The sequence below is a fragment of the Methylocystis sp. Sn-Cys genome (assembly GCF_016745395.1).
Classification (GTDB): domain Bacteria; phylum Pseudomonadota; class Alphaproteobacteria; order Rhizobiales; family Beijerinckiaceae; genus Methylocystis; species Methylocystis iwaonis.
This window is the reverse complement of sequence record NZ_JAERVJ010000002.1, coordinates 217073-274001: the sequence shown is the minus strand read 5'-3', so window position 1 is coordinate 274001 and position 56929 is coordinate 217073. Positions and strand designations below refer to the sequence as shown.

Annotated in this window: 50 protein-coding genes and 1 riboswitch (2 of these 51 cut by a window edge); of the genes, 29 read left to right on the top strand and 21 right to left on the bottom strand. The window is 63.9% G+C overall.

Features of this window, described 5'->3' with window-relative positions; genetic code table 11:
• On the bottom strand, positions 1 to 510 hold the 5' portion of the coding sequence (locus JJT62_RS06060) for an alpha/beta hydrolase (RefSeq protein WP_202071811.1). It extends 165 nt beyond the left edge of the window; 510 of the gene's 675 nt are visible here — the first part of the coding sequence; the start codon lies at positions 508 to 510; its stop codon lies off the left edge, out of view.
• 156 nt (positions 511 to 666) lie between these two features.
• Between JJT62_RS06060 and JJT62_RS06055 the strand changes: the two genes are divergently transcribed.
• The 11 genes from JJT62_RS06055 to gyrA all read left to right on the top strand — a co-directional run bounded on the left by JJT62_RS06055 (position 667) and on the right by gyrA (position 14732).
• Complete coding sequence (locus tag JJT62_RS06055; RefSeq protein ID WP_202071810.1) at positions 667 to 1734, top strand: hypothetical protein; 1068 nt, start codon at positions 667 to 669, stop codon at positions 1732 to 1734.
• Positions 1735 to 1834: 100 nt separating this feature from the next.
• A complete protein-coding gene (locus JJT62_RS06050) occupies positions 1835 to 2995 on the top strand; it encodes a cysteine desulfurase family protein (protein WP_202071809.1) in 1161 nt (386 codons plus the stop codon).
• 62 nt (positions 2996 to 3057) lie between these two features.
• On the top strand, positions 3058 to 4527 hold the full coding sequence (gene sufB, locus JJT62_RS06045; protein ID WP_202071808.1) for a Fe-S cluster assembly protein SufB: 1470 nt from the start codon (positions 3058 to 3060) through the stop codon (positions 4525 to 4527).
• Between the two features lie 124 nt (positions 4528 to 4651).
• Positions 4652 to 5404, top strand: coding sequence for a Fe-S cluster assembly ATPase SufC (gene sufC, locus JJT62_RS06040; RefSeq protein WP_202071807.1), 753 nt, complete (start codon positions 4652 to 4654; stop codon positions 5402 to 5404).
• 3 nt (positions 5405 to 5407) lie between these two features.
• A complete protein-coding gene (gene sufD / locus JJT62_RS06035) occupies positions 5408 to 6697 on the top strand; it encodes a Fe-S cluster assembly protein SufD (RefSeq protein WP_202071806.1) in 1290 nt (429 codons plus the stop codon).
• Entirely contained in the window at positions 6694 to 7935 is a 1242-nt protein-coding gene (locus JJT62_RS06030) for a cysteine desulfurase (protein ID WP_202071805.1), read from the top strand. Before sufD ends, JJT62_RS06030 begins: the two co-directional genes overlap by 4 nt.
• 16 nt (positions 7936 to 7951) lie before the next feature.
• A complete protein-coding gene (locus JJT62_RS06025) occupies positions 7952 to 8338 on the top strand; it encodes an SUF system Fe-S cluster assembly protein (RefSeq protein ID WP_202071804.1) in 387 nt (128 codons plus the stop codon).
• 32 nt (positions 8339 to 8370) lie between these two features.
• Positions 8371 to 8793, top strand: a complete 423-nt coding sequence (locus JJT62_RS06020) for a VOC family protein (protein WP_202071803.1) — start codon at positions 8371 to 8373, stop codon at positions 8791 to 8793.
• A 10-nt stretch (positions 8794 to 8803) separates the two neighbouring features.
• Positions 8804 to 9172 carry an iron-sulfur cluster assembly accessory protein gene (locus JJT62_RS06015; RefSeq protein WP_202071802.1) on the top strand — a complete coding sequence of 123 codons (369 nt, stop codon included), beginning with the start codon at positions 8804 to 8806 and terminating at the stop codon, positions 9170 to 9172.
• Positions 9173 to 9300: 128 nt separating this feature from the next.
• On the top strand, positions 9301 to 11571 hold the full coding sequence (locus JJT62_RS06010) for a DUF2167 domain-containing protein (RefSeq protein WP_202071801.1): 2271 nt from the start codon (positions 9301 to 9303) through the stop codon (positions 11569 to 11571).
• Between the two features lie 428 nt (positions 11572 to 11999).
• Positions 12000 to 14732 carry a DNA gyrase subunit A gene (gyrA, locus tag JJT62_RS06005; protein WP_202071800.1) on the top strand — a complete coding sequence of 911 codons (2733 nt, stop codon included), beginning with the start codon at positions 12000 to 12002 and terminating at the stop codon, positions 14730 to 14732.
• 6 nt (positions 14733 to 14738) lie between these two features.
• On the opposite strand, the gene JJT62_RS19515 is transcribed toward gyrA, so the two are convergent.
• From JJT62_RS19515 to JJT62_RS05990, 3 genes are all read right to left on the bottom strand, one after another.
• Positions 14739 to 15017 carry a type II toxin-antitoxin system RelE/ParE family toxin gene (locus JJT62_RS19515; protein WP_202071799.1) on the bottom strand — a complete coding sequence of 93 codons (279 nt, stop codon included), beginning with the start codon at positions 15015 to 15017 and terminating at the stop codon, positions 14739 to 14741.
• Entirely contained in the window at positions 15014 to 15241 is a 228-nt protein-coding gene (locus tag JJT62_RS05995; RefSeq protein WP_202071798.1) for a hypothetical protein, read from the bottom strand. Before JJT62_RS05995 ends, JJT62_RS19515 begins: the two co-directional genes overlap by 4 nt.
• Positions 15242 to 15310: 69 nt before the next feature.
• Complete coding sequence (locus tag JJT62_RS05990) at positions 15311 to 16486, bottom strand: DUF3611 family protein (protein WP_202071797.1); 1176 nt, start codon at positions 16484 to 16486, stop codon at positions 15311 to 15313.
• A 331-nt stretch (positions 16487 to 16817) separates the two neighbouring features.
• Between JJT62_RS05990 and tuf the strand changes: the two genes are divergently transcribed.
• A complete protein-coding gene (tuf, locus tag JJT62_RS05985) occupies positions 16818 to 18008 on the top strand; it encodes an elongation factor Tu (RefSeq protein ID WP_202071278.1) in 1191 nt (396 codons plus the stop codon).
• A gap of 136 nt (positions 18009 to 18144) precedes the next feature.
• Here tuf and JJT62_RS05980 read toward each other — a convergent pair whose 3' ends face one another.
• Positions 18145 to 18336 carry a hypothetical protein gene (locus JJT62_RS05980; protein ID WP_202071796.1) on the bottom strand — a complete coding sequence of 64 codons (192 nt, stop codon included), beginning with the start codon at positions 18334 to 18336 and terminating at the stop codon, positions 18145 to 18147.
• A gap of 189 nt (positions 18337 to 18525) precedes the next feature.
• Between JJT62_RS05980 and JJT62_RS05975 the strand changes: the two genes are divergently transcribed.
• From JJT62_RS05975 to JJT62_RS05965, 3 genes are all read left to right on the top strand, one after another.
• Entirely contained in the window at positions 18526 to 19302 is a 777-nt protein-coding gene (locus JJT62_RS05975; protein WP_202071795.1) for a DUF1499 domain-containing protein, read from the top strand.
• A gap of 142 nt (positions 19303 to 19444) precedes the next feature.
• Positions 19445 to 20452 (top strand): pyruvate dehydrogenase (acetyl-transferring) E1 component subunit alpha, encoded by a 1008-nt coding sequence (gene pdhA, locus JJT62_RS05970; protein WP_202071794.1) that lies wholly within the window; start codon positions 19445 to 19447, stop codon positions 20450 to 20452.
• Between the two features lie 146 nt (positions 20453 to 20598).
• Positions 20599 to 22023, top strand: a complete 1425-nt coding sequence (locus tag JJT62_RS05965) for a pyruvate dehydrogenase complex E1 component subunit beta (protein ID WP_202071793.1) — start codon at positions 20599 to 20601, stop codon at positions 22021 to 22023.
• On the opposite strand, the gene JJT62_RS05960 is transcribed toward JJT62_RS05965, so the two are convergent.
• Genes JJT62_RS05960 through JJT62_RS05950 form a run of 3 tightly spaced genes read right to left on the bottom strand, consistent with a single transcriptional unit; the run spans position 22020 to position 23532 of the window.
• A complete protein-coding gene (locus tag JJT62_RS05960) occupies positions 22020 to 22631 on the bottom strand; it encodes a DNA-3-methyladenine glycosylase I (protein ID WP_202072028.1) in 612 nt (203 codons plus the stop codon). The two genes, JJT62_RS05965 and JJT62_RS05960, sit on opposite strands and share 4 nt — an antisense overlap.
• A gap of 2 nt (positions 22632 to 22633) precedes the next feature.
• Complete coding sequence (locus JJT62_RS05955; protein ID WP_202071792.1) at positions 22634 to 22921, bottom strand: YciI family protein; 288 nt, start codon at positions 22919 to 22921, stop codon at positions 22634 to 22636.
• Between the two features lie 35 nt (positions 22922 to 22956).
• Positions 22957 to 23532, bottom strand: coding sequence for a TetR/AcrR family transcriptional regulator (locus JJT62_RS05950; protein WP_202071791.1), 576 nt, complete (start codon positions 23530 to 23532; stop codon positions 22957 to 22959).
• 264 nt (positions 23533 to 23796) lie between these two features.
• Here JJT62_RS05950 and JJT62_RS05945 point away from each other — a divergent pair, with 264 nt between their 5' ends.
• The 3 genes from JJT62_RS05945 (at position 23797) to JJT62_RS05940 (ending at position 26145) form a co-directional block, all read left to right on the top strand.
• Complete coding sequence (locus JJT62_RS05945) at positions 23797 to 24741, top strand: 2-oxo acid dehydrogenase subunit E2 (protein ID WP_202071790.1); 945 nt, start codon at positions 23797 to 23799, stop codon at positions 24739 to 24741.
• On the top strand, positions 24738 to 24950 hold the full coding sequence (locus JJT62_RS19410) for a GDCCVxC domain-containing (seleno)protein (protein WP_370568491.1): 213 nt from the start codon (positions 24738 to 24740) through the stop codon (positions 24948 to 24950). Before JJT62_RS05945 ends, JJT62_RS19410 begins: the two co-directional genes overlap by 4 nt.
• Before the next feature lie 76 nt (positions 24951 to 25026).
• Positions 25027 to 26145, top strand: a complete 1119-nt coding sequence (locus JJT62_RS05940) for an Mrp/NBP35 family ATP-binding protein (RefSeq protein ID WP_202071789.1) — start codon at positions 25027 to 25029, stop codon at positions 26143 to 26145.
• 127 nt (positions 26146 to 26272) lie between these two features.
• Here JJT62_RS05940 and JJT62_RS05935 read toward each other — a convergent pair whose 3' ends face one another.
• From JJT62_RS05935 to JJT62_RS05915, 5 genes are all read right to left on the bottom strand, one after another.
• Positions 26273 to 27607 (bottom strand): OmpP1/FadL family transporter, encoded by a 1335-nt coding sequence (locus JJT62_RS05935; protein WP_202071788.1) that lies wholly within the window; start codon positions 27605 to 27607, stop codon positions 26273 to 26275.
• Positions 27608 to 27759: 152 nt separating this feature from the next.
• On the bottom strand, positions 27760 to 27987 hold the full coding sequence (locus tag JJT62_RS05930; protein ID WP_202071787.1) for a sulfurtransferase TusA family protein: 228 nt from the start codon (positions 27985 to 27987) through the stop codon (positions 27760 to 27762).
• A 9-nt stretch (positions 27988 to 27996) separates the two neighbouring features.
• Positions 27997 to 28497 (bottom strand): DsrE/DsrF/DrsH-like family protein, encoded by a 501-nt coding sequence (locus JJT62_RS05925; RefSeq protein ID WP_370568490.1) that lies wholly within the window; start codon positions 28495 to 28497, stop codon positions 27997 to 27999.
• Between the two features lie 309 nt (positions 28498 to 28806).
• Positions 28807 to 31284, bottom strand: a complete 2478-nt coding sequence (locus JJT62_RS05920) for a cation-translocating P-type ATPase (RefSeq protein ID WP_202071785.1) — start codon at positions 31282 to 31284, stop codon at positions 28807 to 28809.
• Positions 31285 to 32169: 885 nt separating this feature from the next.
• Positions 32170 to 32505, bottom strand: a complete 336-nt coding sequence (locus JJT62_RS05915) for a hypothetical protein (RefSeq protein WP_202071784.1) — start codon at positions 32503 to 32505, stop codon at positions 32170 to 32172.
• Between the two features lie 208 nt (positions 32506 to 32713).
• A riboswitch (TPP riboswitch) is annotated at positions 32714 to 32807 on the top strand.
• Positions 32808 to 32893: 86 nt separating this feature from the next.
• Here JJT62_RS05915 and thiC point away from each other — a divergent pair.
• Entirely contained in the window at positions 32894 to 34720 is a 1827-nt protein-coding gene (gene thiC, locus JJT62_RS05910; protein ID WP_202071783.1) for a phosphomethylpyrimidine synthase ThiC, read from the top strand.
• A gap of 309 nt (positions 34721 to 35029) precedes the next feature.
• Positions 35030 to 36064 carry a 3'-5' exonuclease gene (locus JJT62_RS05905; protein WP_202071782.1) on the top strand — a complete coding sequence of 345 codons (1035 nt, stop codon included), beginning with the start codon at positions 35030 to 35032 and terminating at the stop codon, positions 36062 to 36064.
• Between the two features lie 211 nt (positions 36065 to 36275).
• Here JJT62_RS05905 and JJT62_RS05900 read toward each other — a convergent pair whose 3' ends face one another.
• Complete coding sequence (locus JJT62_RS05900; RefSeq protein ID WP_202071781.1) at positions 36276 to 37994, bottom strand: fibronectin type III domain-containing protein; 1719 nt, start codon at positions 37992 to 37994, stop codon at positions 36276 to 36278.
• 300 nt (positions 37995 to 38294) lie between these two features.
• Between JJT62_RS05900 and JJT62_RS05895 the strand changes: the two genes are divergently transcribed.
• Positions 38295 to 40256, top strand: a complete 1962-nt coding sequence (locus JJT62_RS05895) for a bifunctional diguanylate cyclase/phosphodiesterase (RefSeq protein ID WP_202071780.1) — start codon at positions 38295 to 38297, stop codon at positions 40254 to 40256.
• Positions 40257 to 40442: 186 nt separating this feature from the next.
• Here the strand turns inward: JJT62_RS05895 and JJT62_RS19510 are convergent, their stop codons facing one another.
• Positions 40443 to 40943 carry a septal ring lytic transglycosylase RlpA family protein gene (locus JJT62_RS19510; protein ID WP_370568489.1) on the bottom strand — a complete coding sequence of 167 codons (501 nt, stop codon included), beginning with the start codon at positions 40941 to 40943 and terminating at the stop codon, positions 40443 to 40445.
• A 345-nt stretch (positions 40944 to 41288) separates the two neighbouring features.
• On the opposite strand from JJT62_RS19510, the gene mog reads away from it, so the two are divergent.
• The 3 genes from mog (at position 41289) to JJT62_RS05875 (ending at position 43442) form a co-directional block, all read left to right on the top strand.
• Positions 41289 to 41831: a molybdopterin adenylyltransferase gene (gene mog, locus JJT62_RS05885; protein ID WP_202071779.1), complete on the top strand. Its 543-nt coding sequence runs from the start codon at positions 41289 to 41291 to the stop codon at positions 41829 to 41831.
• A 149-nt stretch (positions 41832 to 41980) separates the two neighbouring features.
• Entirely contained in the window at positions 41981 to 42796 is an 816-nt protein-coding gene (gene dapB, locus JJT62_RS05880) for a 4-hydroxy-tetrahydrodipicolinate reductase (RefSeq protein ID WP_202071778.1), read from the top strand.
• A 16-nt stretch (positions 42797 to 42812) separates the two neighbouring features.
• Positions 42813 to 43442, top strand: a complete 630-nt coding sequence (locus tag JJT62_RS05875) for a 2,3-bisphosphoglycerate-dependent phosphoglycerate mutase (protein WP_202071777.1) — start codon at positions 42813 to 42815, stop codon at positions 43440 to 43442.
• 415 nt (positions 43443 to 43857) lie between these two features.
• On the opposite strand, the gene JJT62_RS05870 is transcribed toward JJT62_RS05875, so the two are convergent.
• On the bottom strand, positions 43858 to 44187 hold the full coding sequence (locus JJT62_RS05870; RefSeq protein ID WP_202071776.1) for a hypothetical protein: 330 nt from the start codon (positions 44185 to 44187) through the stop codon (positions 43858 to 43860).
• A 48-nt stretch (positions 44188 to 44235) separates the two neighbouring features.
• Positions 44236 to 44928, bottom strand: coding sequence for a hypothetical protein (locus tag JJT62_RS05865; protein WP_202071775.1), 693 nt, complete (start codon positions 44926 to 44928; stop codon positions 44236 to 44238).
• Positions 44929 to 45370: 442 nt separating this feature from the next.
• Here JJT62_RS05865 and JJT62_RS05860 point away from each other — a divergent pair, with 442 nt between their 5' ends.
• From JJT62_RS05860 to cysG, 4 genes are all read left to right on the top strand, one after another.
• On the top strand, positions 45371 to 46000 hold the full coding sequence (locus tag JJT62_RS05860) for an alpha-ketoglutarate-dependent dioxygenase AlkB (protein WP_202071774.1): 630 nt from the start codon (positions 45371 to 45373) through the stop codon (positions 45998 to 46000).
• Positions 46001 to 46245: 245 nt separating this feature from the next.
• Entirely contained in the window at positions 46246 to 46641 is a 396-nt protein-coding gene (locus JJT62_RS05855; RefSeq protein ID WP_202071773.1) for a cytochrome c-554, read from the top strand.
• Between the two features lie 279 nt (positions 46642 to 46920).
• Positions 46921 to 49308 carry a TonB-dependent receptor gene (locus JJT62_RS05850; RefSeq protein ID WP_370568488.1) on the top strand — a complete coding sequence of 796 codons (2388 nt, stop codon included), beginning with the start codon at positions 46921 to 46923 and terminating at the stop codon, positions 49306 to 49308.
• 483 nt (positions 49309 to 49791) lie between these two features.
• Complete coding sequence (cysG, locus tag JJT62_RS05845) at positions 49792 to 51201, top strand: siroheme synthase CysG (RefSeq protein ID WP_202071771.1); 1410 nt, start codon at positions 49792 to 49794, stop codon at positions 51199 to 51201.
• A 548-nt stretch (positions 51202 to 51749) separates the two neighbouring features.
• On the opposite strand, the gene JJT62_RS05840 is transcribed toward cysG, so the two are convergent.
• From JJT62_RS05840 to JJT62_RS05825, 4 genes are all read right to left on the bottom strand, one after another.
• Positions 51750 to 52532, bottom strand: coding sequence for a tetratricopeptide repeat protein (locus tag JJT62_RS05840; protein WP_202071770.1), 783 nt, complete (start codon positions 52530 to 52532; stop codon positions 51750 to 51752).
• 118 nt (positions 52533 to 52650) lie between these two features.
• Entirely contained in the window at positions 52651 to 53355 is a 705-nt protein-coding gene (locus JJT62_RS05835; protein WP_202071769.1) for a uroporphyrinogen-III synthase, read from the bottom strand.
• A complete protein-coding gene (gene hemC / locus JJT62_RS05830) occupies positions 53352 to 54278 on the bottom strand; it encodes a hydroxymethylbilane synthase (protein ID WP_202071768.1) in 927 nt (308 codons plus the stop codon). Before hemC ends, JJT62_RS05835 begins: the two co-directional genes overlap by 4 nt.
• 1017 nt (positions 54279 to 55295) lie before the next feature.
• On the bottom strand, positions 55296 to 56384 hold the full coding sequence (locus tag JJT62_RS05825) for a linear amide C-N hydrolase (protein ID WP_202071767.1): 1089 nt from the start codon (positions 56382 to 56384) through the stop codon (positions 55296 to 55298).
• Positions 56385 to 56585: 201 nt separating this feature from the next.
• Here JJT62_RS05825 and JJT62_RS05820 point away from each other — a divergent pair, with 201 nt between their 5' ends.
• Positions 56586 to 56929: the beginning of an MFS transporter gene (locus JJT62_RS05820; protein ID WP_202071766.1), read on the top strand. The gene runs 859 nt beyond the window's last position; the window shows 344 of its 1203 coding nt (coding positions 1–344); it begins with the start codon at positions 56586 to 56588; the stop codon falls past the right edge of the window.

Here is a 56929-nt window from a genome sequence, read left to right as displayed (position 1 = left end):
CTCGATCAATCCGGTGACTTCTTTCAGCGGCGCGACGCGGTCCTGGTCGCCGTGAATGAAGAGGCCCGAGGACGGGCAGGGGGCGAGGAACGAGAAGTCGAACCGGTTGGCGGGCGGCGCAACGGAGATGAAGCCTTCGATCTCCGGCCGGCGCATGAGCAACTGCATGCCGATCCAGGAGCCGAAGGAGACGCCGGCGATCCAGCAGGCGCGCGCCTCGGGGTTGACCGCCTGCGCCCAATCGAGCGCCGCCGCCGCGTCCGAGAGCTCGCCCGAGCCATGGTCGAAGGCCCCCTGCGAGCGTCCGACGCCGCGGAAGTTGAAGCGCAGCACCGAGAAGCCGCGCTCGGCGAAGGCGTAATAGAGGTGGTAGACGATCTGATTATTCATCGTCCCGCCGAATTGCGGGTGCGGATGCAGAATGATGGCGATCGGCGCGCCGCGCGTGGCGGACTGATGGAAGCGGCCTTCGAGCCTGCCGGCGGGACCGGCGAAGATGACTTCGGGCATTTGAATTCCCTGTGGAAACTGGCTGGGGCGTTCTTAACACGCTTGACCGAGTGAAAAGCAAGGGAATTCGGCGCCTCGTGGCGTCTTCGCCTTGATTTCAACGCAGATCGGGAGAGGGGCTCGCGGTGCGGTGGGCGAGCGCTTAAATCTTTGTGCATGAAGTGCAACCTCATGCGCGCCCGCGCGCCCCTCTTCTTTGCCGTTGCGGCGCTGCTGCTTTGGTTCGCGGCGGGGAACTTTGCGCCCGCGCTCGACAGCTTCCGCCTCGCCGCGAGCAAGGACGATCCTATCGCGCTCGCCGAGGCGCGGCTCGATCAGACGTTCACATCTACGCGGTTCGCCGCCGGCCTCGACGCGGCGCTCACCGCTCGGGATGAAGAGTTAGCGGAGAGCTTCATGGAGCTTGGGGCCCGGCGCGGATTTGCTGCGTCCCCGGAGCAGCGCGCGCGTCTTTCCGAGCTTCACACGCGGGCGCGTGAGAAGGCAGTCGAGGATTTTTCGGAAGGCTTCCTCCATGGCGCGCGCGAAAATGGCGCCGGTTTCGCGGGGGCGCTGGCCGGCGACCTCACCGGCTACGGCGATCTACGGGATCTTTGGAACGAAGCGAAAAAGCTGGACCGGAACGAGGAGCCGGACGCGCTTGTCGTCGGCCTCGCTGCAACGGGCCTGGCGCTTTCCGCCGCCACCTGGTCGAGCGTGGGCGCCTTGCTCCCGGCGCGCTATGGCCTGACCATGGTGAAAGGCGCGCAAAAGGCCGGGCGCCTTTCCGCGCCTCTGGCTAAGGCGCTGACCGCCGCCGCTGCGAAGGCCGTTGACCGCGAGGCGCTTGCCGCAGGCGTCTCCGCCGGAGCGAAGCTCGATCTCGCCCTGGCGCGCGCCTCCGCCGTCAAGGTCATCCGGCCCGACGCGCTCGCCGGTTTCCGCGCGCTCGGCAAAGACGCCGCGACTCTCTTTCGCCGCGCTGGGGCAGGCGGGGTGAAGGACGCGCTCGCCGTAGCCGAAGACGCCGCAGAATTCGGCAAGGCGGCGAAGCTCGCGCAAGTAGAGGGCTCCGCGACGCGGGCGATTTTGGCGACGCTTGGTCGCGGGGCGCTGATCTTCGGCGGCCTGGCCGTGACTGCCGCAAACGCCGTCATTGGGTTGGCGGCCTCCCTGCTGGGGCTGGCGGTTCTGGCGCAGCGGTTCGGGTTCTGGCTCGGGCGGCGGCGATTGCTTTGGAATTAACCGCGGTGTCGCGGTCTTCTCGACCGGCAAGCGATGGAGAGTGGCGAGATTGCGCGCTCGGCCCCTCCCGTCCCCGGCCGAGAGAGCGTAAATCAGCCTCATGTCCAAAAACCGCATCTATCTCGACCACAACGCCACCTCTCCCCTGCGCCCCGCCGCACGGGCGGCGATCCTGGCGGCGATGGAGGCGCCGGGGAACGCTTCCTCGGTCCATGCCGAGGGGCGCGCAGCGAAGGCCGTGCTGGAGCAGGCGCGGGCGACGATCGCCAAGGGGCTCGGAACAGCCCCCCGCAACGTCGCCTTCACGAGCGGCGCGACCGAGGCCGCCAATCTCGCCCTCACGCCCATGTTGCAGCGCGGAAGCGAAACGGCGCCGATCGAGGTTCTGCTCGTCGGCGCCGGGGAGCATCCGGCGGTTTTGATGGGGCATCGTTTTCCCGCTCAGGCCGTCGAGCGGATCGCGTTGACGCCGGCGGGGGCGCTGTCGCTCGCCGCTCTGGAGGCGGCGCTGGCGCGCTCTCGCGGCAGGCGCGTCCTCGTCGCGCTTCAGGCGGTAAACAACGAAACGGGCGTGATTCAGCCGGTTTACGAGGCCGCCGAGCAGGTCCATGCAGCGGGCGGCCTCCTCATTTGCGACGCGACCCAGGCGATTGGCAGAATAGAGACAACCTTCCAATCGACCGGCGCAGATTTTTTGTTCTTTTCCTCACATAAGCTCGGCGGTCCATTGGGGGCGGGGGCGCTTGCGGCGGCGCAAGATGGCCTCCACATATTGGATGTGCTGGTGAAGGGCGGCGGGCAGGAGTTCGGACGTCGCGCCGGAACCGAGAATGTCCCTGCAATTGCTGGTTTCTCGGCGGCTTTCACGGCCGCGCTCCAAGGGGTCCCAAGCGAAAATACCCGTCTTGGCGCCCTGCGCGACGCACTCGAGAGCCGGATCGCCGGGATAGTGGCGGATGTTCGCTTTTTCGGCAGGGGCGCGCATCGCGTCGGCAGCGTCAGCGCCTTTGCGATTCCGGGAATTCCAGCCCATACCCTGTTGATGGCGCTGGACCTTGCCGGCGTCGCCGTCTCCAGCGGCTCTGCCTGCTCTTCGGGCAAGGTCCGCGAGTCCCACGTGCTCGCGGCGATGGGGGCGCCCGAAAAAGAGGCGCTGCGCGCCAGCCTGGGTTGGTCTACGCGGCAAGAGGATGTAGAACAGTTTGGAATGGTTCTTGCGGAGGTCGTGGACCGTATCAGGTCGCGGCGTTCCGGCGCCTGAAAAAGGCTGGAACCGCATCGGCCGGCGGACCTTGAACCCGTCGTGGCGAGGAGAGAGAGAAGATGGCGGCTCGTCAGGAGACCGTTGCGCGCGTCGAGGAAATCGACGTCGACGCCTACAAGTATGGCTTTACGACGGAGATCGAGTCCGAGAAGGCCCCTAAGGGCCTGAGCGAAGACATCGTTCGTTTCATCTCCGCCAAGAAGAACGAACCCGAGTGGCTCACCGAATGGCGGCTGGAAGCGTATCGCCGCTGGCTGACGATGGAAGAGCCCAACTGGGCGCGCGTCCATTATCCGCCGATCGACTATCAGGACCTCTACTACTACGCCGCGCCGAAGTCGACGCCCGGGCCCAAGACGCTCGACGAGGTCGATCCGGAGCTGCTGCGCACCTATGAGAAGCTCGGCATTCCGCTCAAGGAGCAGGAAATCCTCGCGGGCGTCGAGACGCGCAAGGTCGCTGTGGACGCGGTCTTCGACTCGGTGTCGGTCGCGACGACCTTCAAAGAGGAGCTCGGCAAGGCGGGCGTGATCTTCTGCCCGATCTCCGAGGCCGTGAAGACGCATCCCGAGCTGGTGCGCAAATATCTCGGCTCGGTCGTGCCGGTGACCGATAATTTCTATGCGACGCTGAACAGCGCCGTCTTCTCCGACGGCTCCTTCGTCTATGTGCCGAAGGGCGTGCGCTGTCCGATGGAGCTTTCCACCTACTTCCGCATCAATGAGCAGAAGACGGGGCAGTTCGAGCGCACGCTGATCATCGCCGACGCGGGCTCTTATGTCAGCTATCTCGAAGGCTGCACGGCGCCCAAGCGCGACGAGAACCAGTTGCACGCGGCCGTTGTCGAGCTGGTGGCGCTCGACGACGCCGAGATCAAGTATTCGACGGTGCAGAACTGGTACCCCGGCGACAGCGAGGGCAGGGGCGGCATTTACAACTTCGTCACCAAGCGCGGCGACTGCCGCGGCCGCAACTCGCATATTAGCTGGACGCAGGTGGAGACGGGCTCGGCCATCACCTGGAAATATCCGTCCTGCATCCTGCGTGGCGACGATAGCCAGGGCGAGTTCTACTCGATCGCGGTGTCGAACGGCCATCAGCAGGTCGACAGCGGCACCAAGATGATTCATCTCGGCCGCAACACCAAGAGCCGCATCGTCTCCAAGGGCATTTCGGCTGGCAAGTCGCAGAACACCTATCGCGGGCAGGTGTCCGCGCACCGCAAGGCGGAAGGCGCGCGCAACTTCACCCAATGCGACAGCCTGCTGGTCGGCCACGACTGCGGCGCGCATACGGTTCCCTATATCGAATCCAAGAACCCGAGCGCGCAGTTCGAGCATGAAGCGACAACCTCGAAGATCTCCGAGGATCAGCTCTTCTACGCTCAGCAGCGCGGGTTATCGGCGGAAGAGGCGACGGCGCTGATCGTGAACGGCTTCGTGCGCGACGTGCTGCAGCAGCTTCCGATGGAATTCGCGGTCGAGGCGCAGAAGCTGATCTCGATCTCGCTGGAAGGGAGCGTTGGTTAACGCTTTCGTCGCACGTCTCGTCATTGCGAGGAGCGTAGCGACGAAGCAATCCAGGAGCGGCGTCGCAGCGCTAGATTGCTTCGCTTCGCTCGCAATGACGACTGAAACAATCGGGATTTCAACCATGCTCGAAATCAAAAACCTCCACGTTTCGGTCGGCGACCGGAAAATACTCAAGGGCCTCACGCTCACCGTGAAGGACGGCGAGGTCGCCGCCATCATGGGGCCGAACGGCACCGGCAAATCGACGCTCTCCTATGTGATCTCCGGCCGCGAGGGCTATGAGATCACGGAAGGCGAAGTGCTACTCGACGGCGAGAACATTCTCGATCTCGAGCCGCATGAGCGCGCCGCCAAGGGCATCTTCCTGGCCTTCCAATATCCGGTCGAAATTCCCGGCGTCGCCACCATGACCTTCCTCAAGGCCGCGATGAACGCCCAGCGCCGCCTGCGCGGCGAGCCCGAGCTGGAGACGCCCGAATTTATGAAGGCCGTGAAGGAAGCGTCCGCCAAGCTCGGCGTCAGCCAGGAGATGCTGCGCCGGCCGCTGAACTCCGGCTTCTCCGGCGGCGAGAAGAAGCGCATGGACATTCTGCAGATGGCGCTGCTTCAGCCGAAGTTCGGCATTCTCGACGAGACCGACTCGGGGCTCGACATCGACGCGCTGCGCGTCGTCTCGGAAGGCGTCAATTCGCTGCGCTCGCCGCAGCGCTCCTTCCTGGTCATCACCCACTATCAACGCCTTCTCGATTACATCAAACCCGATACTGTGCATGTGATGGCCAAGGGCGTCATCCAGCGCTCGGGCGGGCCGGAGCTGGCGCTCGAGCTCGAAGACCGCGGCTATCAGGAATATCTGGCTGAAGAGGCGGCGTAAGCCATGATCAAGCTCGCGACAGAAGCCGACACCGCTTTCTCCGCGCTCTTCGAAACGATGAAGAGCAAGGGCGCCGCCAGCCTGCGTCAGGCGGCCTGGGAAGCCTTCGCCGCCAAGGGCCTGCCGAACCGCCGCGTCGAGGCCTGGCATTACACCGACCTCAAGGCGGCGCTCGCCAAGCCCGCGCCGATCGCTCCCGCCCCGGCGGGCGCGCCCGAGTTGCCGGCCGCGCCTGGGACGGTGCGGCTCGTCACGCTCGACGGCGTGTTTCGGGCGGACCTCTCGGATCTCGCCGCTCTGCCGGAAGGCGTGAAGGTACAGCCGCTGCGCGAGGCGCTGGCGCAGGGCGCGCCGGGCGTGATGGCGCTTGTCGCGAGCGACGACGTGCAGGCGCAAGACCCCATGGTCGCGATGAACGCCGCGCTGATGCAGGACGGCGTGATCCTGCGCATCGCCGCCGGCGTGACGCTGGAAAAGAAGATCGAGCTGGCAAGCTATGTGTCCTCCCCGGAGGCGCAGTCGAGCTTCACCCGCTCGCTCGTTATCCTGGGCAAGGACGCCAAGGCGACGATCGTCGAGACGGCCGGCGCGCTCACGGCGGCGCCCGCGCAGGATAATCAGACACTCATCGTCAGGCTCGCCTCCGGCGCCACGCTCGATCTGGTTACCTTGGCCTCGGGGCAGGGTGACAAGCTCGTGCGCGTCATGAGCCTGCTCGCGCATCTCGACGAAGGCGCGAGCCTCAACTCCTATGCGCTGATCGAAGGCGCGGGGCTGTTGCGCCGGCAAATCTTCGCCCGTCTCGACGGCGAGCGGGCGAAGGTCGCGCTCAATGGCGCGACGCTCGCGCGCGGGCGCCAGCATGCGGATACGACGCTCGTCGTCGATCACGCTTTCCCCAACGGCGAGAGCCGCGAAGCGTTCCGGAACATCATCGACGAGCAGGGAACCGGCGTCTTCCAGGGCAAGATCGTCGTGCGGCCGCATGCGCAGAAGACCGACGGCGTCATGCAGTCGAAAGCGATCCTGCTCTCCGACGGCGCGACCATGAACAATAAGCCGGAGCTGGAGATCTTCGCCGACGATGTCCAATGCGGCCATGGCGCCACATGCGGACGGCTCGACAAGGAACAGCTTTTTTATCTCATGGCGCGCGGCATTCCGCGCTATGCGGCAGAATCGCTGCTCATCGAAGGCTTCGCCAACGAGGCTTTCGCAGGGCTCGAAGACGAGACGTTGCGCGGCTATCTCGTCGAACGCATCTCCTCCTGGCTAGCGGCGAGATCCAAATGAATGAGCAGGCGCCCTTGAAACTCTACGACGTCGAGGCGGTCCGCGCGGATTTCCCGATCCTGGCCGAGCGGCCCTATGGCAAGCCGCTCGCCTATCTCGACAACGCCGCTTCGGCGCAGAAGCCGCGCGCGGTGATCGAGCGGCTCTCGCATTTCTACGAGCATGAATACGCCAACGTCCATCGCGGCCTACACTATCTCGCCAACGCCGCGACGGAAGGCTATGAGGGCGCCCGCGAAACCTTGCGGCGCTTCCTCAACGCTCCTTCGACGGAAGAGATCATCTTCACCCGCGGCGCGACCGAAGCGCTCAATCTCGTCGCCTCCTCCTATGGGCTCGCCCATATTGGCGAAGGCGACGAGATTATCGTGTCGCTGATGGAGCACCACTCCAATATCGTGCCCTGGCATTTCCTGCGGGAACGCAAGGGCGCCGTGATCAAATGGATCGTGCCGGACGACAATGGCGTCATCGACCTCGACGCTTTCGAGAAGATGATCACCGATCGCACGAAGATCGTCGCGGTCACCCATATGTCGAATGTCGTCGCCGCCCCGACGCCGATCGCCGAAATCGCGCGCATTGCCCATGCCCATGGCGTGCCGGTCTGCGTGGACGGCTCTCAGGGCGCGGTGCATCTCGATGTGGACGTTCAGGCGCTCGACGTCGATTTCTATGTCGTCACGGGACACAAGCTTTATGGGCCGACGGGCATCGGCGCTGTTTACGGCAAGCGGAAATGGCTCGAGAGCCTGCCGCCTTTCGCCGGCGGCGGTGAGATGATCGAAACCGTCACGCGCGACACAGTGACCTACAACGCGCCGCCGCATCGTTTCGAGGCCGGCACGCCGCCGATCGCGCAGGCCGTCGGCCTCGCCTCCGCGCTGGATTATATCGAGAGCATCGGCCGCGGCGCGATCCGCGCGCATGAGGCGCAGCTCACCGCTTACGCGCAGCAGCGTCTCTCGGAGATCGAGGGACTGCGCATCTTCGGCAATGCGCCCGACAAGGGGCCGATCGTCGCTTTCGAGATGGCGGCGGCGCATGCGCATGACGTCGCCACGATCATCGATCGCTCTGGCGTCGCAGTGCGCGCCGGCACGCATTGCGCTATGCCGCTGCTCTCGCACTTCGGCGTCACCTCGACCTGCCGCGCTTCCTTCGCGCTCTATAATACGCGTGACGAGGTAGATCGTTTGGCAGACGCTTTGCTTAAAGCTCAAAAACTTTTCGCGTGAGGAGGTTCTCGTGCTGATGAGCGAAGCTCTTAAAACAAGCGAAACGGAAAGCGTCGATCCTGTGGCTGCGGATGAGCGCACAACGAAAGCGGTAGCGGGCGACAGCCTTGCGGACGAAGTCGTCAAGGCGCTTAAGACGGTCTACGACCCCGAGATCCCGGCTGACATTTACGAGCTGGGACTCGTCTACCGCATCGATATTTCGGACGAAGGCGTGGTCGAAATCGACATGACGCTGACGGCGCCGGGCTGTCCCGTCGCCGGCGAGATGCCCATATGGGTCAAGAATGCGGTGAACACAGTGCCGGGCGTCAGCGACGTCAAAGTCAATCTCGTGTTCGATCCCCCGTGGGATCAGAGCCGCATGTCGGACGAGGCGCGCGTCACGCTCGACATGTTCTGAGTGGAATGCGCCAAGGCGGGGCGCGGGATGTCATGTTTACGCCGCGGTTGAAACCAAAGGTTCTGGAGACAGCCGTCTACGTCGAAGATCTCGCGCGGGCCGGGCGCTTCTACGAGGAAACGCTCGGCCTCACGCCCATGGCGCAAGACAGCCGCATGTGGGCGCTCGATTGCGGTCCGGCAAGCGTGCTGCTGCTCTTCAAGCGCGGCGCAACCTTGGAGCCGGTGGATTTGCCGGGCGGGCGCATTCCGCCGCACGACGGATCGGGCCCGGCGCATCTGGCCTTCGCCGTCGAGGCGGACGAAATTCCCGCATGGGAAAACCGCCTCGCCGAGCATGGCGTCGAGATCGAAGCGCGAATGCAATGGCCACGCGGCGGGATCAGCCTTTATTTCCGCGATCCCGACGACCACCTTGTAGAGCTTGCGAGCCCTGGTATCTGGGCGAACTATTGAGGATGAAGAGATGTCGGCACCGAGCGTGATGAATGTTAGCCCCGCCGCCGCCGAGCGCGTGCGCGGCCTGTTGGCCAAATCCGAACCGGGCGTCGGGCTTCGTGTCTCGCTGGAGAAGAGCGGCTGCGCCGGCGTCGCCTATCGAATGGCGCTGACCGAGCCGGAGCCGGGCGACGAGGTGATCGATTTCGATGGCGGCCGCGTCATCGTCGACTCGAAGGCCGTGCTTTATCTGCTCGGGACGACAATGGACGTGAAGACCACGCAATTCGAGTCGTCTTTCGTCTTCGAGAACCCCAACCAGACCTCCGCCTGCGGCTGCGGCGAGAGCGTCGAGTTGAAAGAGGCGGACCCCTCCAGCCTCGCCCCGACGGCGTAACGGCGCCTACACGCTTCATTAACGCTGACAATGCGTTTGCTTTTCTCCGCGACTGATAAATAGCGCTTTCTTCAACATCGACGGCCAAAGCTCCGGCAGTGCGTTTTGTGCGTCCCGGAGCCGTCTCGATGTCCGTTTCCAAACCACCCGTCGTCGCGTCGAGCGTCGCCCTCCTGGCCGCACTGTCCCTGGTCCCATCGCAGGGCCTCGCGCGCGACGGACGGCGCGTCGGCGAGGACGTGATTTACCAAATGGCGCCAATGGCGCCGAATTCGACACAGGACATTATTTTCGAAATGGCGCCTTTGAAGCCGGTCAAGGGCGCCGCGCAGGCGTCCAAGCCAGCGCCGAAGCCTGCCGAGCAGCCGAGCCCCGCCGTCGCCGCGAAACCGGATTTGAAGCCAACATTGGCGCCGGCCGCCGCTGTGCAAGCGGCGCCCGCCCAGCCTATCCAGGCTCCGGTCGCAGAGGCGACAAAGCCTGCAACGCCGGACGTCGTCGAGCATCCTGTCACGCCAGAAGCGGCGCCGGCCGCCCAGGAAGCCGCGACGCCTGCAGAAGAGCCGGTCGTCGCGCAAGCGCCGACGATCGTAGAGCCGGCGCCGATCGGCCCGCCGATCATGATCTTGAACCCGCCGCGCAAGAGCGTTGCGGCCTTGAGCGCGCCGCCCGCCGCCTTCGACCAGAAGGCGATCGACCTGCAAGGCGGCGCCGCGGCTCCCGCGCTTGTCCCAAGCCTCGATTCCACGGCGCACGAGGAGCCGCCGCTTGCCGCCCAAGCGCCCGCTCCGGAAACCGCGGACGCCGGAGCAGCAACCCAAGCTCCGGAGGCCGCCGCGCCTTCAGAAGGGGTAGAGAACGCCTCGGCGCCGCCGCAGGACGATCTCGAAACCCGCATCGGCGCCATCCTTGCCGAAGGCGTCGTCGGCCCCGCCCAAGTGCGCCTCGCCGACCGGGCGACACTGTGGCTGCCGGCAGGCCGTATCTTCCTACCACCCGAAGCCGCCAAAAAGCTCGCCAAGGAAGCGGGGCTCGAATGGCGCGCCGGCATCCAAGGGATGATCGCGCCTACAGGCAACGGGCTGGATTGGCTTGCCCCTGTCGAGCTCGTCGAGGACGGTTATATCAAGACCGGCGCGCCCGAGTCGTTGCAGGCGGACGAATTGCTCGCGGCCTTCCAGGCGAGCCTGCCGGAGATCAACGCCCAACGTGCGCGGGCCGGCGAGCCGCCCGTGACGCTCGACCGCTGGCTCACCCCGCCGGCGCTCGACGCCAAGGGCCGCTTGTCCGCCTGCGCGAATATTTCCACGCCGAATAATCAGAACGGGTCCGACGGCTTCTTCAATTGCGAGGCCTGGGCGCTCGGGCGCAATGGCGCGATCAAGGTCGGCCTGGCCGACGGCGGCGAGATGGCCGAGCGTTTGAAAAACGAAGCCGCCGCGCTGGCCGAGACGATCGTTTTCGACCACGGCGCGGCCTATGAGGAATTCGACGCCGCGACCGACCCCGTCGCGTCCTATTCGGCGGCCGATCTCCTGACGCGCGACGTCGCGGCGAAGACGGTCAAGCCCGTCCTGGCGCCAGAAGAGGGGGCTCCGGCCCCGTCGATCCTCGATCGCATTTCCGGCCTTCTCTATCCGGCTCTCTTCGGAGCAATCTCGCTCGGCCTCTATGTTTACCTGAAACGCCGCCGCGAAGAGGCCGGCAAAGAAGAAGCGCAACAACAGGAAGCGGAGTCCGCTCCCGCCGAAGCGCTTCACCCAGAAACGAGCGAACCGGCAAAACAGGCTCCCGCGTCGCTTCTCGCGCGTCTCTTGCCGTCGCTTCATGCGCGTTTCGCAAAGAAGACCGAGAGCGCGTTGGAGTCGGCTCCTGTTGGAGATTCGCGACTGAATTCCACCCTGAGCGCTCTCAAAAGCAGATTTGCGGGCCTTCTCGAAGCGAGAAAGCTTCAGAAATCGAAAGCCGCGCCGCGGGCTGACGCCGTATCAAATGGCGTTCCGGAAGAAGAACCCGTATCGGCGCTCAAGAAGCTGGCCGCCCGGATGCGCCGCACAAGCGAGGAGGCGCCGCCCCCGCCGGTGAATGTCGCGCGCATCGTCAGGACGCCCCGGACCTCGGGAGGCGCGGCGGTTGCGGTGGCCGAAGAATTCGTTGCGCCGTTGATCGTGGATCGGGAGCCGGAAAAGGCGCCTGCGGAGGGCCTTCTGGAACCCGAACTGATCGAGCCGGGGCAGAACGGCGTGCAGATTGCCGAGCCGCAGCACGCCGTCGACGATGTCGCTCCGGCCGCTTCGCAGGTTGCGGCCGAGGACGGCGGTTTTGGGCTTGTGGAGCCCGGGGCCGCGGACTCTGCGGCCATCGAGGCGGCGCGCGCGCGTCTCGCTACCGAAGAGTAATACGCTTTTCGTTTGAATAGCTCGCATTGGGGCTCGGTCATTCCCGGCGGGCTGAAAGCCCGACCGGGAATGAAGAGCCGCAAAAGCGCTGGTTCTGCTCTGGATTCCCGATCGCTCGCTTCGCGAGCGTCGGGAATGACAGCACCCAATTTTGCGATCGCCATAATAGGCTTTCTCGGCCCGGCCGCGCCCATGGCCGGGCTTTTCGCTCTTGGGCGCTTTCCGCCCTGATTGCCTCGCAGTTTCAATTTTCTGAGAGTATTCCCTTCTCCCTGCGCAAGCTAAACGCCTCTTCGGCCTGGATTTTGCGGGGGATATCTAATAAGATATTGGTTTAGAAGGATGTTTTCTGCCCGCCGCGGCTGGCGCGGGCGGCTCGAATCGCCTATAGGAGTAGCCTGTATCTATAATTTGGGATTGGCGCGCCCTTGGCCGACGACGACACGAAAAAAGACGACTCCGAAAAGTCCGACATCAGGCCGGTTTCCATCGCCGACGAGATGAAGCGCAGCTATCTCGATTACGCGATGAGCGTGATCGTGAGCCGCGCCCTGCCGGACGTTCGCGACGGCCTGAAACCCGTGCATCGTCGCATTATGTTCTCGATGCACGAGAACGGCCATACGCCGGACAAGCCTTATGTGAAGTCGGCGCGCATCGTCGGCGACGTCATGGGTAAATATCACCCGCATGGCGACGCCGCGATCTATGACGCGCTGGTGCGCATGGCGCAGCCCTTTTCGATGCGGCTCATGCTCATCGATGGGCAAGGCAATTTCGGCTCGGTCGACAATGATCCGCCGGCAGCCATGCGTTACACCGAGTCGCGTCTCGCGAAACCCGCGCTCGCGCTGCTCGAGGATATCGACGAAGGCACGGTCGACTTCCAGCCGAATTACGACGGCAAGGAGCACGAGCCGACCGTCCTGCCGGCGCGCTTTCCCAATCTCCTCGTCAATGGCGCGGGCGGCATCGCCGTCGGCATGGCGACGAATATTCCGCCGCATAATCTCGGCGAGGTCATCGACGCCTGCATCGCGCTGATCGACAAGCCCGACATGACGGTCGCGGAGCTGATGGAGATCGTGCCGGGGCCGGACTTCCCGACCGCGGCGACGATCCTCGGGCGCGGCGGCATCCGCAACGCCTATGCGACGGGGCGCGGCTCCATCATCATGCGCGCCAAGGCGGAGATCGAGACGCTGCGCAAGGAGCGCGAGGCGATCATCTTCACCGAAATTCCCTATCAGGTGAACAAGGCGGCGCTGATCGAGCGCATTGCGGAGCTGGTCAAGGAAAAGAAGATCGAGGGCATCTCGGATCTGCGCGACGAGTCCGACCGCGAGGGCATGCGCATCGTCATCGAGCTGAAGCGCGAGGCGGTCGCCGACGTCGTGCTGAACCAGCTCTGGCGCCACACCGCGCTGCAATCGAGCTTCGCGGTGAATATGATCGCGCTGAACGGCGGCCGGCCGGAGCTGCTGACGCTCCATGACGTGCTGCGCGCTTTCGTGGATTTCCGCGAGAGCGTCGTCACCCGCCGCACCAAATTCCGCCTGAACAAGGCGCGCGATAACGCCCATCTGCAGGTCGGCCTCGCCATTGCCGTGGCGAATATCGACGAAGTCATCCGTCTCATCCGCACCTCGCCCGATGCGGCCGCCGCGCGCGAAGCGCTGATGGCGCGCGACTGGCCGGCGAAGGACATGGCGCCGCTCGTCGCGCTCATCGCGGACCCGCGCCATAAGCTCGCGGACGACGGCACGATCCGCCTGTCGGAAGCGCAGGCCCGCGCCATTCTCGATCTGCGCCTGCAGCGTCTCACGGCGCTCGGCCGCGAGGAAATTGCGGAAGCGCTCAACAAGCTCGCCGCCGAGATCGCGGAATATCTGGAAATACTGGGCTCGCGCGAAAAGCTCTTCGGCATCGTCAAGGATGAGATGCTGGCGGTGAAGGAGGCCTACGCCACACCGCGCCGCACGCAGATCACCGAGGCCGACGGCGAGGTCGAGGACGAAGACCTCATCGCACGCGAGGATATGGTCGTCACCGTCTCGCACGCCGGCTACATCAAGCGCGTGCCGCTCTCGACCTATCGCGCGCAAAGGCGCGGCGGCAAGGGCCGCTCCGGCATGCAGATGAAGGAGGAGGATTTCGTCCACCGCCTCTTCGTCGCCAATACGCATACGCCGGTGCTGTTCTTCTCCTCGCGTGGCAAGGCCTATAAGGAAAAGGTCTGGCGGCTGCCGCTGGCGGCGCCGCAGGCGCGCGGCAAGGCGCTCGTCAATATGCTGCCGCTGGAGGCGGGCGAGCGCATCACCACCATCATGCCGCTGCCCGAGGACGAATCGAGCTGGGCGACGCTGGACGTCATCTTCGCCACGACCGGCGGCACGGTTCGGCGCAACAAGCTCTCGGACTTCTGCGAAGTGCGCCGCAACGGCCTCATCGCCATGAAGCTCGATGAGGGCGAGGCGATCGTCGACGTCGCCACGGCGACGGAAGCCGACGACATTCTGCTCACGACGCGCGACGGCCAGTGCATCCGCTTCGCCGTGCCGGAAGTGCGCGTCTTCCAGGGCCGCACCTCTATGGGCGTGCGCGGCGTGTCGCTCGCCGAGGGCGATCGCATCATCTCGCTCTCGATCCTGAAGCACTTCGAGGCGACGCCCGACGAGCGCTCCTCCTATCTCAAAAAGGCGAGCGCCCTGCGCCGCCGCATGGGCGAGGATGTCGCGCCGGACGCCGGCGCCGACACGGAGGAGGCGACGGGCGCCGTCGAGCTCTCCGACGAGCGCTTCGCCGCCATGCAGGCGGCCGAGCAGATCATTCTGACGGTCTCGGAAAACGGCTTCGGCAAGCGCACCTCTTCCTACGAGTACCGCATCACCGGGCGCGGCGGCAAAGGCATCGTCGCCATGGCGGTGAATGCGCGGAACGGCAAGCTTGTGGCCTCATTCCCCGTGGGGCAGGACGACGAGATCATGCTCGTCACCGACGGCGGCCAGTTGATCCGCTGCCCGGTGGGAGGGATTAGAGTCGCGGGACGTGGCGCGCAGGGCGTGATCGTGTTCAACACCGCTGCGGATGAGCGCGTGGTGTCGGTCGAGCATATTGGGGATGTGGGTGAGGATGATGCGGGTGAGGGGGCGGAAGAGTAGCGAAGGCTACTCAGGCCGCCGCCGCGCAGCATGGCGGATATGGACGATCCAGGCTTCCTCGCCCTCAACTTTCCAGTAGACGATATAGGGGTATGGCGAGACAGGGCGTTGCCGCAGCCCTTTCCACTCGGATAGCTGCCCACCCATAGGGAAGGTTTCTACCGTTTGGATCGCCCGCCGAAGAGCTTTCTTGATACTCACAGCGCCTGCCGGGCTGCGTTCGTCTAGGTAAGCGAAGATACGTTCGATGTCCGCCAGCGCGCGTCGAGTATAACGCGCCCTCATAAGCCATGACGCTTCCAAAGCGCCGCGACTTCTTCGTCCGACGCAAACTCCCCACGCCGCGCCTGAGCTAAGCCTTCTTCCAGCGCCGCAATCGTTTCCGCATCCAACGGCGCGGGATGGGCGCCCGCTTCAATGGCGTCGAGGATGAGCATGGCCATTGCGTCCTGCTCGGCAGCAGGGAGGTCGCGGACTTTGTCGATCGCTTTTTCGAGAAGTCTGGTCATGCTTGTCGCTCTGCCTCCAGGTTACGGCGGCTAATATAGCGCCCCTCGCGCCTTTTTGCCGACACCCACTCAACCCGCTGGCTCGCCAACGCCCGGCGCAGCCACCACGGCGATACTCTTCTCCTGCGCGCGCGCCATCTCCCTTGCCACCACATATTGATGCCGCGCCTTCAGCGCGCTGATGCTCAGCCAGGCCGCGACGCCGACGCCGATGCAATGGGCGAAGAGCAGGCTGAAATTCACCAGCAGAACGAAAACGTCGAGCGCGCGGATGATCTTGGTGGGATCGGTGATGGCGATGCCCGGCGGTTGCGACACGGTCTTGCCGATCAGCAGCGCGACGCTCAACCCCGTGCCGATGAAAGACAACAGCGCACCCATCACATTGACGAAGCCGCCCGCGCCGACAAACCAGAAGGCCATGCGCCTCTCATGCGCGAGATAGCGTTCGGGACGGCTGCGGATGGAGGCGGCGGCGTTCATGTCGCGGTAGCCGAACAGGATCGACAGCAGCATCAGCGCCAAAGCCGCCGACGCCCAATAGATGGCTTCGCCGAAGTTCGAGCCGCCGGGGCTCACGCTATGGCCCGCAAAGGCGAAGGCCAGCAGGAGAGCCGATACGACGCCGAGAAAGAGTTGCACCCAAAAGGCCGTCGCGCCGAAGAAGCGGAAGCTCTGTGCGAGGCCGTCCGCGATCATCGCCGCAATGCTGGCGGGCGCAGGCGGTTCGAGCGTCTTGTGGGAGGCGGGAGAGAGCCGGTCGAACAGCGCGAAAGCCGCATAAAGGACGGCGAGGGCGCCAAAGGCATAGGCGGCGATGATATGCGCGAGTTGAGCATGCTCGGCCGCCTGGGGCGCGCCCGCGTCCCAGAAGGGCAGAGGGTATTCCCAAAAGAAAATCTGCTCGCCCCGAGAGATCGCCGCGAGCGCCCCGGCCGCCGCCGCCGCGATGAACGAGAGATAGATCGCCTGCCTGAACCAGAAGCCGATCATGCGCCGCGCATTGCGCGGCCCACCGCTCTCGACCATCAGATAAAGGGTGACGCCGATCAGGATTTGAGCGACGAGAAGAAGCGCCGCCGTGAGCCCCAGCGATATGTGCAACTCTGTAAGGTAAGCGCGCGTCGCGGCCTCTAACTGCGCATGCTCGCGAACCGCGCCGACGCCGAGCGCAGCGGCGCCGGTCAGGAGAAAAATCCAAAAAACAAACGCTGATAATAAATTGCGCCTCGGATCGGAGCCCATCGGACATCTCCATTCGGCCGGATCGCCACGCGCCCTCGCGGCCTTCCGCGCTGCAATATAGCCCAAGCGCCGCCTTGCGTCCCTGCGCCAAAGGGTCCGCGCCGGCGCAGAATGTTGAGAACATGTGCGGACAACGCCGCTTCTTCTCCCCGCGTGTCGTAATGTCTCGGCGTGGATGCCCGCGACAAGCGCGGGCATGACGCGGCTGCGTAGGGTTTGTTAAACTGGATTGCGAGCCCCGATCGCGCCGGCGCCCCCTTGCTCTTGGCCTTGTAACCCCGTAAAAGCCCGCCGCGCGCGGGCGGATGACCCGCCCAATCGGAACGGGACAATGGCCAAGGAAAAATTCTCTCGCACCAAGCCGCACTGCAACATCGGGACGATCGGGCACGTCGACCACGGCAAGACGTCTTTGACGGCGGCGATCACCAAGGTTCTGGCGGAGACGGGCGGAGCGACGTTCACGGCCTACGACCAGATCGACAAGGCTCCGGAAGAGAAGGCGCGCGGCATCACCATTTCGACGGCGCACGTCGAATATGAGACGCAGAACCGCCACTACGCCCACGTCGACTGCCCCGGCCACGCCGACTATGTGAAGAACATGATCACCGGCGCGGCGCAGATGGACGGCGCCATTCTCGTGTGCTCCGCCGCCGACGGCCCGATGCCGCAGACCCGCGAGCACATCCTGCTCGCCCGCCAGGTCGGCGTGCCGGCGCTCGTCGTGTTCCTCAACAAGGTCGACATGGTCGACGATCCGGAGCTGCTCGAGCTCGTCGAACTCGAAGTCCGCGAGCTTCTCTCGAAGTACGACTTCCCCGGCGACGACATTCCGATCGTCAAGGGTTCGGCTCTGTGCGCTCTCGAGAACAAGAATCCCGAGATCGGCCATGACGCGATCCTGAAGCTGATGCAGGAAGTCGATCGCTATATCCCGCAGCCGGAGCGACCGAAGGACCAGCCCTTCCTGATGCCGGTCGAGGACGTGTTCTCGATCTCGGGCCGCGGCACGGTGGTGACGGGCCGCATCGAGCGCGGCGTGGTGAAGGTCGGCGAGGAAGTCGAGATCGTCGGCATCCGTCCGACGACCAAGACGACGGTGACCGGCGTCGAAATGTTCCGCAAGCTGCTCGATCAGGGCGAGGCGGGCGACAACGTCGGCTGCCTGCTGCGCGGCACGAAGCGCGAGGACGTCGAGCGCGGCCAGGTTCTGTGCAAGCCGGGTTCGGTGAAGCCGCACACGAAGTTCAAGGCTGAGGCGTATATCCTCACCAAGGAAGAAGGCGGCCGTCATACGCCGTTCTTCACCAACTATCGTCCGCAGTTCTACTTCCGCACGACGGACGTGACCGGCATTGTGACGCTCCCCGAGGGCGTCGAGATGGTGATGCCGGGCGACAACGTCACGATGGAAGTGGCTCTGATCGTTCCGGTCGCCATGGAAGAGAAGCTGCGCTTCGCTATCCGCGAAGGCGGCCGCACGGTCGGCGCGGGCGTGGTCGCGAGCATTATCGAATAATAGCGGATCTGGACCGCGAGCCTTCAGGCTCGCAGTCTTGGTCGAGCGAGCCTGAAGGCTCGCGGTCCAAGAACCGGGTCTGCGAGAAAAAAAGCCCCGCGGCGAGCGCCGTGGGGCTTTTTTATTGCGCCGTGTATCAGGCGGCGAGGTCTTCGCCCAGCGGGGCCCACGGCGCCTGATAATCATCGTCCTCGATGTCGCTTTGCGAAATTTCCAGCGCCGCGGCGACGGCCGAAATGCCGATTTCGCGGTAGAGCCGCGCCAGGAGATCGTGAGGATGCCCGCCGGATTGGGACGGGGCGGGTTGGGCCGATGAGATATCCGACATGGCGACTTCCTCTATACGCGAACGCTTTTACGGTTGACCGAGCGAGGAGACTGTCGCCGTTTTGATTTAAAGACTCGCTAAAGGCCCAGCGTTTCGCGACAAAAGAGCAATCGTTGCATTCGGCGATGTTTTGGTTGAAAAATGCGGCGCCCGCCCGCTGGCGAAACTCATGCGAGATTATTTGCCAATATGCGTCGAACGCTCCCGCCCGAGCCGTGGTCGCAAGCCGCTTTATGGAGTCGCGACGTCGCGCTCTTTGCGGCGACGGTGGCGCTGCTCGCGGTGCTGCTTGCGCGGCTGAGCATTGTCGCGCCCGCCTCGGCGCTCGCCGCCTTCGGCGCCGCTGTGGCGCTGGCCTTGGTGGCGCTGCTTCTGGTCGGCGCCGCGAGCGTCGTCATCTGGCGGACGGGAAGGCGCGGCGTCGGGTCGGCGGTCGGCGGCGGGATGCTGGCGCTGCTCACGCTCGCTTATCCCGCCTATCTCGCTTTCGAGGCGGTGCGGCTGCCGGTGCTGTCCGACATTTCCACCGACACCGCCAATCCGCCTTATTTCTCGCTATCGCGCGCCGCTTACGAAGCGCGCAAGGGTTTCCAGCCGAAAGGCTTGCCGGCGAAGGCGCGCGAGGCGCAGCGGCCCGCCTATCCGGACGTCGAGCCGATCGTCGTCGATCTCGACGCCGACGAGGCTTTTGCGCTGGTGCTGAAAACGGCGAAAGCCGTCGGCTGGAAGGTGGTCGATCAGCGCCCGCCGGGCGGGCGAACCGGGGAAGGGCACGCGGATTTCCTCGACAAGACGCCGATCATGGGCTTCGACGAGGACATCACGATCAGGCTCAAGCCATTGCCGGGACAGACGCGCATCGATTTGCGCTCGGCGTCGCGCTATGGACGGCACGATTTCGGCGCCAACGCCGCGCGGATCGTTTCCTTCGCCGAAGAGCTGCAGACGCAATTGGACGCGCGATAGGCCATTGGACCCCGCGCCTTCAGGCGCGCCTGTCAACAAGCGCGCCTGAAGGCGCGCGGTCCGATTTACTCGTTTTTGAACGACGACTCTGGTATGGTCCTGCTCGTTCTCCAATTAACGGGTAGGAGGCCGAGAACAGCCCATGGCCAATGAAGGCGACGGCGCGAGCGCGGTTCACAGCGTTCCCAACTTCACCCGTGAGGAAGAGCTTCACGCGCTTCGAGAGATGCTGCTGATTCGGCGCTTCGAGGAGAAGGCGGGCCAGCTTTACGGCATGGGCGTCATCGCCGGATTCTGCCATCTCTATATCGGCCAGGAGGCGGTGGTCGTCGGCGCCAAAATGGCGGCGCGTGACGGCGACCAGTTCACCACGAGCTATCGCGATCACGGCCATATGCTGGCGAGCGGCATGGACGCCAAGGGCGTCATGGCGGAGCTGGCGGGCAAAAGGGGCGGCTATTCCAAAGGGAAGGGCGGCTCCATGCATATGTTCTCGCAGGAGAAGAATTTCTTCGGCGGGCATGGCATCGTCGGCGCGCCAGCGCCGATCGGCGCGGGCGTCGCTCTCGCCAACGCCTATCGCGGCGACGGCAGAGTGTCGCTGACCTTCTTCGGCGAAGGCGCGGCCAATCAGGGCCAGGTCTATGAGGCCTTCAACATGGCGGCGCTGTGGAAGCTGCCGGCGCTGTTTATCGTCGAGAACAATCGTTACGCCATGGGCACGTCGTTGACGCGCGCCGCCGCCCAGACTGACTTCGCCATGCGCGGCGCCGCCTTCGGGATTCCGGGCCACCAGCTCGACGGCATGGATGTCCGCGCCGTGCGCGCCGCGACGGCCGAGGCGCTGGAATGGTGCCGCTCGGGGAAGGGGCCTTATCTCCTCGAAGCGCAGACCTATCGCTATCGCGGCCACTCCATGTCAGACCCCGCCAAATATCGCTCCAAGGAAGAAGTGCAGAAGATGCGCGAGGAGCATGATCCGATCGAGCAGGTGCGCCTGCGCCTGCTCGCCGATGGCGTCGCCGAGGATGAGCTCAAGAAGATCGACGCGGGCGTTCGCAAGATTGTCGCCGATGCGGCGGATTTTGCGATGAACGACAAGGAGCCGGATCCTTCCGAGCTTTATACGGACGTGCTGGCGGGAGCCTGAAGTTTTATGTGCTTGATGTTTTCCCCCTCCCTGTCCCTCCCCCGCAAGCGGGAGAGGGAACGCTCACGATCGGCAGCCTCGATGAAGGCGACAATTTACGCCCTCTCCCGCAAAGCGGGGGAGGGTTGGGGAGGGGGCTTCGCGCAATGACCATCAACGTCCTCATGCCCGCGCTCTCTCCCACGATGGAGCAGGGCAAGCTCGCCAAATGGCTGAAAAACGAAGGCGATGAAGTCAAGGCCGGCGACGTCATCGCCGAGATCGAGACCGACAAAGCAACCATGGAGGTCGAGGCGGTCGACGAGGGCGTGTTGGCGTGCATCCTCGTGCCGGGCGGCACGGAGAATGTCGCGGTCAATACGCCGATCGCGGTGATCGCCGGCGAAGGCGAGGATGCTTCCGCGGTCGAAGCGCCGCCGGCCGCCAAGGCGCCCCCGCCGCCTACCGCGCCTCAGGACGAAGCCGGCGAGGCGAATAAGGCGCGCCTGGAGGCCGCGGCGCAGGCGGCTGCGCCGCAAGCCAAGCCCGTGAGCGTCGCCGCCCCGCCGGCCGTTTCCGCCGCGCCGGAAGTGCCGGCGGGAACGACCATGATCCCCATGACCATGCGCGAAGCCTTGCGCGACGCCATGGCGGAGGAGATGCGCCGCGACCCCAACGTCTTCATCATGGGCGAGGAGGTGGCCGAATATCAGGGCGCCTATAAGGTGACGCAGGGCCTGCTGCAGGAATTCGGCCCCATGCGCGTGCGCGATACGCCGATCACCGAATATGGCTTTGCGGGCATCGGCGTCGGCGCCGCTTTCGCGGGCCTGCGGCCGATCGTCGAATTCATGACCTTCAATTTCTCGATGCAGGCCATCGACCACATCGTCAACTCGGCCGCGAAGACGCTCTATATGTCGGGCGGTCAGATCCATTGCCCGATCGTCTTCCGCGGCCCCAATGGCGCCGCCGCGCGCGTCGGCGCGCAGCATAGCCAGGACTACGCCGCCTGGTATTCGCAGGTGCCGGGGCTCATCGTCATTTCGCCCTCCAACGCCAGCGACGCCAAGGGCCTGCTGAAGGCCGCCATCCGCAACGACAATCCGGTTGTCTTCCTCGAGAATGAAATTCTTTACGGCAAGACCTCGGAAGTGCCGGCGCTGGAGGATTTCGTCCTGCCGATCGGCAAGGCGCGCATTGCGCGGCCGGGAACGGATGTGACGCTCGTCTCCTTCTCGATCGGCATGACCTACGCGCTGGGCGCCGCTGAGGCGCTGGCCAAGGACGGGATCGAGGCGGAGGTCATCGACCTGCGCACGCTACGGCCGATGGATACGCAAACGATCGTGGAGTCGGTGAAGAAGACGGGCCGCTGCGTCGCGATCGAAGAAGGCTGGCCGCAAGGCGGCGTGGCGTCTGAAATCGCCGCGCGTCTGCAAGAGGAGGCCTTCGACTATCTCGACGCGCCGATCGCGCGCGTCACCGGCAAGGACGTGCCCATGCCTTATGCGGCGAATTTGGAAAAGCTCGCGCTGCCGAGCGTGGCGGAAGTGGTGGCGGCGGCGAAGGCGGTTCTTTATCGAAGCTAGCCGCCAGGGCGTTTGAACGCCGCCCTGGCGCGCTCAACGTCTTCTCGGATGACGCAGCCCTCTGCATGATCGTTGATCAGCCCCATGGCCTGCATGAACGCATAGACTGTGGTTGGGCCAACGAACGCCCAGCCACGCTTTTTGAGATCTTTCGATAGTGCGATCGAGGCCGCTGAGGTGGAGGCGGTTTGAGGTTTGCCGAGCGTGGCGGCAGGCGGCTCGTAGCGCCAGAAATAGGCAGCTAGGGAGCCTTCCTGACGAACGATTTCCTGCGCGCGCTTGGCGTTGTTGATGACGGCGGCGATCTTTCCGCGGTGACGAACGATGCCTCGGTCGTCCAAAAGACGTTGGAGGTCATCGTCGGTGAACCGGGCAATCCTGTCAAAATCGAAACTGTAAAAGGCGCCGCGAAAATTTTCCCGCTTCGCGAGGATGGTGCGCCAGCTCAATCCGGACTGAAAACCTTCGAGACAGAGCTTTTCAAAGAGCCTGCGATCATCGTCGACGGGAAAGCCCCACTCCGTATCGTGATAGGCGAAATAATCGGGAGCGGCGGCGCACCAGCGGCAGCGCGGACGGCCATCGGGGCCGGGTACTGTCGTGCTCATCGTCACCCCAGCAGGAATGCGAGGCGCTCGTCGGCGCGGCTGGCTGCAACTTCCAGGATGTCGGGCTTCACCACATCCGCGGCGACAAACGGGTCTTCGTTCAGCCGCATCTCCAGATCAGCGCGCGATATATTGTGAACGAGGATCGCGCCGCCCGCCTGCGGCTGCAGGCTCCCGGCCAAGAGGACGACGCCGTCGTCAAATCCGCGTCGGAGCCAGGCGTTGTGGCCCTCCATGAACTGCTGCGCCAGCGCTCTTTTGTCGGAAAATCTCAGCAGCACGATAAACATTTGCAACTTCCCTCTCGACCAAGCGTTGAATGGCTTCAGGGCGCGGCGGGATGCTGCGCCTCCAGCCATGCGCAAATTTCATCGACTTCCCGGCGAATGAAGTCCTCGTCGCGAAAGGCGTTGGCGAGCGTGGCCACGCCTTGGCTACGCGCAAGCAGGCGCATGGCGAGAACGCCAGCGTCGGGTTTGCGGCCGAGCAGGACAAACTGCCGTTCCAGCCACTCGCGAAAGAGCGCGAATATCCTGTTCGCTTCGGCTTTTGCGGCGTGGTCGAGCCTGGCAAGCTCGCTGCAGAGTGCGCCAACCGGGCAGCCATAGAGCATGATCTTCGCCCGGTTCACGATTAGGATATGTATAAAGCGCCGGATGCGATCGGCAGGATCGCTGCCATCGGTGTCCCATTGCGTCAGCAACTCTTTGGTCTTGCCGAGGCGAAGAGAGATGACAGCGTCGAGGATCTCGTCCTTTGTCTTGAAGTGGTAGTAAAAATTTCCCCGCGATATTTTGACGGCTTCCGCGATGTCGGCGAAAGACGTGCGCTCATATCCTTGCTGGTAAAAGAGCCTGTCGGCGGCCTCTATAATCTGCTCGCGAGTTGTGGCGCGGCTCATAAATCGGTCTTTCTCTCGGCTCTTGTCGCTTTCGGATCAGGTAATTCCGGCGCAAAGTTGGCAGGTGAATGCGGTAGGGCAAACGTCCTAAATTAGGAGTAGGACGGTTGTCCCAGCGAGTCAAGGGCGCGAGCGACCTGCGGCTGTCCTCGCAAAAAAGCTGGGCGTTCGACACTCGATCTCCCACGCCGTGACGTTAACCGATCGCAGATATAAAATAGCCGCTGAACGGTTGGCCAAGGAACCACTCGGGGATTCACGGAAATGAATATCGCGGCGCCGAACCCCTCCCATCCTCGCGTCTTCGCTTCGCCACTGGCGCGCCGTCTCGCTAAGGAAGGGGGGCTCGATCTCTCGTCGCTGACTGGGTCCGGACCGCATGGCCGCATCATCGAGCGCGACGTAAAAAGCGCGCTGGCGGGCGGGCCTCGTAAGGCGGCCGCTGAACCTATTTCCCTCTCCGAGGCGCCCTCGCTCGAGACGACCCGCAAGTATTATGCAGCCGACTCCTATGAGGAAGTCCCACACGATTCCATGCGCAAGGCGATCGCCCGCCGTCTCACGGAGTCGATCCAGACCGTCCCGCATTTCTACCTCGACGTCGATTGCGAGATCGACGCGCTCCTGCGTCTGCGCGAGGAGTTCAACGCGGCGGCGCCCAAGCGCGCGGATGGTTCGCCGGAATGGAAGACCTCGGTCAACGATTATATCGTGAAGACGTTGGCGCTCGCTTTGCAGCGCGTGCCGGAGGCCAATGTCACCTTCACGCCCGAGGCGATGTTGAAGCACAAGGCTTCCGACATTGGCGTTGCAGTGGCCATCCCCGGCGGGCTCATCACGCCGATCATCCGAAACGCGCAAGCCAAAACCGTTCGTGAGATTTCGGACGAGGTCCGCGAGCTCGCCGGCCGCGCCCGCGAGCGGAAATTGAAGCCGCAGGAATATGAGGGCGGGGTCTCCGCCGTCTCCAACCTCGGCATGTATGGGATCAAGAATTTCTCGGCGGTGATCAACCCGCCGCAATCGACGATCCTCGCCGTCGGCAAGGGCGAGCAGCGGATGGTCGTGAAGAATGGCGCACCCACGGTCGCCACCATTATGAGCGTGACGCTGTCCTGCGACCATCGCGCGGTCGACGGGGCATTGGGCGCGGAGCTGCTGGCGGCTTTCAAAACGCTGATCGAGCAGCCGATGGGGTTGTTCGCGTGAGGCTTGCCTCCAAACTCACATGTCCCCGCTGCGGACACGCTGAGACGCTCACTATGGCCGAAAACGCCTGTGTCGTCGTCTATAATTGTCCCGCCTGCGGCGCCCGGCTTACGCCGAAAGAGGGCGACTGCTGCGTCTTTTGCTCCTATGGCGACGTTCCTTGCCCGCCAATCCAGGCGGAACAGCATTGCTGCTCCAGCCCGCGCTAAATATCGCCGTGGACGTGCGCGCCATTTATCGGCATATCCTTGTTTAGACTTTCTCTAAACACTCAAGGAGCGGCCCGTGGCGACGGAAGCAGATATTCTCGAAGCGCTGGAAAACCTCTATGCGCCTGGCGGCATATCGCTGGCGCGGGCGGTGAGCGGCATTAATCTCTCCGGCGCGAAAGCCTTCGTCTCGCTCGCCGGCGATCCCGCGAAGCCGGAGGGCTGGGAGATCGCGCGCACCAACGCTGAGAAGGCGATCAAGGCGGTGCCGGGCATCGAGGCCGCCGTCGTGACGCTCACCGCCGAGCGCGCCCCCGGCGCCGCGAAAGCTCATGACCACCATCACGGCCATTCCCACGCCGCGCCGCCGCCCCCGCAGGCGCGCAAGGGCCTCGCGCCGGCTTTGGAGAAAATCCGCTATGTCGTCGTGGTGGCCTCCGGCAAGGGCGGCGTCGGCAAATCCACGACCTCCGCCAATCTCGCGCTCGGTCTCGCGGCGCAGGGCTGGCGCGTCGGGCTCCTCGACGCCGACATTTACGGCCCCTCGGCGCCGCGCCTTTTCGGCCTGCATGACAAGCCCAAGGTCGAGAACGGCAAGCTGGTGCCGCTCGAAGCCTATGGCGTGAAGATCATGTCCATGGGCTTCCTCGTCGAGGAGAATACGCCCATGGTCTGGCGCGGGCCGATGGTGGCGCAGGCGCTGTCGCAATTGCTGGGGGAGGTGGCCTGGGGCGACCTCGACGCGCTCGTCGTCGACATGCCGCCCGGCACAGGCGACGTTCAGCTCACCATGGCGCAGCAGACGCCGATCGCCGGCGCGGTGATCGTCTCGACGCCGCAGGATCTCGCGCTGATCGACGCGCGCCGCGCCGTCGCCATGTTCCAGAAGGTCGAGGCGCCGATCCTCGGGATCATCGAGAATATGAGCTATTTCCTTTGCCCGCATTGCGGCGGCCGCTCGGAAATCTTCTCGCATGGCGGCGCGCGCCACGACGCCGAGCAGATGGGCGTGCCGTTCCTGGGCGAGGCGCCGCTCGACATGAAAATCCGCGAGACGTCGGACGCCGGCCGTCCGGTGGTCGGCGCCGAGCCTGACAGCCCGCAGGCCGCCGTCTATCTCAACCTCGCCGCAAAGGTGAAGACGCTGCTCGAAACCACCAAGCAGCGCGCCGCGCCCAATATCGTCGTGGGCTGACCACACCGTCATTGCGAGCGAAGCGAAGCAATCCAGGGCGGCGATGCGGCCCTGGATTGCTTCGTCGGCTCCGCCTCCTCGCAATGACGGCGGTTAGATCATGCAGACTTTCGTATTGCGGGCTTTTTCAGAAATGGGTCGGGATAATCGAGTTGTCGCCCGCGTCCCATTTATAGTTGTAGCCCAGCGTCAACTCCCACGCCTGCACCCAGGGCGTGATCTTCGCCGCCGCATTGACGGCGCCGAAAGGCATGCCCGGAAGCTGCGGGATCGTCTCCGGCCCGCTGATCGAGTTCTTGAAGGCGTAGACGAAGCCCAGATCGATGGACGAATTTTTGGTGAGGGCGTAATTGGCGCCCGCTGCGGCATGATGCCGGTTGAGGATCGGCGCCAGCACATTCAGCGTCACGGCGAGGGGGCGCACGGCGCCCGTGCTATAGTGATAGCCCGTCCGCAATGTGAGCGTCGGCGAATAGCGCCACTCCACGCCGACCGCCGCGGAGTCGGTATCCTTCCAGGAGAAGCCCGGCCCATTCGAATCGCCCATCGACCGGAATGTGATCGGGAATGATGGATTCCCCAGCGAAGAGACAGCCGAATAGAAGATGTGGCGCCAGTCCGCCATGACCGTCAAATTCGGCAAGAGATCATAGGCGAGGCCCGCCTGCATGCTGGCGGGAACGTCGAAACGTCCGTGATCGCCGATCAGCCCGGAGTATTTGTCGAGGCGCGACATCCACATCGGCGTCGACGCCGCAAAGCCGAAACGCAGCCTGTCGGTGATCCCCCAGGTCAGGCCTGCGCGAAGGCCCCCGCCCCAGGACCAGTCATAGGACATGTCCGACAGTTCCCAGGGGTTCGACGAATAGGGCGCAAAGACCTTGGCGCCCTGAATATTGAGCATCTGCACGGCCACGGTGGGCGCGACGCCGATGGCGATCGGACCGATGGGCGTATGGAAGCGCCGCGCATAGGAGACGCTCATGAAAGCCTGCTCCAGATCGACGCCGGCGAATCCGCCGCCGAACACGCCGCCGTTCGGGGCGCGCCGATAGGCCGAGCTATACGCCGTGTTAATACCGCCGTTCGCGTAGCTCGCGATGCTCCACGACGAATCCGCGTCGATCGGCTGCACATAACCGCCGTTGGGCACAGGGAACCAGGGACGACCGCTTTCGACGCGGCCGGGAGCGACAATGCGCGGCGCCCCTTCGGTATAGTAGCCGCGCTCGGCGTTGATGACCGTCATGCCGAGCTGGAACTGCCGCTCGAGACCCACGATTCCCGCAGGGTTGGCGGAAATCGCCATGGCGTCGCGCTGGTCGGCGGTTCCGGCGCCGGCGAGCGCCTTTTGGCGCGGGCCGTAGCCGATCATGAAATAGCCGTCGGCGGCGAAGGCGGCGGGCTCCGCGATGAGAAGCGCGGAAAAGGCGAAGGCGAGGCGGGAGACGGTCTTGTGCATGCGAGCGAGCCCAGCTTAGGCGGAAACAATCCAGCAACAAGCTAACAGAGTCGCCGATTTACTGGCAGGCAGCTCGAGCTCCAGTTACGAAATTACTAGGTAATGTTACGTATTTGCCACAGAATTAATTTGCAGGCGCAACAAGATAGCGATCAGCGCCGCCGCCGGATGACATAGCGATAATGCTCGGCGGTCTTTTCCGCGCTCACCAGTTCGTCCCCCGTCTGGCGCGCAAAGGCTTCGAAATCGGCCATCGAGCCGGAGTCGGTGGCCAGCACCTCCAAAAGCCCACCGACCGGGATTTCAGTCAAGGCTTTCTTGGTTTTCAGGATCGGCATGGGGCAGTTCAGGCCACGCGCGTCTACGGTTTTCTCGGTCATGGTCATTCGTCAGATAAAGAGGTTGATGTCGGCCTTGGCGGCCTCTTCGAGATAGGTTGCTGCGCCGCCGAAAGAGACGCCCTCGATCATGTCCTCTTTCTTGAACTCGAAGAGGTCCATGGTCATCTGGCAGGCCACGAGCTTCACGCCGCTCTCCAGCGCAATGTCGCGCAGCTCGTCGATTGTCGCGACGCCCTTCTTCTCGATCATGTTTTTCATCATCGCCGTCGCGCCGGCGGTGACGCCCGGCAGCGCGGCAAGAAGATTTGGCATGCCGAGATGCGCGCCGGCGATCGGCATTTTCATCGCCGGATTGCCGAGCGGCGAAACTTCGAGATCGAGCTCCTTCTTGAGGAGGCCGAGGCCGTAGAAGGTGAAGAAGAGCGTGACGTCCATGTCCATCGCCGCCGCGGTCGTCGCGAGAATGAAGGGCGGATAGGCCCAGTCCAGCGTGCCTTTCGAGACGATGATGGTGAGCGATTTGCGGCTCTGGGCCGTCTCTTGTGTCACGATGCGTCCGTTCCTTGGCCCCCGGCCTGCGAGGCAAAGCCCATACCAGCCGACGGGACAAAAAGGCAAACCACCCGCGAACAGCGCGTATCGGGCGCCCGTCATTCCCGGCGGGCTGAAAGCCACAAGAGCGCTGGTTTTGCTCAGAGCCCGTCATTGCGAGCGAAGCGAAGCAATCCAGGGCGGCGATGCGGCCCTGGATTGCTTCGTCGGCTCCGCCTCCTCGCAATGACGGCGGTGAGTCCTGTGTGTCCCCCCAAACGGCGCGAGCGTCGGGAATGGCGCCGAACCAATCGAGTGAATCTCGCATCAACCAATCAGCCGCCGCCACATGCCGTACCATCCGCCGGCGCTGATCGCGAGCAGCGCCGCGAGCCCGAGCGCCGTCATGTCGGGCGGGTCGAAGCGCAACAGCCCGGCGAGCGGCGGGAAGTAGAGCCCGGCGGAGACGACCGAGAGGGCCGCTGCGGCGATCGCCCAGAAAGACAGGTTCTCGCGCGCAAAGGGGGAAACGCCTTTGGGCAAAGCGTCGGACAGCGCCAGCGTCAGATTGCCGATGATCAGCGTCGCGAAGGCGAGCCCGCGCCCTTCGGGCTCGGCGACCCCGAACCCATTGGCGAAAACATAGACGCTCAACACGGCGAGGAACACCGACAGGCCCTGAGCAACGCCGAGCAGCAGATCGCGCGTCCCGAAGAGCGGCTCGCTTTGCGGGCGCGGCGGCTTCAGCATGGCGTCCCTCTCGGCGGGCTCGGCCTCGAAGGCCAGAGAGCAGGTGGGATCGATGATCAATTCCATCAGCACCACATGCGCCGGAAGCAGCATGGGCGGCAGGCCCATCAAAATGGGCGCGAGCGCGAGGCCGGCGATCGGAATGTGAATCGCGGTGACGTACGTCAGCGCCTTGCGCAGATTCGCGGAAATGCGCCGCCCCAGCGCCACGCCTGCGACGATGGAGGCGAAGCGGTCGTCGAGCAGCACGATATGGGCGGCTTCGCGCGCAACGTCCGAGCCGCGTTGGCCCATGGCGATGCCGATATGCGCGGCCGCGAGCGCCGGCCCGTCGTTCACGCCGTCGCCGGTCATCGCGACAATATGGCCATCCGCCTTGAACGCCTCGACGAGCGCCAATTTGTTGGCCGGCATCACGCGGGCGAAGACGCGCACGTCGCGGATTTTTTGAGCGACGTCACCGGGCGGAATCTGCGCGATTTCCGCGCCGGTGAGAACGCCGCCGCTGATGTCGATGCCCGCCGCTTTGGCGATGGCGAGCGCCGTCGCCGGATAATCGCCGGTGATCATCGCGACCGAGACGCCGGCGCGCCGCGCGGCGGCGACCGCCTCGGGAACGTCGTCGCGGATCGGGTCTTCGAAGGCGACGAGGCCGATAACGGCGTAAGGCGCTTCTTCGAGCCGGTCGACGACGGTCGGCGTCTCGGCGACCGCCAGCACGCGCAATCCCTCCCGCGCCATCTCCTCGATGACGCTCGCATAGCGCGCGTGCTCCGCTTCGCTCGTTCGGGCCAGCCGGAAGATCGCCTCGGGCGCGCCCTTGACGGCTTTCAGAGCGCCGCCGTCCACTCGCCAGGATTGAATGAAAGCAAGCAGCTCCGGCTTAATCGGAAAGCTTTCGATCGCCGTCCCGCCCGCGGGGATTTCCAGCCTGTCGGCCATCGCGAGCACGGCGCGATCCATCGGATCGACCGGGTTGACGCTCGACGCGCGCCGCGCCGCCTGGATCAGCCTGTGCTGCTCGGCGTCGGGCGCGTCGGGAACGGGCTCGACGCCATCGCCGGTATAGAGCCGCGCCACAGCCATACGGTTTTCAGTCAGGGTGCCCGTCTTGTCGACGCAAAGGAGGGAGGTCGAGCCCAAGGTTTCGGTGACGGATGAGCGGCGCACGAGCACATTGCGGCCGGCGAGCCGAAAGGCGCCGATAGCGAGAAAAATCGCCAGAACCATGGGGAATTCTTCCGGCAGCAGGCCGATGGCGAGGGTGATGCCGGCGATCGCCCCTTCGAACCAATCCCCATGCACGAGGCCGTAAGCGACGATCACCAGCGCGCAGAAGAGCAAAGCGAAGGCGCCGAGCCGCGCCACCAGCGCGCCGGTGCGTTTCTGCAACGGGCTCGGCTCGCCTTTGATCGCCGCAAGCGAGGCCCCGAGGCCGCCGACCGCCGTGCGCGCGCCGGTGCGCGCGACCCGCGCGACGCCGGAGCCGCGCACGATCATCGAGCCGGCGTAGAGGAAGGGCGTGTAATCGCCGCCGGGGTCCGGGAAGGCGAGCGCCGCGCCATCGCCGGCAAGCGTCTTCGTGACCGGCGCGGATTCGCCGGTGAGGATCGACTCGTCGATGACAAGCGCGTCGCCGGCAAGGACAATGGCGTCGGCGGGCGCGCGCTGTCCCTCGCCGACGAGGATTATGTCTCCGGGAACGAGATCGCGCGCGGGGATTCGCCGTTCCGCGCCGTCGCGAATGACATGCGCCGTGGGTTCTGCGAGCCGCTGCAGGGCCTGAAGGGCGCGCTCGCTACGCAGCTCCTGGAGAACGACGAGCATGATCGACGCGCCCGCCCCCGCGACCATAAAGAGCCCTTCGCCGAGATCGCCCACGAAAAGATAAAGCGTCGCCGCCGCCGCGAGCAGAAAGAACATCGGCTCTTTCAGCGTGCGTAGCGCTATTTGCAGAATGCCGACCGGCGGCGCCTCGGGCGGCGCATTGGGGCCGTATTCGGCGAGGAGCTGCGCGGCGTCCTGTGAGGAGAGCCCACAAAGAGGGGTTTTCATTTCGCTGGCTGGGCAGGATGGTCCGGCTCAACCTAGTCCGGATCGCGCTACCATTGAAGAGCATCCGGCCGAAAAAGATGGCCAGGCCCTAGCGCGCTTTCCGCTCGCATAGAATCGCGAAGCCGCGCGAACGGCCGCCGCGGTGGCCTCATGGATAAAGCGCCATCTGCCCCTACCAGCCTTTCATGACAGTACTATAACGATGATGTCTGCGCCTGCTCGTCAGGCGGGCGACGCCTTTGGGAGGATGGAAATGTTAAAGACGATCCTTTCCTTGTTTCTGCTTGTCGCGTTGTGGAGCCCGGGTTCAGCTTTCGCGCATTTCCGGTGTGATCGCCAATATGTGAGCAGATTTTGGGCGCCGTTTCCGCCTAACGTCGTCATCGCGCCGAGATGGGGATCGGCGCTGCCTTACGCTGAACCGCATGATCCGAGCGGAAACATAGTCCTCGAAGGCGCCGCGACAGCAGGGGCGCCGGAGGGCGACTAAGGCGCGTTCCGCAAAAGCGGCTGACGGTCGGCCTCCAAACAAAGAAAAAGGGCGCTTGTCTTCAAGCGCCCTCAGTATGTCGACAAATTTCCGAGGCGGCCTCGTCCTTCGAGACGCGAGCGTCGCTCGCTCCTCAGGATGATGCCTAAGTATTTGGCGCAGAAGCAGAAGCCACTCATGCTGAGGAGCCTGCGCAGCAGGCGTCTCGAAGCACGAGGGGCGTTACCGCCACATCTCACGGCGCTTGTCTTCAAGCGCCGTGGGAAAACGACCTCGCAAGCCGCTTAGCGCGCTTTCCGCTCGCACGGAATCGTGCGAGCGCAGAGAAAGCGCGCAAATTCAAAAGCCGGAGCGCATTCTTTTCGCAAAAGTCTGTGAGCTTTTGCGGAATGCGCTTAGAGCGCGTCGAAGGTCTTTTTCTTGCCGTCGTGAGTCTTGATGGTGACAATGCGGACGTAGCTGCAATCGTCGAAGCCGGGCAGGGGGGAGTCGCTCTTCGCGGGCACGGTGAACTTGTCGCCAACCTTATAGGGGTGGTGCAGGACCTTATCGTTATTCGGGATAGTGCATCCGCCGCCGTTCACGACGATCTCGTCGACGATCACTTTGTCCTTCTTGACGTCACATTTCACGGAGCCATCGTGCTTTTTGGAGCATTCGACGGCGTCGTCCGCGGCGTAGGCGACGGCGGGAAAAAGAGCGAAGAGAAGCAGTAGCTGTAGCTTTTTCATGGGGGGCGCTCGACATTCTTGCGTGGGACTCTAGAGCTTGTCGCTCGGCCGTCCAAAGCACAGTTCGAAAAAGGAATTATGACAGCGGCGAGATATGAGCCCGGCGCACGCCCCGAGAAATGGCGTTTTGGACGCCGGTTCCACGCATGGAGAAAGCGCCGACGCGCCGGACGGCCTTGCTCCCGAAACTCCAACGCGCTAGCTTTCCGCCGATGGCGAGGGGCGCCGCTTGCGCGGCTGAGAAGCACCCGTCGAACCTGATCCGGGTCATGCCGGCGGAGGGAATGCCAGGGCAGGGCGCGTCGCGCCCCTCATCCGGATTCCGTTCTTCGTCCGCCTGGCTCTCATCCGCTCCCTTTGAAGGAGCGCGATCGAAGGAAGCGCGACGATGAACATCCACGACAAACGCACGCCGCTCAGCGTCACCACCGGCCCGATCGGCAAGTCGCGCAAGCTCTATTCCTCGCCCGAAGGGCGCCCCGACATTCGCGTCCCCTACCGCGAGATTACGCTGGATCCCTCGTCCGGCGAGGCGCCCTTGCGGGTCTATGATCCGTCCGGCCCCTATGGCTGCGAGAATTTCACGCCCGATCTTTCGGCTGGCCTCCCGGCGGCGCGGCCCTGGCTCGCGACGCGCGCCGGGCTGGAGGCCTATCAGGGTCGCGCGGTCAAGCCCGAGGACAATGGCTTTGCCGAGGGCGAGCGGCTCGTGCCGCCATGTCCGGCTGAGCGCAAGCTCTATCGCGCTGCGGGCTCCGCGCCCGTCACCCAGCTCGAATTCGCCCGCGCCGGGATCGTCACGGAAGAGATGATCTATGTCGCGCATCGCGAGAACCTTTGCCGCGAACGCGCGCTCGACGCCGCCAAGGAACGCATCGCCGACGGCGAAAGCTTCGGCGCCGACATTCCTGAATTCGTCACGCCCGAATTCGCGCGCTCGGAGATCGCACGCGGCCGCGCCATCATCCCGGCCAATATCAATCACCCGGAGCTTGAGCCGGTCATTATCGGCCGCAACTTCCTTGTGAAGGTCAACGCCAATATCGGCAATTCGGCCGTGACCTCCTCGGTCGCCGAGGAAGTCGAGAAGATGGTGTGGGCCTCGCGCTGGGGCGCCGATACGGTCATGGACCTCTCCACCGGCCGCAACATCCACAATATCCGCGACTGGATCATCCGTAACGCCAGCGTGCCGATCGGCACCGTGCCGATCTATCAGGCGCTGGAGAAGGTCGGCGGCGACGCGCTGAAGCTCGATTGGGAGGTCTTCAAGGACACGCTGATCGAGCAGGCCGAGCAGGGCGTCGATTATTTCACCATCCACGCCGGCGTGCGTCTCGCTTTCGTGCCGCTCACCGCGAACCGCGTCACCGGCATCGTCTCGCGCGGCGGCTCGATCATGGCGCGCTGGTGCCTCTCCAAGCATAAGGAGAGCTTCCTCTATGAGCGCTTCGACGAGATTTGCGACATCATGCGCAAATATGACGTCTCCTTCTCGCTCGGCGACGGATTGCGCCCCGGCTCCAACGCCGACGCCAATGACGCCGCGCAATTCGCGGAGCTGGAGACGCTGGGCGAGCTCACCAAGATTGCCTGGGAGAAGGGCTGCCAGGTGATGATCGAAGGCCCCGGCCATGTGCCGATGCACAAGATCAAAGCCAATATGGACAAGCAGCTAAAAGCCTGCGGCGAGGCGCCGTTCTACACACTAGGCCCCCTCGTCACCGACATCGCGCCCGGCTACGATCATATTACGTCCGGCATCGGCGCGGCGATGATCGGATGGTTCGGCACGGCGATGCTGTGTTACGTAACCCCTAAAGAGCATTTAGGCCTGCCGGATCGCGACGATGTTAAGACAGGCGTTATAACCTACCGCATCGCCGCCCATGCCGCCGACCTCGCCAAGGGCCATCCGGCGGCGCGCGAGCGCGACGACGCCATGAGCCGCGCCCGTTTCGACTTCCGCTGGAACGACCAGTTCGAGATCGGCCTCGACCCCGACACGGCGCGCCAATATCACGACGAGACCATGCCCAAGGAGGCGCATAAGGTCGCGCATTTCTGCTCCATGTGCGGCCCGAAATTCTGCTCCATGCAGATCACGCGCGATCTGCGCGAGGAGGCCAAGGAGATCGAGGCGCGCGAGAAGGGACTAGCTGAGAAGGCCGAGGAGTTTATGGAGAAGGGCGCGCAGATTTACGTGCGGGGGTGAGTTTCTCAGGGGTCTGTCATTTCCGCTCGAGCCGCGCGCGTCGGGACTTGTCATTCCCGGCGGGCCAAAGGCCCGACCGGGAATCCAGAGCCGCAAGAGCACTGTTTCGGCTCTGGATTCCCGATCGCTCGCTTCGCGAGCGTCGGGAATGACAAGGACCATATCAAGCAGATTTCCTAAGCGTTCCTGTTGTGATCGTGACGCTTTGCCTATAGCGTTGGCGCATCAGCTCACTTGATATAATTTCGCCCTTGGCCGCGTCCGACTTCCACGGATGCGTCTTATTTTGAATTTTGCAGAGGGGCGCCTTTGTCTCTTCCAAAGAACATCCTTTTTGTCGATGTGGAAACCACAGGTCTTTCCAATGATGACAGGGTCGTTTCCTTCGGCGCAGTCGCACTCGATGCGTCGACCCTCGGGAGCGGAGCTTGGAAAATCGAAGAGACCCATCTGATTTTCGATCCTGGCGTGCCAAGCCATCCGATGGCGCTCAAGGTTCACGGATATGACGATTGGACTTTGAGGCATCAGCCTCCGTTTCCTCTTTATGCCCATTTCATCAAATCCATGATCTCTCGCTGCGACCTGTTGGTCGCGCATAACGCGGACTTCGACCTGAAATTCTTGTCGCGGGAGCTGGCCAGCGCCAGAGAAACGTGGCCGGATGCAAAGACCTATTGCACGATGCAGGCTGAGCGTCGCAGGGGGCGTCCGGCGGGCCTCGATGCGGTGTGCGGTCGGATCGGCGTCCCGAGCAGGGGACGCCGCCACTCCGCTTTCGACGACGCATTCAGGGCCATGCAGGTCTTTCTGCATCAACACGGCGTGTCCGTGAACGGCTTGGCGTCTCCAACCAAGAAGCCCTCCAATCTCAAAAAGGTTCCTCGAAAACCAAAGGACGGGATAACTGATCGCGCGCCAGATGTTGAACGCGCGCGGATCGAGAAGCTCGCTGAGTTGCTGGCATTGCAGAGGCGGGAAGTATACCCGGGCCTTTTGGCGCTTCGCTGGATTGCCGGAAGCGCTTTCCTGGAGGACGCGAAAATCGCGTCGGTGGCTCGCGCGTTCATGGAAACCGAGTCGGCGGCCCATACTGCCCAAGTCATCGACGAGTTCCCTGAAATCGCGATCCTCGACGTTGCCCGCCTTGGCTGCGAATGGCGAGACGTCCGGAATGCTTTGGACGCGATCCGCTCCGATCTACCGAAGAGGCAGCGACTAAGCGACGCTATCGAGCGGTGTATTCGAGCGGACGGGCAAATCGCCAAAGAAGAAATCGAGCGTCTGAGACAAGTTGCGGATTATCTCGGCGGACAGATTGCGATCGCCTTCGTCGCGACATAGGAAACCGCTGATCTTATTTCAGGCGCACGGTCAAAACGCGTGCGCCTGCGCCTTTCGCCTCCGCCGTGATCCACACTGTCATTCCCGACGCTCGCAAAGCGAGCGATCGGGAATCCAGAGCAACCATTGCAATTTTGGCTCTGGATTCCCGGTCGGGCTGCGCCCGCCGGGAATGACAGAACCCCACGTGAGCGGTTCAAGCGGAACCGCCTCAAAGCTGCGACAAGGTCGTGGCGTTGAACTTCATGCCGACCGCCGTCTCCAGATTCGACAATGCATTGTCGATCACCGCGAACATCACCGCGCGCGACGAGGCGTTGCTCAAATCGAGCGAGGCTGTCGTCGATACGGCGTTCTTCGTCAGGCTCGACGTGAACGCCGCCGCGGCCTGATTGGCGGTGAACATTTGCGCGGGCGCCGTTCCGTTCGAATAGTCGAGCGTCTGGACGACCTTGGAAAACACATTCGCCAGCGCGCTCATGCTGATGACGACGTGGTTCTGCGGCGTGACGACGGCGGTAGGGCTCGTCGTGGGGATCGGGTTTCCGTAGAGCTGATCCAGGTAATAGTGCACCTGATACGGATACTGCGCATAAGTGTCCGTGCTCCCCCAGACCGAGGCGTAGGAATTGACCGAGGCCACCGTGGCCGCCGTCGCGCTCGCGCCGAGCTTGCTGTAACGGGACACCAAAGGTCCGTAAAAGCCCTGGTTGTAGGCCGCATTGGCGATCACTTCGAGGAAGCTGTTCGGCAGCGTCTTGAATCTGATCAGCGCATTGTCGAAATCCGGCTCCCACGGCGTGACCCAGCCGCCCGCGCCCTTTCCAGTGACGTTCAGCGCGACAAGATCGTTGTAGTGGAAGAAGGCCGGCAACATCGGCCCGTAATATTTGTTGTTGAAGGAGCCGGGCGTCGACAGCGTGTGTTGCTGCGCGGCATTGGCGATGGTGAAGCCGATGTTTTTCTGGATCGCGACATAATTGATGAGCGAATGCCCGTCCGGATTGTAGCTGCCGGAGACCATATCCGCCGCATAATTATTGATCTGATAGGGCCCGCCTTGGCCAACCCCCATCACCGCCTGTTGCAGCGGCGACGGATCGATCAGATCCGAGCTCGACGTATAGAGCTGTGTCTCGATATTCTCCTGCAAAAGCTGCGCGAAAATCGAGCCGATCAGATAGTCGTTGTTGAACTGAACGCCGGGGAAGCCTTCCTTGACGAGGTGAGAATACATCACGCCGGCGATGACGTTCGAGGCGATCAGATCGTCGAAATTGCCGCCCGTCAGCGTGAGGGAATCCTGCGCCGTGTTCACGCCGAGCCAGAGATGGAAGTTGATCGTTCCCGAGCTTTGGCTGGAGCCGCCGGTACTGCCGCCGCCGCCGCCGCCGCTGGCGCTTTGCGTCGTCACAGTGATCGGCGACGATTGCGGCGAGTCGCCGGCGGCGTCCACCGCCGCGACCGCAAAGCTATAACTCGTAGCGGGCGAGAGATTGGAGACGGCGACGCTGGCGCCGGTGACGGTCCCGAGCAGGGCGCCGTTCTTGTAAACCTTGTAGCCGGTCACGACGCAGGACGGGACCGTGACGGCGCTCCAGCTCAGCGTCGTGGCGGCGCTCGTCGTTCCGGAGGCCGCCAGACCAGTGGGGGCCGGCGGCGCGGATACGCAGGAGCCGCAGGCGCCGACATTGGTCCACGGCTGGCCAGAGCCAGGATAGACGCCGTTATGGGTGGCGGGCTCGTCGCCTTGCGTCCACCAATTGTTTCGATAGACGAGCGCGTTTTCGCTGACGAGATTGCCCGGCGAGGCATAGGTGGCCGACGCGCTCCAGGGAGCCGGACAGGAATTGGCGGCGAAGGTCGACGGGCTAATCAAGCATCCGATGACGGTCGTAACCAGTTGCGCCTTTAAACGCTGGTTGGTCATTCTGGCACCAATTGGAATAGGAAGGAACATCTGACGCTCTTCGAGCGCCACGACCTAGCTTGTATACATCCGTTGGCGCCAGATATCTGAAAAAATACTATAAAATTATTCGAATAATTTTATGGAATAGTCGGCGGCGTAAATATAAACGAAGCGGCGGCCCGCGGCGTCGCCGACCCCAACGGCGCAGCTCCAAATCCTTTTCAGTTAATGACTTATGCACGCGCTCTTCGTAATCTTCGGCTTTTCGCGCCGCAGCGCGCCTCCGGCCCGCGGGCTTGGATACAAGGATCGAAGGCCTTGGGAAGAGAAATTGCCGCCAAATTCGTTCGGCTTTTTCAAGCGCCGACCGATGATATGGAGCTTGTGCGGGCGCAGTTTCATGCTTTCGCCAAGCAAATCCCCCTTCTTTATATTATACTGTCGATCAATACGGCCGCTGTCGTGTTTACATTCGCGAAATTCGGTCATCCCTGGATTTCCGTTTACTTGCCGCTTGCCTTGTGTCTGGCCGGTCTCGGACGCGGCGTTGCTTGGTGGCGCATCGGCCGCGCCGCCGTCTCCGACGACGTCGTCGTCCTCTATATGCGACGCACGAACAGGCTCGCTTTCATATCGGCTCTGGCCTTCATCGCGTGGGGAATGGCGCTGTTCCCTTATGGCGATGCTTACGCCCAGGGCCAGTTGGTGTTTTTCCTCGGCCTGTCGCTGATCAGCGGCGCTTTCTGCCTGATGCATCTACGGTCCGCAGCTTTGAGCGTCACATTGTTCGGCGTCGCTCCCTTCAGCCTCTATTTTTTCTTCGCCCAAGAAGGGCATTTCAGATCGGCGGCGATCAATCTTGCGCTCGTTTCCCTTGGCATGATCGTGATCCTGATGATCTACAATCGCGATTTCGCCAATCTCGTCTCGTCGCGCCGCTCCCTGCTCGAAAAGCAGGAAGAGACACAGCGTCTCAGCGAAGAGAATCTTCGGCTGGCCAATCTCGATGCGTTGAGCGGGCTGCCGAACCGCCGAGCGCTCATGTCGCAACTCGATGAGATGCATCGGGCGAGCGGGGAAGCGCATACGCAGATTGCGGTGATATTCGTCGATCTGGACGGCTTCAAAGACGTCAACGACGCCTACGGCCACGAAACGGGCGACAGGGTGATCGAGATCGTCGCAGCCGAACTCCAGCGCTTGCTGCCTGAAGGCGCTGTCCTGGCGCGCCTCGGCGGCGACGAGTTTGCGGCGCTGATTTCGGCGAGCGACGCGGCGGCGCAGGCCGATATGTTCGCAGCGCGTGTCGTGGCGAATCTCACCGAGCCGATCCGGATCAGAGAGCGCGCCATCCAAATTGGGGCCAGCGTCGGCATCGCCTGCGCCGCGCAAGGCGCATGTGACGCCGGGGAATTATTTCGCCGGGCCGATGCGGCCATGTACGACGTCAAAGAAAATGGCAAAGCGGGCGTAAGAGTCTATTCAGCCGCGCTCGACGCCGCACGTCACAGACAGCAGGAACTCGAAGGAGAAATCCGGCAAGGACTGATCGACGGACAATTCGAGGTCTTCTATCAGCCGATCGTCGACGCCGAGGGGAAAGACATCGTCTCGGTGGAGGCGCTGTTGCGATGGCCGCGCCGTCCGGCCGGCGCCATCGGTCCCGACCAATTCATCTGCGTCGCCGAGGCGAGCGGCTTGATCAATCCGCTGGGGCTTTTCGTTCTGCGGCGGGCCTGCCAGGATATTCTCGAGGCCGACGGGCTAAATCTCAGCGTCAATGTTTCCCCGGCGCAATTCCGCGATGCGGACTTCGAAGCGAAGATCGCCGCCGTTCTCGCCGAGACTAGTTTTCCCGCGCAGCGCCTCGAGTTCGAACTGACCGAGGGCTATCTGATCGATCATCCCGAGCGGGCGATGGCTGTGATCGCGTCGCTCAAAGGCATGGGCGTTTCGATCGCTCTGGACGACTTCGGCGTCGGTTATACGAGCATCGCCTATCTGCAACGATATGGGTTCGACAGGATCAAGATCGACAAGTCCCTCGCCGGTCGGGTCGCGACCGACAAAAAAGCCGGCGTGCTCGTCGCCGGCGCGATCTACATCGCGAATGGGTTGGACATGGCGGTAACGGCCGAGGGGGTCGAGACCGAAGAACAAGCGGATTTATTGCGGCTGGCCGGTTGTCAGTGCTTGCAAGGGTTCCGGTACAGCGAACCAAAACCAATCGACGAGATCAGAGATTGGCTGACCGAACGAAGAGGGGATGCGGCCGCCTGAGCGGATGCTGGCGACTTATGCTCAGCGCCCGTCATTGCGAGTGAAGCGAAGCAATCCAGGGCCGCCGTAGCTGCCCTGGATTGCTTCGTCGCTGACGCTCCTCGCAATGACGGCGGTGAACCAATCAAGCGGAACCCGCATTCGTCGAGGCGCCCGACCTCCAAGGCCGGGCGCCGCTCATGCGTCTTAGCTGCGGCCGAGCACCTGCACATGCACGGCGCCCGTGCCGGCAGAAATGAGGCCGATCCGCGAGGCGGCGCCGCGCGAGAGATCGAGGCTGCGGCCGGTCCAGGCCGCCGGGCCGCGATCATTGACCCGCACGACGACCGAGCGGCCGCCATGCGAAACGAGCAGCCGCGTGCCAAGCGGAAGGGTGCGATGGGCGGCGGTCAGGCCCCATTGATTGAAGCGCTCGCCGTTCGCCGTGTGGCTGTTGGGCTCATATTTGCGCGGGCCGCCGCCATAATAGGAGGCGTTGGCCACGAAAGAGCGCGCGTTCTCGGGCATGGCGTAGCCGAAGACGTTGTCGTCGCTTGCGGCGTGGCGGCCGTGGTGACGCGATGGGATGGACTGCTGTTGTTGCGGGGCAGCGTCGGAACCGCCGAAGAGTTGTGAAACAAAATCCTGAGCGGCGGCGGGAACACTCATCAGACCTAACGCGGCTACGACAACAGAAACACGCTTCATTCCGTATTCAGCTCCTTGTGAGGCCATTCCACGAAATAAAGATTTGAGCGCATCCATATTAGATGCGTCCATCTCATTTCGATCAGGCATGGTTGGAAGTGAGGATGCGGTGTCTAGAGGCGGAATGTGGCGAAAATGTCCTGATACACTTCTACCTATTCATGGCGCATAATCGCCTCATTTAAGAACATGCGGCGACGCCTGTCTTTAGATTATCGATAAAACGATGCTCATGTTGGCGTATTCGGCGGCAGCCAGCCATATCGTCTCGCATATGTCTTGCCATCGAGAGAGGCTGACAAATGGGCGGCGAGGCGCCAAAAGGCTCGGGGGAGAACTCAACGCATGACCGACAACAAACGCCCCGCCGTTATCGGCGTCGTCACCGCCTCCGACCGGGCCAGCGCCGGCGTCTACAAGGACGAGAGCGGGCCGGCGATCGAGGCCTATCTCACCTCCGTCCTGACGACGCCCTTCCGCATCGAGCGCCGGGTGATCCCGGATGGGTTCGAGAGCGTGCGGGATACGCTGATCGATCTCGCCGACGCTGTCGGCTGCGACCTCGTGGTAACGACCGGCGGCACGGGTCCGAGCCCGCGCGATCTGACGCCGGAGGCGACGCTCGCCGCCTGTCCGCGCGAGCTGCCGGGTTTCGGCGAGCTGATGCGGCAGGTCTCGCTCGCGCAGACGCCGACCGCCATTCTCTCGCGCCAGCTTGCGGCGCATCGCGGCAAATGCCTGGTCATCAACCTGCCCGGAAAACCAGCCGCCATAGAGCTGTGCCTGAACGCGGTTATGCCCGCCGTGCCCTATTGCCTCGACCTCATCGGCGCCGCCTATATCGAGACGGACCCGGCGCGGGTGAAAGCCTTCCGGCCGAAGAAGTAACTACCCGTACGGGCAGTAAGCGCTTTGGCGCCGCGACAATGGGAAGGCTTCTCTTGAGGCCCTCCGGTCTGTATAGGGAGATACGCGTAGAAGGCCCGAGTCGCCGGTTCGCGCGTCTTGATGCATGCCGCAGGCGAGGGCTTGAAGAGATGAGCGATTTGCGTCTGGTCGTGGTGGGCCCGGCGGGCCGTATGGGCTGTATGCTGACGCGGGCCATCCCCGACACGCTGGGCGTGCGGCTCGTCGCGGCTGTGGAGCGCGAAGGGTCGCCCGCAATCGGCGCCGACAGCGGCGCCGCCTTCGGGCAGGCGCCCAACGGCGTGCCGGTGACGAGCGACATAGAGTCGGCGCTTTCGCAGGCCGATGCGGTCATCGACTTCTCAGCGCCCGCGGCGACTGTGGCTGTCGCCAAGGTTTGCGCCAAAAAGCGCGTCGCCCATGTCATCGGCACGACCGGCCTTGCCCCGGAAGAACTCGCGACGATCGCCGAAGCCGCCCGCGAGACGGTTGTCGTGCGCTCCGGCAATATGAGCCTCGGCGTCAATCTGCTGGCGGTCCTCGTCGAGAAGGCGGCCAAGGCGCTGGGGCCCGGCTGGGACGCCGAGATCGTCGAGATGCATCACAAGATGAAGGTGGACGCCCCCTCGGGCACGGCGCTGCTGCTGGGCGAGGCCGTCGCAAAGGGCAGGGGGATCGATCTCGCCGAGCATAGCGCGCGCGGCCGCGACGGGCTCACCGGGCCGCGCAAGGCCGGCGACATCGGCTTCGCCGCGCTACGCGGCGGCTCGGTCGTCGGCGAGCATACGGTGATCTTCGCGGGCATGGGCGAGCGCATCGAGCTCTCCCACCGCGCCGAGGATCGCGGCATTTTCGCGCGCGGCGCCATCGCGGCGGCGCTCTGGACGCGGGAAAAAGCGCCCGGGCTCTATTCCATGGCTGATGTGCTGGGCCTTTCCGGCGCGTGAGATTTGCGAGACCGACATGAGCATGAACCGCACGCTTGTCCTCGTCCGGCACGGTCAGAGCGAATGGAACGCCAAAAATCTGTTCACCGGCTGGAAAAATCCGGACCTCACGCCGCTCGGCGTCGAGGAGGCGCGTCGCGCCGGGCGTGAATTGAGGAAACTCGATCTGCTGTTCAGCGCCGGCTTCACCTCGGCGCTGCTGCGCGCGCAACATACGCTGCAGCTCATCTTCGAGGAGCTGGGTCAGTCCAATGTGCCGACGGTCAAAGATCGCGCGCTGAACGAGCGCCATTACGGCGATCTCTCCGGGCTCAACAAGGACGAGGCGCGCGAGAAATGGGGCGAGGAGCAGGTGCGCCTGTGGCGGCGTTCCTATGACGTGCCCCCGCCCGGCGGCGAGAGCCTCAAAGATACGGTCGCGCGCGTCGTGCCCTTTTACGTCCAGCGTATTTTGCCGCCGGTGATGCGCGGCGAACGCGTTCTGGTCGCGGCGCATGGCAATTCGCTGCGCGCGCTCTGCATGGTGCTGGAGCAGATGACGCCCGAAAGCGTGACGACGCTGGAGCTCGCGACCGGCGTGCCGATCGTCTACAAGCTCAACGCGGATTCGACCGTGGCGTCGAAGACGGTGCTGGAGCACCGATAGTTGCCGCGAATCCGGCAATAAAACGTCAGGCTGATACGAGATCCGCTGAAGCGCTGGTTTTGCCCAGCGCCCGTCATTGCGAGCGAAGCGAAGCAATCCAGGGCTGCGATGTGGCCCTGGATTGCTTCGTCGGCTCCGCCTCCTCGCAATGACGGCGGTGATTTCCTCTGTGTCTAAACTGCGCGAGCGTCGGGAATGGCGCCGAACCAATCAAGCGAATCTCGTGTCATTCCCGACGCTCGCGCAGCGAGCGATCGGGAATCCAGAGCTGCATCAGCGCTTTTGCGGCTCTGGATTCCCGGTCGGGCTTTCAGCCCGCCGGGAATGACAAGGCCCCATGCGAGCAGTTCAATCGGAAATAGTATGACGGGGGGCATGAGCGCCGCCGCGTCGCGGCGGTTTGCTCGAGCAAGCATTATCCGAAGCTATGCCCCTCGATGACGATGGCCTCGGCCACATGGCGCGGCACGTCGGTGATCGGAATTTCACGGCAGTTAAGGTTGTATCGATTCTCGGCGGCGTTCCAATCACAGGCGATGACAGTGTTGGCATTCGGCGAGGGGAAATACCATGTCGACGGCCGCTTGAAGGAGGTCAGCGGCTTGGAAGCATGCGCCACGAGGGCGTTGGCGAGAGCCCGCGCTTTCGTCGCGCTCTTCTTCGTGGCGGTTTTTCGTGTCTTCTTCGCGGGCGTCCGTTTTTTGAGTGCGCCCGTTTTTTTCGTCGGTTTGGTGGTCCTCGCCATAACGACTTTCCTTCTGATGCATATTCAAAACGAGAGCGTCGATTGTATTTAGAACCCGAAGCGCGTAATGGGCGCGCTCCTCATATAGACGCCGATTTGCGACGCCTGGAACGTGCCGGCGGCGACGCTGGCCAATCGCTTGCTCGACGGATCGACCGGGCCAAAAGTCAAAAGCAGGTCGTGAGTGCGATCCCGGCTCGTCGAGAGCAGCGGCCCGGCTGGGTTGACGTTGACGTGAACGAATGTCCAGGCCGGATTGATATTGCCGCTCGTCGCCACAAGGAACCTCACCTCATGCGACAAGGCGTCCTGCTTCAGCGGCGTGTCGATCCCGGTGGGCGCCGTTATCTCGCCCGTGCCAGCGGCCAGCACGTGACTGACCAGCCACTGCCTCAGCTTCAAATCGCCCTGGATCAGCAGCGATTTCATTGGCGCGGCGGCATTGTCGCCGGCCGGGCAGGGGCCGAGCCGATAGAGGTCCTTGACCGTGTGGTAGAAATTGAGCGTATCGATCCGCGTCGCATCTGCGGAGGCCGAGACGCCGCCGGCGAGCGTAAACAAGGCGGTCGCCGGATTTGGGGGCGTCCAGATCGCCGTCGGATTTATGGACGTCTTTTCGTCGATGGTCAGAGTGAGCGCGGCTTGCACGCCCCATTTTTCGAACCAGGCGGCGGTTCGTTGCCCATTTATCGCGGCAAGTTCCTTGTCTCGATCGATGACGAAAGCGACGGCGTTTCGCATCTCGCAGTTGACGCTCCGCACGATCGCTTGAACGAGAAGTTGGCCATCGGCTTGATTGCTTGGCGGGTCCGCTAGCTCCGGAACATAAGTCCCGCATCCGGTCAGGAGCGCACAAAAAAGCCCGGCGAGAGTCTTTCGAGCCATCATAACGCGGACCTCGGGAATGATCGAAAATTGAAACGGTCGCTTTGTTTAGTCGATAAAGTCTAGCTGCCGCGCGAGGCGATGGCAATTTCGTTCGGCGCATCGGATTTTATCATTCCCGGCGGGCCGACAGCCCGACCGGGAATCCAGAGCCACAAGTGCGTAGGTTCTGCTTTGGATTCCCGATCGCGCGCTTCGCGAGCGTCGGGAATGACAACGGACCGGTCGAGCGGAACCCATATCGCAGCGCGGCCGTCTACAAGAAAAAGCGCCAGCCGGCCATGAAGAGTAACGCGAGATGCAAGCACAGCAAATCACCCCCGGCGCTTTCCACTATCCGGCCTTTCTCGACGCCGCCGCGCAGGAGCGCTTGGCGCAAGAGATCGCCGATGCGATCTCGGCAGCGCCGCTCTTTATTTCGCGCATGCCGAAATCCGGCTTGCCCATGTCGGTGCGCATGACCAATTGCGGGCCGCTCGGCTGGATGAGCGACAAGGACAGGGGCTATCGCTATGAGCCGCGCCATCCCGAAACCGGCGCGCCTTGGGCGCCCATCCCGCAGATGCTGCTCGACATTTGGGATGAGCTGACCGGCTATCCGAAGGCGCCGGAAGCCTGCCTCGTCAATGTCTACGCCGCGGATGCGAAGATGGGCTTGCATCAGGATCGCGACGAAGCGGATGTCGCGGCGCCGATCCTCTCTCTGTCGCTCGGCGCCGATTGCCGCTTTCGCCTCGGCGGGCGCAAACGCGCCGACAAGACGACCGCCCTCACGCTTTCCTCGGGCGACGCGCTGATTCTCTCCGGGCCCGCGCGGCTATGTTTTCATGGGGTCGACCGCATCTTGCCGTCGATCCTCACGCCCTTGCCGGCGCCGCTCGCCGGGCAGGGCGCGCGAGTCAATCTGACATTGCGACGCGTGACTTAGCGCGCATTCCACAAAAGCTGAGGCTTTTGCGAAATCGAAACGGGGTTCAGCTCCGGTTCACCTCATCTGCGCCAAGGTGCGAACTCGAGACTGCTCAAGTGGCGGTATTGTGTCAGAGCGCCCCTTCGTTGTAGTTTCGCCGCGTCTCAAAGAGCGGCCGCGAGCGCCGAACCCATTGGCACGCGCGTTTTAAAGAATGTTGGCGAACGCGACTGCGAACGCCGAGGATGAGGAAAGGATCAAGGATGAAGACGATTTCCCTGCTGACGTTCGCTGCGAGCGTCGCTTTTGCCGCTTCCGCCGGCCAGGCCTTCGCCGCTGGCGACGCCGCCGCGGGCGAAAAGGTCTTCGCCAAGTGCAAGGCCTGCCATCAGGTCGGCCCGGGCGCCAAGAACGCCGTGGCTCCGGAGCTCAATGGCCTCAGCGGCCGCAAGGCCGGCTCGGTCGAGGGCTACAACTATTCCGAGCCGATGAAGGGCTCGGGCATCACCTGGGACGAGGCCTCCTTCAAGGAGTTCATCAAGAACCCGAAGGCCAAGGTGCCCGGCACCAAGATGATCTTCCAGGGCCTCGCCTCGGAAGGCGATCAGGACAATGTCTGGGCCTATGTCTCCCAGTTCAAGGCGGACGGCAGCAAGTAATTCGAGCGCCCACGTCCTAAGTTCAAAGCGGCCCTCATTCAGGGCCGCTTTTTCGTTTCAAAATTATCACAGTCAAGAAATTTAATAGTTGTCCAGAATGTCGCATTTCCAACGAGCGTTCTGGCGGAACTCCGCCAAGAAGAGCGACAAACTTGAAAGATTTCCAAGGTTGTTCTCAAACCATTGCAACCAAAGACTTAACGCAGCAATACTCGAGTAGAAACATGAGATCGAGTCTAGCGGCAATCGGTCCCCCACTTCTGCTTGGAGACTTTCCTGGTGACGCCCACTGCGCCTCAAAAACCCTACACTCATCCTCGCGTCAGCCTCTGCGCCATCGCCGCCGTTCTTGCCGCTCCCATTCCCGCTCTTGCACAGCATGCGCTGCCGAAAATCGATGTCGGGCATGCGCAGAAGACCGTCGTCCGCACGCCGGCGCAGCGCGCGCCGGTTCATGTCTCCCCGGTCGTGACGGCTGCGACGCCTGCGCCCACGCCTTTCATTCCGCAAGGCCAAACGCTCGGCGGCGGCCCGAGCGGCGTTGTCGGCTATGTCGCGCACGGCACCTCGACCGCCACCAAGACCAACACGCCGATCCTCGACATTCCGCAGTCGATCACCATCCTCACCAAGCAGCAGCTCGAAGACCGCAACAGCCTGACTCTCGGCCAGGCGCTCGCCTATGTGCCGGGCGTGACGGTGGCGCAGGGCGAGGGGCAGCGCGATCAGATCACCATTCGCGGCCAGCCCACAACCGCGGACTTCTATACGGACGGGGTGCGCGACGACGCGGAATATTACCGCGATCTCTACAACATGCAGGCGGTCGAGGTGCTGAAAGGCCCGAGCGCGCTCGTCTTCGGCCGCGGCGGCGGCGGCGGCGTCGTCAATCGCGTGACGAAAAAGGCGGATGGCGAAACGCTGCGGGCCGTGCAGATCTCGACGGGCAGTTTCGGCCGCAAGCGCGTGACCTTCGATGTCGGGCAGGCGATCAACGATCAGCTCGCCGTGCGCGTCAACGGGCTCTTCGAGCAGTCTTACAGCTACCGCGACTATTTCAATATGAAGCGGTGGGGAATCAATCCGACTTTCACCTGGAAGCCTTTCGAGAAGACCTTCGTCACGCTCAGCTATGAGCATTACTTCGACTACCGCACGATGGATCGCGGCATACCATCGGTGAACTGGAACGCCAATCCGACGATCCTGGCGGCGCAGCGTCTCGGGGCCGCCGATCTTTACCCCGGCTATCCGTCGCCGACCGACCGCTCGACATTCTTCGGCAATCCGACGGTCAACTACGCCAAGACCGACGTCGATCGCGCGGTTCTGATGATCGATCATACGACCGACTTCGGCGTCAACATCAAGAACCAGACCGTCTTCGCCAATTACGCCAAGTTCTATCAGAACACTTTCGCCAACAACGCCGTCGCCTTCTCCGGCTGCGCGGGCGCGCTGCCGCCCTGCGTGCAGCTCTCCGGTTACAACAACGAGACGCCGCGCCAGAATATCTTCAACCAGACGGACCTGACCTATACGCTGCAAATGACGCCGCAGATCAAGCACACGCTGCTTGCCGGCATGGAGTTCGGCAATCAGAAGTCCGACACCAACCGTAACAACGCCCGCTGGCTGAACCCCTTCACCGGCTCGGCGAACATCAACACTTTCTTCGGCTCTCCCACGACCTTCCTGCCGGTCGTCTTCAATAATCCGAGCTTCCGCCGCCACACCGATCTCGATCTTGCTGCGGGCTATGTGCAGGATCAGATCAGCGTCACGAAATACGTCGACATCCTCGCGGGCGTGCGCTTCGACAGCTACAGGCTCAGATTCGTCAACACGCTTCCGACTCCGACCCCGACCATCGACAATTATTGGGGCCAGACGATCACCAACAACGTGGGCAAATGGTCGCCGCGTTTCGGCCTCGTGTTCAAGCCCTTCGAGCAGCTCTCGCTCTACGGCGCCTATTCGCGCACATTCCTGCCGGCGGCGGGCGATCAGTTCAACACGCTGTCGATCTCGCAGCAGAATTTGCAGCCGCAGGGATTCGAGAATGTGGAGGCGGGGTTCAAGGCTGAAATCGCGCCGACCTTGCTCTTCACCGGCGCCATCTACAACCTCAATCGCAGCAACCAGCCCGTCGCGATCAACGCATTTTATAATGTGCTCACCAATACCCGCACGGTCGGCGGGGAGCTCGGCCTCGTTGGGCAGGTGACCAAGGAATGGCAGGTGTCGCTCGGCTACGGCAATCAGCACGCCTATATCACGAGCTCCGACCGCGTGCCGCTCGCGGGCACTGGGCCGCTCTTTACCGAAAAGGGCAAGGTCGTGCCGTCCGTGCCGCAGAACACTTTCACCTTCTGGAACAAATATGACGTCTCATCGCTCATCGGCCTGGCGCCGGACGTGCTCGGCGTCGGCACGGGCGTGATCTACAACTCCAAATTCTACGCGGCGCTGGACAATGCGGTCGTCATCCCCGGTTACGCCCGCTGGGACGGGGCCGTCTATTGGAAGCTCAGCGAGCAGATTTCCGCGCAGGTGAACGTCGAGAACATTCTCGGCGCGAACTACTACGCCTCGGCGCATAACAACAACAACATCATGCCCGGCGCGCCGCGGTCGGCCTTCGTGACGGTGAACGCTAAGTTCTGACCGGCGACGTTTGAGCGGCTGGCGCTGGTTGCTCCGGATTCCCGATCATGCGGGATCCGCTCAATCGGTCCGGCGCCCGTCTCCGACGCTCTCGCCGTTTGGATACACAAGGCAATCACCGCCGTCATTGCGAGCGAAGCGAAGCAATCCAGAGCCGCATCGCCGCCCTGGATTGCTTCGCTTCGCTCGCAATGACGGGCGCTGGGCAAAACGAGCGCTCTTGTGGCTCTGGATTCAAATGGCAATCCGAGCTGTTCAAACGGAAACGGTATCACTCGCTTCGCGAGCGTCGGGAATGACACGCGGCGGGATAACCCTGGCCCGCAAGGAAAGACTTCGCGCATAGCTTTCCCACTATCGGGCCGCCCGCCCCGGCAGCGCTTTCTCAGCACGGGCGGATCGGCTATGCGTCATCGGGCCGAGCAGGCGGCGTTCTAACCGACGCTCGCCTGCCGGATTCTCCTCGCCCGGAACAGGCCCGACGTGACGCGCAAACCCGACGAAATCTCCTCCGACCTCATGCAGCCTCTCGAAGCTCTGCCCGTGTTTTATCCGCTCGCCGGCAAGCGCGTCGTCGTCATCGGGGGCGGGGAGGGCGCGGCCTGGAAGGTCGATCTCGCCGCCGCATCCGGCGCGCGGGTCGATGTCTACGCCGCCGACCCCTCCGATAAGCTGCGGGAGATTGTCGCCGGCCGGGAAAACGTCACGCTTCACGAGCGCGCGGCCGGGCCGGGGGATTTCGAGGGCGCGGCGCTCGCGCTGGGGTCAACCTTCGACGATGCGGAGGCCGACGCCGCCCGCAAGGCCGCAGACGCCGCCCATGTGCCGCTCAATCTGGCGGACCGGCCAGCGATGAGCGACTTCATCATGGGCGCCATCGTCAATCGCTCGCCGCTCGTTATCGGCGTCTCGACCGGCGGCGCTTCGCCGGTTTTCGCCCAAGCCATGCGCGGCCGCATCGAGGCCCTCGTGCCGTCGAGCTTTTCCGCCTGGGCCCAGGCCGCGCAGGAATGGCGGCCTCAAATCCTTTCCTCCGGCCTCGACTTTCTGGCGCGACGCGATTTCTGGCGTCGTTTCACGCGGCTGGCCTTCCGCGACGTCGAGCGCCAGCCAACAACGCAGGATTGCGACGCGCTACTGACGCAGGCGCGGGAAGCCGGCGACGCGGCGGCGCATGGGCGCGTGACGCTCGTCGGCGCGGGGCCGGGCGATCCGGAGCTCATCACCCTCAAGGGCATGCGTGCGCTGGCCGGCGCCGATGTCGTCCTCTTCGACGATCTCGTGCCCGCCGGCATTCTCGATTTTGCCCGCCGCGAGGCGACGCGCATCAATGTCGGAAAGCGCGGCTACAAGCCTTCCGTGCGACAAGAGGAGATCACCGCGCTCCTCGTCGAACTTGCGCGCGCCGGCAAGAATGTCGTGCGCCTCAAGGGCGGCGATCCGCTGATCTTCGGCCGCGCCAATGAGGAGATCGCGGCGCTGCGCGCGGCTGGCTTCGAGATCGAAATCGTGCCCGGCGTGACGGCCGCCTTTGCCGGAGCCGCCGCGCTCGGCGCGTCGCTGACAAGCCGCGAGACCGTGCGGCGCGTGCAATTCATCACCGCCCATACGAAGGACGGCGAATTCCCCGAGGACTTCGACTGGGGCGCGCTCGCCGATCGCCGCGCGACGACGGCCGTCTATATGGGCAACCGCACTTTGCCCGAACTGTCGCGCCGGTTGCTGGAGGAGGGCATGGCGCATGACACCCCCGCCTTCCTCATCGAACGCGCCTCGACCCCTGACGAGCGCATCATCAAAGGGACAATCAGCGATCTTCCCGAGAAGGTTGCGCGTGAAGCGATCGTCGGCCCGGTGATGGTTCTGATCGGCTGGGCGCTGGTGGAGAAGTAAGGCGGGCGAGGGAATGTTCGAACATTTGTAAAATAGAACATATGTTCGAACACCCGCAGCCCGTCATGGCCGGGCTTGTCCCGGCTATCCACGCCGAGGGGCACAGCCTGCCTGGACGCGTAATTGCCATGGACGAAGGTCGCACAGGGCTTGCGATGTTCCGCGTTCCGCAAACATGTCGATCATGCCCTGCTTAAGCTGTCATTGGCCCGGCGTGGATGGCCGGGACAAGCCCGGCCATGACGACAAGGCCGGTGACCAAAAGTGTGTGCAGGTGGAGAAGGGTGGCCCAGCCATCGGGCGTCTTTTAAGACGCCCGTCTGTCAGAAGCAGCGGGCGGGGTAGTAAGAGGATCCGCTTGAGCGGTTCGATGTCATTCCCGACGCTCTCACAGCGAGCGATCGGGAATCCAGAGCAAAACCAGCGTATTTGCGGCTCTGGATTCCCGGTCGGGCTTCAGCCCGCCGGGAATGACAATCCTCAATGCGGGGGGTGTTCAACAACTCGGGGGCGCTATCACGCGGCTTCCTCAAGAAGCCGCGCCGCCTTTACTTCCCCGGCGCCGTCTCGATCGGAGCGCTTCCCGCCGGCATGGCGCCGCCGGACTCCGGCTCGATCACCGGAACGACGTCGATCTTGCCGCCGCTCGTCGCGCCGCCGGAGGTCGCCGCCGCAGGCGCGGGCTTGGGGCCGCGCTTGGCGTGCAGCAGGCCCTTATAGGCGGAGGCGCGCTGGCGCATGGATTGCGGGGCGTCGCGGTCGTTGAGCACCTGCTCGAAGACGCGCTCGGCCTCGTCGTAGTCGTCATTGAACAGCGCGTCGAGGCCGTTCCATTCCTGAGCGGAGAAGCGGAAGGCGCCGGTCGAGAGCATCAGCGGGCCGAGCGTGCGCTCGAGCTTCTCGCGGTCGTCGCCTTCGAGCACGATCAGCGCCGCGCGCAACATGGCGATTTCCTGCGTCAGCTTGTCGACGTTGGGGTCTTCGCCGATCGCGCTCAACTCGCTGAGCGCCTGAGCCTTGTCGGGACGCGCTTCAGCGGCGCGGATGCGGGCGAGGGCGGCGTAGCCCTTGGGACCGTCCTTGGCGATGGCGTCGAAAGCGGCGGCGGCCTCGGCGTTCTTGCCCTCGTCGGCCAGCGCCACGGCGGCGACATAGCGGGCGTTGGCCTCCTCGGCGGCCTTGAGGCGCTTATCCTGATAATAGCTCCAGGCGCCGGTCGCGGCGACGATCAGAAAAGCTCCGACGAAAATCGGCGTCTGATAGCGGCGCCAAAATTCGGCGGCTTTGTCCCGGCGGACGTCTTCGTCGACCTCGTGGAAAATATCCGACATGCTCGCGCGACCCTTGCGTTTCCGATTTTTCTTGTCCCCGAAGGGGAGACGCAGGGGTTAGCACAGGCGGACGCGAAAGGCGAGCATTGCCCGGCCGGAACGCTCCAGCCCCGAGCCGTCACGAAATCGCGGCCGCAGCCTTCAGCAAATGCGCTTCGTCAGGCGCTTCCGCGCAGGAGACCGAGAGCCCGGCCGCTTCGAGCGGCGCAGCGACGTCCTGCGACAGCGCGACATGAGCCATCCGCCGGAGCTGAGCCGCCAACCCTGCAGCCGAGGCGAGCCGCAAAAATATCTCCGCGCTGCGTCGAGAGTAGTGGAGGATGATGTCGATCTCCCCGGCCGCCAGCGCCGCGCGCGCTTCGTCGGAGAGGGCCTCGGCCGCCCGCGCCTCATAGACGTCGACGGCTGTGACGGCATGGCCGGCGCAGCGCAGGCCGGCCTCCAGCGCCGGCTGCCGATCCCGCCCGGCGAGGTATAGGAAATGGGCCGGGGCAGGGTAGCGGGCAAGCAACAGCGGCAGGATGGCCTCGGCCTTTCCGGCAACGATGTCCGGGCGCCAGCCGCGCTCTAATGCGGTCTTAGCGGTCTTGGCGCCGACGGCGTGCAGAGGCAGGGCCTTATAAGGTTCCGCATCCGTTCCAGCGCAGTCGATCCCCTTGGCGCTCGACGCCAGCACGGCGTCGTAAGCGCCCGGCGGAACGCGCGCCCCGGTCGCGCCGACCTCCAGCACGGGTGATACGACTGACGTAAACCCTAATGAATTTAGTTTTTCCGCGGTACGTAAAGCGTCTTCCGTTGCACGTAAAACAAGGGCGCGCCTCACATCAGCCCCGCGACGCCATGCGGCAGCTTCAGCACGATCTCATTGCCCGCGTCGGCGCCGATCATCGCCGCGTCGATCGCGCGGCCCTTGCGGCGCGTGATCCACACTTGGCTGCCATCCGCTTTCAACACCTCGCCATAGAAGGAGAGCTCGTCCCCCGAGACCGTCGCATGGCCGGCGATCGGGGTGCGGCAGGAGCCGTCGAGCGCGGAAAGGAAGGCGCGCTCGGCGGCGAGCGCGAGGGCCGTCGCCGCGTCGAGCAGCGGGGCGAGCGCCGCGCGCGTCTCGGCGTCGCCGGCGCGCGCCGTCAGGCCGATCGCGCCTTGTCCGACGGCGGGCGGAAAATCCGCGAGCGGCAACAGCGCCGTCGCGCGATCGGCGAGGCCGAGCCGCTTCAACCCGGCGAGCGCCAGAAGCGTGGCGTCGATTTCGCCGCTCTCCACCTTGCCGAGCCGCGTATGGACATTGCCGCGCAACAATGTGGTCTGCAGATCGGGACGGCGGCGCTTCACCTGCGCGGCGCGGCGCAGCGAGGCGGTGCCGACAACAGCGCCCGGGGGCAGGGCGTCGATCGTCATGCCGTCGCGGCCGATCCAGGCGTCCCTCACATCCTCGCGCGGCAGATAGCCGGCGATGACGATCTCCGCCGGCAGATGCGTGGGGAGGTCCTTCGAGCTGTGGACGGCGAGGTCGATGGCGCCGCCGATCAGCGCGAGATCGAGCTCCTTGGTGAAGAGCCCCTTGCCGCCGGAATCGGCGAGAGACCGGTCCTGAATCTGGTCGCCGGTCGTCTTGATGATCTCAACGGGGAAATGCGCCTCGCTCACGCCATGCGCCTCGGCGAGGAGGGCGCGAACCATATGGGTCTGCGCGAGCGCCAGCGGGCTGCCGCGCGTGCCGATGCGAAGGCTCTTGATCGTCATGAGGTTTCCCAGCGTGAGAGTTGCGCGGACTATAAGGGCCGGGGAGGGAAGGGCAAGCCGCGGCGCCTCTGGGCTTCTGCGGTCCCCCCTATCGCGTCATTCTTTAGTTGTCCCCGCCTTCAAACTGTCACCCTTCTTTCCGGGCCGCTCTGTCACCGTTCTATCAGGGCTGGACCGCCCGCCTGCTCCTCTCCCCGCTTGCGGGGAGAGGAGCAGAGCGCGGCCTTCATCGAGAAATTCGCCCCCTAATTTATCCCCACCCTCCAAACCTCCCTTATCCTTCCACCGCCTCGCCAACTTGCAGGGGCGTCGTCAGGGTCGGCGGCGTCGGCGGGGTCGGTTAAGCGCGGGACGCGACCCTCGTTCCGTGCGGGACTCCGGCGCCGCCCGCCGGGTCTCTCCTTCGTGGGGAGATTGCGTGGAGAAATCCACGCAAAGGCTGGGCATAGTTTTCGCGCCCGCGACACGCGGCCCGAGTACCGAAAGGGAAAGCGCCGGCGGGCCGGAGGCGGCGCATGTCGAGGCCCTTGCGACGCGCTCGGGAGGTTCAAACCTCCCGGGAAAGAAGCAGGCGCCGTCTGGCGGCTGCGCCGGACGGAGGAACCGCCACGAGATGGCGCTACTTCGGCCCGGAAAGGTGCGCGCGAATAAAGACCGCAGCCGGGACGCTCTGGTTCCGATGCGCTTATTCTTTCACGCTACCGGCCGAACGGGGCCGGGGCGTCCCGGCTTCCTGTATCGCTCGCGTCGGAAACGGCGGCGGGGAATTTGGCGCTGGGCAGTTCTGCGGAGGCGTCTGGGAAGCTGAATCGCCCCCCACCCTTGATCCCTCCCCGCCACTCCGTGGGGGGAGGGAGAGAAGCGGCGCCGCTAGGGATCACCAGCAAGCAACGCTGACAAATTCGGGCGCGAGCCGCCTCCCTCCCCCTTGCGGGGAGGGATCAAGGGTGGGGGTCGTTTCAGTGATGAGAATATCGCCCAATTACACATCCTTAGCCGAGCGGCGCCAAAAGCCCTTCACGCAGCCGCTTTCCACCGCCGCAGGAAGCGCCGTGCGTCGCCGCCGATCGCCGGATCGTGCAAATCGAGAGAAAGCACCGGCGCGCCCGGCTTGAAATTGGCGCTCTTGAAATCCAGCCAAAACAGGCTCGGCGCCGTTGCGCTGCTGACGAAATAAACCTTGTTGGTGACGTCGGCGGCCGTGACCCAATTTGTTTGACAGGCGCCCCAGAAGCTCTTGTCCGGCGCGCGGGCGGGATCGCGGAAAGGAACTTGCGCGATGCGCAGCAGCGACAGCGCGCCGGCGACCGCCTCCCGGTAGGTCTTCGGATCGGGCAGATATTTCGAATAAGCGGCGAGCCGGACGAAACGATCCTCCGGCGTCTCGTCGCCCGGCAGCGGCTTGGCTCCCCCAAAAGGCGCATATTGCTTCACGCGCTCGATCATCTGGTCATAGGGCGGATCATTGGTCATCACGCGATATTCGGGGCCGTGATGAACGACGAGCTTTCCGTCGATATATTCGATGATCGCCGAGTCGCCCGAGGGGTCTTGCACGGCAAGATGCGTGGGCAGGTGCTGCGTCAGGCCGAGGTCGCTCGCCCATGCGGCGGCGACGCGGAACTTGCCTTCCTTATGCGCGTCGACGACCTCGTTCACCGTCGCGAAATTGTCGAGAACATATTGCGCCCAATGCGTATCGGGCAGAACCGGGCGCTTGTCCGGGGCTTCGAGACGGCTTTCGTCCAGCACCAGCATATGGGCCGCAAGGCCCATTTCATTGAGGCCGTCCGAGGCGGCGCCTTCGAAGGAGACGATTGCGGCGCAGCCATATTTGGACGTCCAGCGCGTCGTGTCCGGCCCGACGCCTTCGATCTTACCCTTCACGCCGGGAAGCACGCTCGCCTGCGACGTGCGGGCCTGACCGCGTGGGAAGACGACGAATTTTGGCCGCTCCGGCAGGGCGACCGGAAGATCCATCGAGCGAACGACAATCTTCGCCAGCTTACGGTCATTGACGAAGGCCAGCGAGCAGGCCCGCAATTCCTCCGTTGTCAGCGCAAAAGGCAGGGAAAGGAGCCCGGTCAGAAATGCGCGTCTTTGCATGGCTTGCCTGCTCTTTCGTCGGCGAAAATGGCAGTCCGGAAAATGGCTCACGTCGCACTTTGGGCGCGTCGAATGAACAAGCCGTTGCGCAGGGCCCGCAAATGCCGCCGTTTCGAGCGCGACGCCTTGCCGCGGATTTTCTATCCCCAGGCTTCGGCGGTGCGATAAAGCTAGCGCCTCGACGTCGACCAAGAGACAGCTTTGCCAACAGCCGCGATCCCGAAACGCCCGTCTTCCTATCGCTGGTTCGTGCTGGCGCTGGCGACCCTCGCCCAGACCGGCGGCTGCTTTTTGGTGCAGGGGCTCGGCGCTCTGGGGCCGGCGCTGCAGGCGGCGTTCGGCCTCGATGCGGCGCAGGTCGGGCTCACCATGTCGGCCGCGCAGACGACGCCCATCGTGGGGCTCCCGGTCGCCGGCCTGCTGCTGGATCGCTTCAGCGAAAGGCTGATCGTCGGGCTCGGCGCGGCGATGGTCGCGGCGGCGCTCTTCGCAGCCGCGCAAGCCGAGAGCTATCTCGACATCCTCTCCTGGCTCGTCGTTGCGAG

Excerpts from the sequence above, each read along its gene's own strand:
- JJT62_RS06055 (WP_202071810.1), top strand. The coding sequence starts at position 667 with ATGAAGTGCAACCTCATGCGCGCCCGCGCGCCCCTCTTCTTTGCCGTT.
- JJT62_RS06050 (WP_202071809.1), top strand. The coding sequence starts at position 1,835 with ATGTCCAAAAACCGCATCTATCTCGACCACAACGCCACCTCTCCCCTG.
- sufB (WP_202071808.1), top strand. The coding sequence starts at position 3,058 with ATGGCGGCTCGTCAGGAGACCGTTGCGCGCGTCGAGGAAATCGACGTC.
- sufC (WP_202071807.1), top strand. The coding sequence starts at position 4,652 with ATGCTCGAAATCAAAAACCTCCACGTTTCGGTCGGCGACCGGAAAATA.
- sufD (WP_202071806.1), top strand. The coding sequence starts at position 5,408 with ATGATCAAGCTCGCGACAGAAGCCGACACCGCTTTCTCCGCGCTCTTC.
- JJT62_RS06030 (WP_202071805.1), top strand. The coding sequence starts at position 6,694 with ATGAATGAGCAGGCGCCCTTGAAACTCTACGACGTCGAGGCGGTCCGC.
- JJT62_RS06025 (WP_202071804.1), top strand. The coding sequence starts at position 7,952 with ATGAGCGAAGCTCTTAAAACAAGCGAAACGGAAAGCGTCGATCCTGTG.
- JJT62_RS06020 (WP_202071803.1), top strand. The coding sequence starts at position 8,371 with ATGTTTACGCCGCGGTTGAAACCAAAGGTTCTGGAGACAGCCGTCTAC.
- JJT62_RS06015 (WP_202071802.1), top strand. The coding sequence starts at position 8,804 with ATGTCGGCACCGAGCGTGATGAATGTTAGCCCCGCCGCCGCCGAGCGC.
- JJT62_RS06010 (WP_202071801.1), top strand. The coding sequence starts at position 9,301 with ATGTCCGTTTCCAAACCACCCGTCGTCGCGTCGAGCGTCGCCCTCCTG.
- JJT62_RS19515 (WP_202071799.1), bottom strand. The coding sequence starts at position 15,017 with ATGAGGGCGCGTTATACTCGACGCGCGCTGGCGGACATCGAACGTATC.
- JJT62_RS05995 (WP_202071798.1), bottom strand. The coding sequence starts at position 15,241 with ATGACCAGACTTCTCGAAAAAGCGATCGACAAAGTCCGCGACCTCCCT.
- JJT62_RS05990 (WP_202071797.1), bottom strand. The coding sequence starts at position 16,486 with ATGGGCTCCGATCCGAGGCGCAATTTATTATCAGCGTTTGTTTTTTGG.
- tuf (WP_202071278.1), top strand. The coding sequence starts at position 16,818 with ATGGCCAAGGAAAAATTCTCTCGCACCAAGCCGCACTGCAACATCGGG.
- JJT62_RS05980 (WP_202071796.1), bottom strand. The coding sequence starts at position 18,336 with ATGTCGGATATCTCATCGGCCCAACCCGCCCCGTCCCAATCCGGCGGG.
- JJT62_RS05975 (WP_202071795.1), top strand. The coding sequence starts at position 18,526 with ATGCGTCGAACGCTCCCGCCCGAGCCGTGGTCGCAAGCCGCTTTATGG.
- pdhA (WP_202071794.1), top strand. The coding sequence starts at position 19,445 with ATGGCCAATGAAGGCGACGGCGCGAGCGCGGTTCACAGCGTTCCCAAC.
- JJT62_RS05965 (WP_202071793.1), top strand. The coding sequence starts at position 20,599 with ATGACCATCAACGTCCTCATGCCCGCGCTCTCTCCCACGATGGAGCAG.
- JJT62_RS05960 (WP_202072028.1), bottom strand. The coding sequence starts at position 22,631 with ATGAGCACGACAGTACCCGGCCCCGATGGCCGTCCGCGCTGCCGCTGG.
- JJT62_RS05955 (WP_202071792.1), bottom strand. The coding sequence starts at position 22,921 with ATGTTTATCGTGCTGCTGAGATTTTCCGACAAAAGAGCGCTGGCGCAG.
- JJT62_RS05950 (WP_202071791.1), bottom strand. The coding sequence starts at position 23,532 with ATGAGCCGCGCCACAACTCGCGAGCAGATTATAGAGGCCGCCGACAGG.
- JJT62_RS05945 (WP_202071790.1), top strand. The coding sequence starts at position 23,797 with ATGAATATCGCGGCGCCGAACCCCTCCCATCCTCGCGTCTTCGCTTCG.
- JJT62_RS05935 (WP_202071788.1), bottom strand. The coding sequence starts at position 27,607 with ATGCACAAGACCGTCTCCCGCCTCGCCTTCGCCTTTTCCGCGCTTCTC.
- JJT62_RS05930 (WP_202071787.1), bottom strand. The coding sequence starts at position 27,987 with ATGACCGAGAAAACCGTAGACGCGCGTGGCCTGAACTGCCCCATGCCG.
- JJT62_RS05920 (WP_202071785.1), bottom strand. The coding sequence starts at position 31,284 with ATGAAAACCCCTCTTTGTGGGCTCTCCTCACAGGACGCCGCGCAGCTC.
- JJT62_RS05915 (WP_202071784.1), bottom strand. The coding sequence starts at position 32,505 with ATGAAAAAGCTACAGCTACTGCTTCTCTTCGCTCTTTTTCCCGCCGTC.
- thiC (WP_202071783.1), top strand. The coding sequence starts at position 32,894 with ATGAACATCCACGACAAACGCACGCCGCTCAGCGTCACCACCGGCCCG.
- JJT62_RS05900 (WP_202071781.1), bottom strand. The coding sequence starts at position 37,994 with ATGACCAACCAGCGTTTAAAGGCGCAACTGGTTACGACCGTCATCGGA.
- JJT62_RS19510 (WP_370568489.1), bottom strand. The coding sequence starts at position 40,943 with ATGAAGCGTGTTTCTGTTGTCGTAGCCGCGTTAGGTCTGATGAGTGTT.
- mog (WP_202071779.1), top strand. The coding sequence starts at position 41,289 with ATGACCGACAACAAACGCCCCGCCGTTATCGGCGTCGTCACCGCCTCC.
- dapB (WP_202071778.1), top strand. The coding sequence starts at position 41,981 with ATGAGCGATTTGCGTCTGGTCGTGGTGGGCCCGGCGGGCCGTATGGGC.
- JJT62_RS05875 (WP_202071777.1), top strand. The coding sequence starts at position 42,813 with ATGAGCATGAACCGCACGCTTGTCCTCGTCCGGCACGGTCAGAGCGAA.
- JJT62_RS05870 (WP_202071776.1), bottom strand. The coding sequence starts at position 44,187 with ATGGCGAGGACCACCAAACCGACGAAAAAAACGGGCGCACTCAAAAAA.
- JJT62_RS05865 (WP_202071775.1), bottom strand. The coding sequence starts at position 44,928 with ATGCGAAACGCCGTCGCTTTCGTCATCGATCGAGACAAGGAACTTGCC.
- JJT62_RS05860 (WP_202071774.1), top strand. The coding sequence starts at position 45,371 with ATGCAAGCACAGCAAATCACCCCCGGCGCTTTCCACTATCCGGCCTTT.
- JJT62_RS05855 (WP_202071773.1), top strand. The coding sequence starts at position 46,246 with ATGAAGACGATTTCCCTGCTGACGTTCGCTGCGAGCGTCGCTTTTGCC.
- JJT62_RS05840 (WP_202071770.1), bottom strand. The coding sequence starts at position 52,532 with ATGTCGGATATTTTCCACGAGGTCGACGAAGACGTCCGCCGGGACAAA.
- hemC (WP_202071768.1), bottom strand. The coding sequence starts at position 54,278 with ATGACGATCAAGAGCCTTCGCATCGGCACGCGCGGCAGCCCGCTGGCG.
- JJT62_RS05825 (WP_202071767.1), bottom strand. The coding sequence starts at position 56,384 with ATGCAAAGACGCGCATTTCTGACCGGGCTCCTTTCCCTGCCTTTTGCG.